General features: G+C 38.0%; 63 protein-coding genes, 1 other RNA gene and 2 riboswitches (1 of these 66 cut by a window edge). Of the genes, 50 read left to right on the top strand and 14 right to left on the bottom strand.

Going from position 1 to position 56,828, the window contains the following annotated elements; all coding sequences use genetic code 11:
• Positions 1–311: 311 nt before the first annotated feature.
• Positions 312–1,373: a class I SAM-dependent methyltransferase gene (locus ASU02_RS16475; RefSeq protein ID WP_057765576.1), complete on the top strand. Its 1,062-nt coding sequence runs from the start codon at positions 312–314 to the stop codon at positions 1,371–1,373.
• A gap of 61 nt (positions 1,374–1,434) precedes the next feature.
• On the opposite strand, the gene ASU02_RS16480 is transcribed toward ASU02_RS16475, so the two are convergent.
• Both ASU02_RS16480 and ASU02_RS16485 read right to left on the bottom strand, forming a co-directional pair.
• The gene (locus ASU02_RS16480) at positions 1,435–1,677 is read right to left on the bottom strand and encodes a DUF2626 domain-containing protein (protein ID WP_053477001.1); all 243 of its coding nucleotides are present in this window, start codon (positions 1,675–1,677) and stop codon (positions 1,435–1,437) included.
• A gap of 83 nt (positions 1,678–1,760) precedes the next feature.
• Entirely contained in the window at positions 1,761–2,462 is a 702-nt protein-coding gene (locus ASU02_RS16485; RefSeq protein WP_057765578.1) for a helix-turn-helix transcriptional regulator, read from the bottom strand.
• Positions 2,463–2,774: 312 nt separating this feature from the next.
• Here ASU02_RS16485 and comGA point away from each other — a divergent pair, with 312 nt between their 5' ends.
• From comGA to ASU02_RS16530, 9 genes are all read left to right on the top strand, one after another.
• On the top strand, positions 2,775–3,845 hold the full coding sequence (gene comGA / locus ASU02_RS16490) for a competence type IV pilus ATPase ComGA (RefSeq protein ID WP_057765580.1): 1,071 nt from the start codon (positions 2,775–2,777) through the stop codon (positions 3,843–3,845).
• Entirely contained in the window at positions 3,832–4,863 is a 1,032-nt protein-coding gene (gene comGB / locus ASU02_RS16495) for a competence type IV pilus assembly protein ComGB (RefSeq protein ID WP_057765582.1), read from the top strand. The genes comGA and comGB overlap by 14 nt, the downstream gene beginning before the upstream one ends.
• Entirely contained in the window at positions 4,863–5,192 is a 330-nt protein-coding gene (gene comGC, locus ASU02_RS16500; RefSeq protein ID WP_057765584.1) for a competence type IV pilus major pilin ComGC, read from the top strand. The genes comGB and comGC overlap by 1 nt, the downstream gene beginning before the upstream one ends.
• Positions 5,189–5,629 carry a competence type IV pilus minor pilin ComGD gene (gene comGD, locus ASU02_RS16505; RefSeq protein WP_057765586.1) on the top strand — a complete coding sequence of 147 codons (441 nt, stop codon included), beginning with the start codon at positions 5,189–5,191 and terminating at the stop codon, positions 5,627–5,629. Before comGC ends, comGD begins: the two co-directional genes overlap by 4 nt.
• Positions 5,613–5,945 (top strand): hypothetical protein, encoded by a 333-nt coding sequence (locus ASU02_RS16510; RefSeq protein ID WP_057765588.1) that lies wholly within the window; start codon positions 5,613–5,615, stop codon positions 5,943–5,945. Before comGD ends, ASU02_RS16510 begins: the two co-directional genes overlap by 17 nt.
• On the top strand, positions 5,899–6,381 hold the full coding sequence (gene comGF / locus ASU02_RS16515) for a competence type IV pilus minor pilin ComGF (protein ID WP_057765590.1): 483 nt from the start codon (positions 5,899–5,901) through the stop codon (positions 6,379–6,381). The genes ASU02_RS16510 and comGF overlap by 47 nt, the downstream gene beginning before the upstream one ends.
• A complete protein-coding gene (gene comGG, locus ASU02_RS16520) occupies positions 6,368–6,751 on the top strand; it encodes a competence type IV pilus minor pilin ComGG (RefSeq protein ID WP_057765592.1) in 384 nt (127 codons plus the stop codon). The genes comGF and comGG overlap by 14 nt, the downstream gene beginning before the upstream one ends.
• 14 nt (positions 6,752–6,765) lie before the next feature.
• Positions 6,766–7,269 carry a shikimate kinase gene (locus tag ASU02_RS16525; RefSeq protein ID WP_057765594.1) on the top strand — a complete coding sequence of 168 codons (504 nt, stop codon included), beginning with the start codon at positions 6,766–6,768 and terminating at the stop codon, positions 7,267–7,269.
• 68 nt (positions 7,270–7,337) lie between these two features.
• Positions 7,338–7,517: a YqzE family protein gene (locus tag ASU02_RS16530; protein ID WP_057765596.1), complete on the top strand. Its 180-nt coding sequence runs from the start codon at positions 7,338–7,340 to the stop codon at positions 7,515–7,517.
• Between the two features lie 33 nt (positions 7,518–7,550).
• Here the strand turns inward: ASU02_RS16530 and ASU02_RS16535 are convergent, their stop codons facing one another.
• A complete protein-coding gene (locus ASU02_RS16535) occupies positions 7,551–8,363 on the bottom strand; it encodes a YqhG family protein (RefSeq protein WP_057765598.1) in 813 nt (270 codons plus the stop codon).
• Positions 8,332–10,029, bottom strand: coding sequence for a DEAD/DEAH box helicase (locus ASU02_RS16540; RefSeq protein ID WP_057765600.1), 1,698 nt, complete (start codon positions 10,027–10,029; stop codon positions 8,332–8,334). Before ASU02_RS16540 ends, ASU02_RS16535 begins: the two co-directional genes overlap by 32 nt.
• A gap of 203 nt (positions 10,030–10,232) precedes the next feature.
• Positions 10,233–10,324: riboswitch (glycine riboswitch) on the top strand.
• 3 nt (positions 10,325–10,327) lie between these two features.
• Positions 10,328–10,410: riboswitch (glycine riboswitch) on the top strand.
• Positions 10,411–10,503: 93 nt separating this feature from the next.
• Between ASU02_RS16540 and gcvT the strand changes: the two genes are divergently transcribed.
• From gcvT to gcvPB, 3 genes are read left to right on the top strand one after another with little or no spacing between them, the layout of a single operon-like run.
• Complete coding sequence (gene gcvT, locus ASU02_RS16545; protein WP_057765602.1) at positions 10,504–11,610, top strand: glycine cleavage system aminomethyltransferase GcvT; 1,107 nt, start codon at positions 10,504–10,506, stop codon at positions 11,608–11,610.
• Between the two features lie 16 nt (positions 11,611–11,626).
• Positions 11,627–12,973 (top strand): aminomethyl-transferring glycine dehydrogenase subunit GcvPA, encoded by a 1,347-nt coding sequence (gene gcvPA / locus ASU02_RS16550; protein WP_057765604.1) that lies wholly within the window; start codon positions 11,627–11,629, stop codon positions 12,971–12,973.
• Positions 12,966–14,426: an aminomethyl-transferring glycine dehydrogenase subunit GcvPB gene (gene gcvPB / locus ASU02_RS16555; RefSeq protein ID WP_057765606.1), complete on the top strand. Its 1,461-nt coding sequence runs from the start codon at positions 12,966–12,968 to the stop codon at positions 14,424–14,426. The genes gcvPA and gcvPB overlap by 8 nt, the downstream gene beginning before the upstream one ends.
• A gap of 249 nt (positions 14,427–14,675) precedes the next feature.
• Here gcvPB and ASU02_RS16560 read toward each other — a convergent pair whose 3' ends face one another.
• Complete coding sequence (locus ASU02_RS16560; protein WP_057765608.1) at positions 14,676–15,059, bottom strand: rhodanese-like domain-containing protein; 384 nt, start codon at positions 15,057–15,059, stop codon at positions 14,676–14,678.
• Between the two features lie 190 nt (positions 15,060–15,249).
• Here ASU02_RS16560 and ASU02_RS16565 point away from each other — a divergent pair, with 190 nt between their 5' ends.
• From ASU02_RS16565 to ASU02_RS16585, 5 genes are all read left to right on the top strand, one after another.
• Positions 15,250–16,086, top strand: coding sequence for a lipoate--protein ligase family protein (locus tag ASU02_RS16565; RefSeq protein ID WP_057765610.1), 837 nt, complete (start codon positions 15,250–15,252; stop codon positions 16,084–16,086).
• A gap of 151 nt (positions 16,087–16,237) precedes the next feature.
• Positions 16,238–17,137, top strand: coding sequence for an ABC transporter ATP-binding protein (locus ASU02_RS16570; RefSeq protein WP_057765612.1), 900 nt, complete (start codon positions 16,238–16,240; stop codon positions 17,135–17,137).
• Entirely contained in the window at positions 17,138–17,878 is a 741-nt protein-coding gene (locus ASU02_RS16575; RefSeq protein ID WP_057765614.1) for an ABC transporter permease, read from the top strand.
• Between the two features lie 5 nt (positions 17,879–17,883).
• The gene (locus ASU02_RS16580) at positions 17,884–19,008 is read left to right on the top strand and encodes a sensor histidine kinase (protein WP_057765616.1); all 1,125 of its coding nucleotides are present in this window, start codon (positions 17,884–17,886) and stop codon (positions 19,006–19,008) included.
• On the top strand, positions 19,005–19,607 hold the full coding sequence (locus ASU02_RS16585) for a response regulator transcription factor (protein ID WP_057765618.1): 603 nt from the start codon (positions 19,005–19,007) through the stop codon (positions 19,605–19,607). The genes ASU02_RS16580 and ASU02_RS16585 overlap by 4 nt, the downstream gene beginning before the upstream one ends.
• A 35-nt stretch (positions 19,608–19,642) precedes the next feature.
• On the opposite strand, the gene ASU02_RS16590 is transcribed toward ASU02_RS16585, so the two are convergent.
• From ASU02_RS16590 to ASU02_RS16600, 3 genes are read right to left on the bottom strand one after another with little or no spacing between them, the layout of a single operon-like run.
• Positions 19,643–20,554, bottom strand: a complete 912-nt coding sequence (locus tag ASU02_RS16590) for a glycine betaine ABC transporter substrate-binding protein (protein WP_057765620.1) — start codon at positions 20,552–20,554, stop codon at positions 19,643–19,645.
• On the bottom strand, positions 20,554–21,402 hold the full coding sequence (locus tag ASU02_RS16595) for an ABC transporter permease (protein WP_057765622.1): 849 nt from the start codon (positions 21,400–21,402) through the stop codon (positions 20,554–20,556). Before ASU02_RS16595 ends, ASU02_RS16590 begins: the two co-directional genes overlap by 1 nt.
• Positions 21,402–22,661: a quaternary amine ABC transporter ATP-binding protein gene (locus tag ASU02_RS16600; protein WP_057765624.1), complete on the bottom strand. Its 1,260-nt coding sequence runs from the start codon at positions 22,659–22,661 to the stop codon at positions 21,402–21,404. Before ASU02_RS16600 ends, ASU02_RS16595 begins: the two co-directional genes overlap by 1 nt.
• Positions 22,662–23,009: 348 nt before the next feature.
• On the opposite strand from ASU02_RS16600, the gene ASU02_RS16605 reads away from it, so the two are divergent.
• The 3 genes from ASU02_RS16605 to ASU02_RS16615 all read left to right on the top strand — a co-directional run bounded on the left by ASU02_RS16605 (position 23,010) and on the right by ASU02_RS16615 (position 27,482).
• On the top strand, positions 23,010–23,552 hold the full coding sequence (locus tag ASU02_RS16605; protein ID WP_095396731.1) for a GbsR/MarR family transcriptional regulator: 543 nt from the start codon (positions 23,010–23,012) through the stop codon (positions 23,550–23,552).
• 340 nt (positions 23,553–23,892) lie between these two features.
• Positions 23,893–26,454: a vitamin B12-dependent ribonucleotide reductase gene (locus ASU02_RS16610; RefSeq protein WP_057765626.1), complete on the top strand. Its 2,562-nt coding sequence runs from the start codon at positions 23,893–23,895 to the stop codon at positions 26,452–26,454.
• Positions 26,455–26,597: 143 nt separating this feature from the next.
• Positions 26,598–27,482 (top strand): patatin-like phospholipase family protein, encoded by an 885-nt coding sequence (locus ASU02_RS16615; protein ID WP_057765628.1) that lies wholly within the window; start codon positions 26,598–26,600, stop codon positions 27,480–27,482.
• A 26-nt stretch (positions 27,483–27,508) separates the two neighbouring features.
• On the opposite strand, the gene ASU02_RS16620 is transcribed toward ASU02_RS16615, so the two are convergent.
• The gene (locus ASU02_RS16620) at positions 27,509–27,898 is read right to left on the bottom strand and encodes an SA1362 family protein (RefSeq protein ID WP_232426274.1); all 390 of its coding nucleotides are present in this window, start codon (positions 27,896–27,898) and stop codon (positions 27,509–27,511) included.
• 238 nt (positions 27,899–28,136) lie between these two features.
• On the opposite strand from ASU02_RS16620, the gene ASU02_RS16625 reads away from it, so the two are divergent.
• The 4 genes from ASU02_RS16625 (at position 28,137) to efp (ending at position 30,928) form a co-directional block, all read left to right on the top strand.
• Positions 28,137–28,658 carry a YqhR family membrane protein gene (locus ASU02_RS16625; RefSeq protein WP_057765631.1) on the top strand — a complete coding sequence of 174 codons (522 nt, stop codon included), beginning with the start codon at positions 28,137–28,139 and terminating at the stop codon, positions 28,656–28,658.
• Positions 28,659–28,789: 131 nt separating this feature from the next.
• Entirely contained in the window at positions 28,790–29,236 is a 447-nt protein-coding gene (aroQ, locus tag ASU02_RS16630) for a type II 3-dehydroquinate dehydratase (protein ID WP_057765633.1), read from the top strand.
• Positions 29,237–29,238: 2 nt separating this feature from the next.
• Complete coding sequence (locus tag ASU02_RS16635) at positions 29,239–30,300, top strand: M24 family metallopeptidase (RefSeq protein ID WP_057765634.1); 1,062 nt, start codon at positions 29,239–29,241, stop codon at positions 30,298–30,300.
• Between the two features lie 70 nt (positions 30,301–30,370).
• Complete coding sequence (gene efp, locus ASU02_RS16640; RefSeq protein ID WP_057765636.1) at positions 30,371–30,928, top strand: elongation factor P; 558 nt, start codon at positions 30,371–30,373, stop codon at positions 30,926–30,928.
• 42 nt (positions 30,929–30,970) lie between these two features.
• On the opposite strand, the gene ASU02_RS16645 is transcribed toward efp, so the two are convergent.
• Entirely contained in the window at positions 30,971–31,150 is a 180-nt protein-coding gene (locus ASU02_RS16645; RefSeq protein WP_057765639.1) for a hypothetical protein, read from the bottom strand.
• A gap of 147 nt (positions 31,151–31,297) precedes the next feature.
• Between ASU02_RS16645 and ssrS the strand changes: the two genes are divergently transcribed.
• Positions 31,298–31,481: non-coding RNA, 6S RNA (ssrS, locus tag ASU02_RS25990), on the top strand.
• Positions 31,482–31,529: 48 nt separating this feature from the next.
• Here ssrS and ASU02_RS16650 read toward each other — a convergent pair.
• Positions 31,530–32,198, bottom strand: a complete 669-nt coding sequence (locus tag ASU02_RS16650; RefSeq protein WP_057765641.1) for an SIMPL domain-containing protein — start codon at positions 32,196–32,198, stop codon at positions 31,530–31,532.
• A gap of 456 nt (positions 32,199–32,654) precedes the next feature.
• Between ASU02_RS16650 and spoIIIAA the strand changes: the two genes are divergently transcribed.
• From spoIIIAA to ASU02_RS16690, 8 genes are all read left to right on the top strand, one after another.
• Positions 32,655–33,578: a stage III sporulation protein AA gene (gene spoIIIAA, locus ASU02_RS16655; protein WP_057765643.1), complete on the top strand. Its 924-nt coding sequence runs from the start codon at positions 32,655–32,657 to the stop codon at positions 33,576–33,578.
• Position 33,579: 1 nt separating this feature from the next.
• The gene (gene spoIIIAB / locus ASU02_RS16660; RefSeq protein ID WP_057765645.1) at positions 33,580–34,095 is read left to right on the top strand and encodes a stage III sporulation protein SpoIIIAB; all 516 of its coding nucleotides are present in this window, start codon (positions 33,580–33,582) and stop codon (positions 34,093–34,095) included.
• A 155-nt stretch (positions 34,096–34,250) separates the two neighbouring features.
• Entirely contained in the window at positions 34,251–34,457 is a 207-nt protein-coding gene (spoIIIAC, locus tag ASU02_RS16665) for a stage III sporulation protein AC (RefSeq protein ID WP_009794945.1), read from the top strand.
• 14 nt (positions 34,458–34,471) lie between these two features.
• On the top strand, positions 34,472–34,861 hold the full coding sequence (spoIIIAD, locus tag ASU02_RS16670; protein ID WP_180968317.1) for a stage III sporulation protein AD: 390 nt from the start codon (positions 34,472–34,474) through the stop codon (positions 34,859–34,861).
• Between the two features lie 124 nt (positions 34,862–34,985).
• Positions 34,986–36,182: a stage III sporulation protein AE gene (gene spoIIIAE / locus ASU02_RS16675; protein WP_232426275.1), complete on the top strand. Its 1,197-nt coding sequence runs from the start codon at positions 34,986–34,988 to the stop codon at positions 36,180–36,182.
• 12 nt (positions 36,183–36,194) lie between these two features.
• Positions 36,195–36,836: a stage III sporulation protein AF gene (gene spoIIIAF / locus ASU02_RS16680; protein WP_057765652.1), complete on the top strand. Its 642-nt coding sequence runs from the start codon at positions 36,195–36,197 to the stop codon at positions 36,834–36,836.
• Positions 36,829–37,503 (top strand): stage III sporulation protein AG, encoded by a 675-nt coding sequence (gene spoIIIAG, locus ASU02_RS16685; RefSeq protein ID WP_057765653.1) that lies wholly within the window; start codon positions 36,829–36,831, stop codon positions 37,501–37,503. The genes spoIIIAF and spoIIIAG overlap by 8 nt, the downstream gene beginning before the upstream one ends.
• Before the next feature lie 3 nt (positions 37,504–37,506).
• Positions 37,507–38,055, top strand: a complete 549-nt coding sequence (locus ASU02_RS16690) for a SpoIIIAH-like family protein (RefSeq protein ID WP_057765655.1) — start codon at positions 37,507–37,509, stop codon at positions 38,053–38,055.
• 209 nt (positions 38,056–38,264) lie between these two features.
• Here the strand turns inward: ASU02_RS16690 and ASU02_RS16695 are convergent, their stop codons facing one another.
• A complete protein-coding gene (locus tag ASU02_RS16695) occupies positions 38,265–39,746 on the bottom strand; it encodes a methyl-accepting chemotaxis protein (RefSeq protein WP_057765657.1) in 1,482 nt (493 codons plus the stop codon).
• A 301-nt stretch (positions 39,747–40,047) separates the two neighbouring features.
• Here ASU02_RS16695 and accB point away from each other — a divergent pair, with 301 nt between their 5' ends.
• The 14 genes from accB to spo0A all read left to right on the top strand — a co-directional run bounded on the left by accB (position 40,048) and on the right by spo0A (position 54,637).
• Positions 40,048–40,536, top strand: a complete 489-nt coding sequence (accB, locus tag ASU02_RS16700) for an acetyl-CoA carboxylase biotin carboxyl carrier protein (RefSeq protein ID WP_057765660.1) — start codon at positions 40,048–40,050, stop codon at positions 40,534–40,536.
• Positions 40,537–40,550: 14 nt separating this feature from the next.
• Positions 40,551–41,909: an acetyl-CoA carboxylase biotin carboxylase subunit gene (accC, locus tag ASU02_RS16705; RefSeq protein WP_057765661.1), complete on the top strand. Its 1,359-nt coding sequence runs from the start codon at positions 40,551–40,553 to the stop codon at positions 41,907–41,909.
• 14 nt (positions 41,910–41,923) lie between these two features.
• Complete coding sequence (locus ASU02_RS16710; protein ID WP_408607283.1) at positions 41,924–42,328, top strand: Asp23/Gls24 family envelope stress response protein; 405 nt, start codon at positions 41,924–41,926, stop codon at positions 42,326–42,328.
• Positions 42,329–42,582: 254 nt separating this feature from the next.
• On the top strand, positions 42,583–42,972 hold the full coding sequence (gene nusB / locus ASU02_RS16715) for a transcription antitermination factor NusB (protein WP_057765666.1): 390 nt from the start codon (positions 42,583–42,585) through the stop codon (positions 42,970–42,972).
• Between the two features lie 48 nt (positions 42,973–43,020).
• A complete protein-coding gene (folD, locus tag ASU02_RS16720) occupies positions 43,021–43,887 on the top strand; it encodes a bifunctional methylenetetrahydrofolate dehydrogenase/methenyltetrahydrofolate cyclohydrolase FolD (RefSeq protein ID WP_057765668.1) in 867 nt (288 codons plus the stop codon).
• 262 nt (positions 43,888–44,149) lie between these two features.
• Positions 44,150–45,490 carry an exodeoxyribonuclease VII large subunit gene (gene xseA / locus ASU02_RS16725; protein ID WP_057765670.1) on the top strand — a complete coding sequence of 447 codons (1,341 nt, stop codon included), beginning with the start codon at positions 44,150–44,152 and terminating at the stop codon, positions 45,488–45,490.
• 5 nt (positions 45,491–45,495) lie between these two features.
• Positions 45,496–45,729, top strand: a complete 234-nt coding sequence (locus tag ASU02_RS16730; RefSeq protein WP_057765672.1) for an exodeoxyribonuclease VII small subunit — start codon at positions 45,496–45,498, stop codon at positions 45,727–45,729.
• A 2-nt stretch (positions 45,730–45,731) separates the two neighbouring features.
• Positions 45,732–46,625 (top strand): polyprenyl synthetase family protein, encoded by an 894-nt coding sequence (locus tag ASU02_RS16735; RefSeq protein WP_057765674.1) that lies wholly within the window; start codon positions 45,732–45,734, stop codon positions 46,623–46,625.
• 269 nt (positions 46,626–46,894) lie between these two features.
• Positions 46,895–48,787, top strand: a complete 1,893-nt coding sequence (dxs, locus tag ASU02_RS16740; RefSeq protein ID WP_057765676.1) for a 1-deoxy-D-xylulose-5-phosphate synthase — start codon at positions 46,895–46,897, stop codon at positions 48,785–48,787.
• Positions 48,788–48,789: 2 nt separating this feature from the next.
• Complete coding sequence (locus ASU02_RS16745) at positions 48,790–49,635, top strand: TlyA family RNA methyltransferase (protein ID WP_057765678.1); 846 nt, start codon at positions 48,790–48,792, stop codon at positions 49,633–49,635.
• Between the two features lie 205 nt (positions 49,636–49,840).
• On the top strand, positions 49,841–50,290 hold the full coding sequence (gene ahrC, locus ASU02_RS16750; protein ID WP_057765680.1) for a transcriptional regulator AhrC/ArgR: 450 nt from the start codon (positions 49,841–49,843) through the stop codon (positions 50,288–50,290).
• A 201-nt stretch (positions 50,291–50,491) separates the two neighbouring features.
• A complete protein-coding gene (gene recN / locus ASU02_RS16755; protein ID WP_057765682.1) occupies positions 50,492–52,180 on the top strand; it encodes a DNA repair protein RecN in 1,689 nt (562 codons plus the stop codon).
• Between the two features lie 122 nt (positions 52,181–52,302).
• Positions 52,303–53,592: a SpoIVB peptidase gene (gene spoIVB / locus ASU02_RS16760; RefSeq protein WP_057765684.1), complete on the top strand. Its 1,290-nt coding sequence runs from the start codon at positions 52,303–52,305 to the stop codon at positions 53,590–53,592.
• Positions 53,593–53,848: 256 nt separating this feature from the next.
• Positions 53,849–54,637 (top strand): sporulation transcription factor Spo0A, encoded by a 789-nt coding sequence (gene spo0A / locus ASU02_RS16765; protein WP_057765686.1) that lies wholly within the window; start codon positions 53,849–53,851, stop codon positions 54,635–54,637.
• A 94-nt stretch (positions 54,638–54,731) separates the two neighbouring features.
• Here spo0A and ASU02_RS25995 read toward each other — a convergent pair whose 3' ends face one another.
• Entirely contained in the window at positions 54,732–54,872 is a 141-nt protein-coding gene (locus tag ASU02_RS25995) for a YycC family protein (protein ID WP_082631843.1), read from the bottom strand.
• A gap of 27 nt (positions 54,873–54,899) precedes the next feature.
• Here ASU02_RS25995 and ASU02_RS16770 point away from each other — a divergent pair, with 27 nt between their 5' ends.
• Entirely contained in the window at positions 54,900–55,622 is a 723-nt protein-coding gene (locus ASU02_RS16770) for a glycerophosphodiester phosphodiesterase (protein WP_057765688.1), read from the top strand.
• 36 nt (positions 55,623–55,658) lie between these two features.
• Here the strand turns inward: ASU02_RS16770 and ASU02_RS16775 are convergent, their stop codons facing one another.
• The gene (locus tag ASU02_RS16775; RefSeq protein WP_053476945.1) at positions 55,659–55,892 is read right to left on the bottom strand and encodes a DUF2627 domain-containing protein; all 234 of its coding nucleotides are present in this window, start codon (positions 55,890–55,892) and stop codon (positions 55,659–55,661) included.
• Between the two features lie 160 nt (positions 55,893–56,052).
• Here ASU02_RS16775 and ASU02_RS16780 point away from each other — a divergent pair, with 160 nt between their 5' ends.
• Positions 56,053–56,828, top strand: the beginning of a protein-coding gene (locus ASU02_RS16780; RefSeq protein WP_057765690.1) for a sigma 54-interacting transcriptional regulator. Its footprint extends 1,291 nt past the window's final position; only the first 776 of its 2,067 coding nucleotides appear in the window; the start codon lies at positions 56,053–56,055; its stop codon lies beyond the right edge, outside the window.

The raw sequence follows: 56,828 nt of genomic DNA on the forward strand, positions 1-56,828 counted from the left end.
TGCTAGGAGCCGGAGCTAGACAAAGAAAAGCGCAGGCGACTGTTTAGCGGCGTATGGACTGGAGGGCTCCGGACTGAGAGAGAGTCAAGTAGCCGCTAGGAGCTAGACAAATAGAAAAGCCCTTCTCAAAAGAGAAGGGCTTTTCTGGGGGATGTTCTATTCATATAATGGGAGGGGATATAGTTAAGCTACTAATAGTAGAATATAATAAAGTTAACACTATGTCAATGGTGAAAAATAATAGAGTAAAAAATAAACTAGATTTGCTTATCAGCGTATTTATATCTTTTCAATGTTTAGGGGAATGATAAATGATAAATTATTTAAAGGAATATATACAAAAGAAGCCATCGAGATTAATTACCTATGCAGATTACATAATGCAAGCCCTTTACCATCCGCAATATGGATATTATATGAATGATAAAAGAAAAATAGGGCGCGAAGGAGATTTTATTACGACTAGTAATATTTCTGATATTTACGGCAGATCTATTGCTAAATGGTATTATAGCAAATCGATTGAAATGAATCTCCCATCTGCCATATGCGAAATCGGTGCGGGGACAGGCAGGTTTGCTAAAGCCTTTATTGATGAGTGGAAGCTTCTTTCAGCTGAACCGATTCAATATTATATTATTGAAGAAAGCCCTTATCATCGTAAACTTCAGCAGGAGGAATTAACTTTTGATGAAAATATTAAGCAGATCGCAAGCTTAAAGGAAATCGCTCCCTTTGAAGGATTAATTTTTTCAAACGAATTATTTGATGCATTTCCGGTACATGTAATAGAAAATTATGCTGACGAATTGCTAGAAGTTATGGTTACCGTAAAGGATGATATGCTTATTGAGAGCTTTGAACCTTTAACAAATGAAGAAATCAAATCCTTTCTAGCACGAAGCGGGTTAAAATTGGATCATCAGCAGCGTATTGAAATCCCATTACAGATGGAATCAATGATTAAAAGCATGGCTGGGACCCTGCATAGAGGGCTAGTACTTACTGTTGATTATGGTTATACAAATGAGGAATGGATGGAGCCAGCAAGAAGAAATGGAAGTTTAAGAGGCTATTACAAGCACAAGCTAATAAATAATATTCTTGAACATCCGGGTGATATGGATATAACAAGTCATGTTCATTTTGATGCATTAACTAAGTTTGGCAATCATCATGAGTTAAAGTTTGTCCATAAATGGAGGCAGGATGAATTTCTGCTAGATGCAGGAATTCTAGAGGACTTGCAGGAGAATTATGATCCAAATCCTTTTTCAGCTGTAAGTAAAAGAAATCGAGCGATCCGCAGTCTTATTATACCTGGAGGAATGAGTTCATCTTTTCATGTTATTTTGCAGCAGAAAGGGGGATAAAGGGATAATAAAAAAGCGATGGAATCCATCGCTTTTTTATTATGTAGCTAAACTTTGGTTTTTAGTGACCTGCACCTGGAACCATCATAAATGTACTCCAATAAGTGAAGCCTACGAAAAACACAGTTAAATATCCTGCAAAAACATATAAATACATACGTTCTGAAAGCTTTAAGTAGCTTAAAAGCAGGAAGAATCCTGTTTGGGCAAAGAAGATTAAAGACGTTGTATACATATCGCCTAAGAAGAACATGACTGCAAATATTCCCGTCCAGAATCCACAAACCTTGTACATACGATCCATATGTATCCCTCCTTTTCCCCTAACAATTCACATCATTACATATTATAAGTTAAATGGTAGACAAAAGTAAATAACCTTTGTTGCTACTTTGTGACGATTGCATGATATGCACAAGAATCACATCCGCCAAGCATATTTTCCTTTTCAACTAGCTCGATGGAATGAAACAGCACTTCAAACATTCCTTTTAGAAATTCGTAGTGCATATTACATACTGATTCAGAATGTTCAAGAGCTACTTCCTTAAATGGACAGTTATAAATTTGAAAATAAATTTTGCTTTGATCTTCATTTACTTCAAACTCCGGATGGAAGCCTGATAAGGTAGAAGCATTTTTTAGGATGGTTAGTTTTTGATCAAATGAAAGCTCTTCAGTACTGTTAGAAGTACGGTTTATTTCCTGAGCTATCAACTCTTTGCCAAATGCTTTTCCTGTCAAATACAATGCTTTTTTCCCTTCTTCTCCTAGGGAAAGCATGGTTTGCATAGCAATGTTCGAAAGCAGCTGATAGTCGCGATAAGGAAAATGTAGCTGAATCACATCATCCGATAGACGATAAAGCCTGCTTGGTCTCCCGCCTTTTCCAGTCTTTTGAGTGTCAGATACTAGCATGTTTACATCTTCAAGCTTTGACAGATGGAGTCTGGCAACGTTTGGATGAATGTCGAAATTATCTGCGATTTCTTGTACGGTCACATCCTTATGTCTTTTTGTAATGTATTGATAAATATAATAGCGTGTTGGATCTGATAATACATTTGTTATTTTTAACGTTTGTTCCACTTCTATTCACCTCAGAACGGATTTGATTCCATTATAATACAGCTAGTTAGGGTTAACACTGTATTCACTATTAGTTTATAAAAAGTTCACAATTAAACCAATAACATAAGTCACAAATTAGTGGTAAATTTCTATAAATTTCAACAAATCTCCCCAAATTTCCGGTGTATTTCATTTATGTGTCTAATCTTTGAATCTTTATTTTATGAAAATTTTATATTTTTACTCGAATGATTTGTCAAAAAAAGCAGGAGATTATATAATTAGGTCGAATCATATTCCTAACAAATGAAAAGGTGGTGTACGATTTAATTGAACACAATTGAAAAACTTGCAGAAAGAATCATTAAAGATGCTGTCAGAAATCATGCTTCAGATATCCACATTGTTCCCCGCAGAAATGATACTCTCATCCAATTACGTCTTGCTAACAAACTGATCCCTAGACTGTATTTACCGAAAGAAGAATGCGACAGACTGATTTCACATTTTAAGTTTACGGCTTCTATGGATATCGGAGAAAAGAGAAGGCCGCAAAGTGGTGCATACTCCTACCAGATTGATGGTCAAATGATTGGCTTTCGTTTTTCAACCCTCCCCTCCAGCCATAATGAAAGTTTAGTTATTCGAATCCTCCCTCAGCAAGAACAAATCCCTTTCTACCAAATTTCTTTATTCCCGAATATGACCCGGAAACTACTTGCCTTATTAAAGCATGCCCACGGATTAATTATATTTACTGGCCCGACTGGATCAGGAAAAACAACCACCCTCTACTCACTTCTAAATGAAACCTCCCATATGTTCAATCGCAATGTGATCACTCTTGAAGACCCAATCGAAAAAGAAAATGATATGGTGCTCCAGGTTCAAGTAAATGAAAAAGCTGGTGTATCTTATGCAACTGGATTAAAAGCCATTCTTCGACATGACCCAGATATCATTATGGTTGGGGAAATCAGGGATGCAGAAACAGCAAAGATCGCAGTAAGAGCAGCGCTTACAGGTCATTTAGTTTTGAGTACGATGCATACGAGGGATGCAAAAGGAGCGATATACAGGTTAAGTGAATTTGGTGTAGATGCAGTAGAGATAGAGCAGACCCTTGTTGCTGTAACCGCGCAGAGACTTGTGGAATTATCCTGTCCGTTTTGTAAGGGTGAATGTTCGCCATACTGTTATTGCTATGGCAGATTGAAAAGAGCAAGTGTTTTCGAACTTTTAACGGGGAGGGCATTGAATGCCTCTATGAAAGCAGCGAGGGGAGAAGAGGCTGAAATTAAATATCGAAACTTAAAGGATATCATAAAAAAGGGAATAGCTCTTGGTTTTATTAAAGATACAGAATATGAGCGGTGGGTGCTTGAACATGATCAATCGTAAGTGGAGTTTGCAGGAGCAATGCCAGTTTTTAAAGCGGATGGGTGAATTGCTTTCACGAGGCTATCCTTTATCAGAAGCAATTGAGTCTCTTTTATTTCAATTGCCTAATAAAAAGAAGCTTGAACTTAGTCAATGTCTGGCGGATTTGAAAGAAGGCTACCCTTTTTATCAGGTTTTGTCTAAACTCCGGTTTAATCAGCATTTGATTGGCTATGTGTATTTCGCTGAGCAGCACGGGGGATTAGCTGCTGCCTTTCAAGATGGAAGTGAAATGATGCTGAAGCGGGATAGAGATTTCGAAAAGTTAAAGAAATTGTTTGTTTATCCTTTATTTTTAATCTGTATTACTGCTGTCTTATTTATTTTTGTTGAAAGAATTATATTACCCAGATTTTCCTCGCTTTTTATCTCAATGAGTCTCAAACCTAATATTTTTACAAAGGTTATTTCTACAATTGGAGAACTCATGCCCTACCTCACGATGGGAATACTCTTTTTATTCCTTCTTCTCCTATGCTACTACTACTTTATGTTCCGTCATTTTTCTCAAATCAAACAAAAGAGGATGCTTGTTTCCCTTCCGATGGTTGGGATATTTTTCAAATTGTTTTATACCCATTATTTTTCCGTGCAAATTAGTTATTTGTTAGCTGGAGGATTATCTGTTCATGAAGCACTTAGCCTATTTGAAAACAATAATAAACAGCCGCTTTACAAAGAGCTTGGTGAAGAATTAAAGAAAGGTTTGCGGAAGGGGGAAAGGCTTGAGGACATATTGATTAGTTATTCTTTTTTTGAAAAAGAGCTTGCACAAATTATTAGACACGGACAAAAGAATGGAAAGTTAGACCAAGAGCTATTCTTTTTTAGCCGACATTGTTTAACCCTGTTAGAGGAAAAAACCGAAAAAATGTTAAAGACGGTCCAGCCATGTTTGTATGTATTTATTGGATTTTTAATTGTATCCATGTATTTAGCCGTATTATTACCAATGTTCCATCTATTGGAGGGATTTTAATGTTGAAAAGAATAAAAGATGAAAAAGGATTTACTTTGCTGGAGATGATGATCGTTCTTCTCGTCATTTCTGTTCTGCTGATCATTACAATACCAAATATTACAAAGCATAATGGAAACATTAATAAAAAAGGGTGCGAAGCTTTTGTTAAGATGGTTCAAGCCCAAGTGCAGGCATATGAAATTGAGCATAAAAAACCGCCTGCAAATGTAAAAGAATTAGTGGATGAAAAATATTTAAACGAAAATGAAACAGCCTGTCCAAATGGAGAAGACATAGTCATTACAGATGGAAAAGTATCATCAAAACAAAAGGATTCCTCTTCATGAATAACTCAGAAAGCGGATTTACATTATTAGAATCCCTTTTCGTATTGAGTGTATTCCTCATTATTGCCTCTGCCTCTGCTATCCTGCTAAAATCTCAATTTTTATCTCTTGAAAAGCAGCAATTTATCAGCCAATTAAAATCAGACTTATTATATGGGCAGCAATATGCCATGTCACATCAGATTTTGGTCACTGTTCATATTCTTCCAGAGGAGAATTACTACTATTTGCGTGAGGGTCATAATAAAGGGTTCTTAATCGAAAGGGCCATTCCAGAAGCTATTACGATAAGGGAAGGCACAATGAAGCTGTTTTTCCAATTCCATCCTGATGGGAATATCAATCGATTTGGTACCTTTATTATTATCGTTGATAAAGTTCGTTACAAAATGACCTTCCTAATCGGAAAGGGGAGATTTTATGTGGCGAAAGAATGATGGATTTTTTTTGGCAGAATTATTATTAACTCTTTCTGCATGGCTAGTCATTGTCAGTGTTCTTTTTCCATTGATTATGCAAGCAGTTAATCATTCTCTCCAAGTCAGACAGGAATTTTTTGCTAATAAAATTTTATATGAAAGTTTGATAGATGCGAAGAAGAAAGCGGTGGATCCAGCAACTGAAACAATTGTTGCTCATCAAACTGTTTATGAGATCTTTCAAAACGGAAATGGGGAAACCGCTAATATGGAGGTATGCATTAAATATGAAGATCTTCTTCAACAGTCCTATGAAAAGTGTGAAACATTTTAATGAAAAAGGCTTTACGATGGTAGAAATGCTTTATGCATTTTCCATTTTCCTCGTAATTGCGTCCTTTTTTCCTCTTAGCTTTAAATACCTTTTCCAAAATGAACAGTTTGAAGCTAGAAATAAAATACTGGAATGGCATGTTTTTGTACAGCAATTGAAAAAGGAAGTTCGGCTATCTGATGCGATGTATATATTTAATGACAGGATTCTTTTATGGAAGGATGGACAAAGTATCCAGTTTGATAAGCATGGGACAAATATTAGGCGAAGAGTAGATGAAAAGGGTCATGAAATTGTCTTTCAGCAGGTGGAAACAGTTCGTTTCGAAGAGATAAAAGACGGCTTCAGAATGACTGTAAATGATTTATTCCAGCAACAGCATAATGCCTCCTTCATTTCATTCCTCGATTTGGAGGAAGACGATGATCCGGAATGAAAACGGTTTTACTTATCCGCTAACTTTTTGTGTAATTCTCCTAGCTTCCATTGTGCTCTCTATTCAGCTTGAATTATATGTGTCTGAGAGAAAAATGACTAATGAAACAGTAACGATGTTGAAACAAGAATATTATTTTTTAAGTGCGGTGAAAGGGGCAGAAGAACAATTTTTAGAGGAAGAAAGTGTGAATGCATCAGGAGTATATTCGTTCATGGACGGAGAAGTAAATTATCAAACGGTGAAAGTAGCTGACAGCCTATATCGAGTGACTTTTAGGTTAAAAATAAAGGATCTTCCAGAAGTTGAAGGAACCGGTTATTATGACATAGATCTTCAAAAAATGATAAAATGGAATGAAAAAAATTAAGTGGGGATTCGAGCATGAAATCAATCTATTTGACTGGATTTATGGGTGCAGGGAAAACGACCATTGGAAAAGCATTAGGCGAATACTTGGAGATGCCTGTTTTTGATACAGATGAAGAAATTGAAAAGATAGAAAAACAAACAATCAGTGAGATATTCGAGCAGCAGGGTGAGGCGTATTTTCGTGCATGTGAGACAAGAATATTGGGAGAACTGTCTAAAGATGATGCAGTCATTACTACAGGTGGAGGCATCATATGCAGGGATGAAAATAGGAAGTTATTAAAAAATCAAGGAATCGTAATTTTCCTTTTTGCGAGTGAAGAGGAAATTTCGAAAAGGCTTGAACGGGACGAAACAAGACCGTTGCTTAGAGGGGATAAATTAGAAAGGATAGGAACGCTTTATCAAGAAAGGCTGCCAATATACAAACAGGCTGCTGATTATATCATTGATACGAATGGAAAAGGAATTAATGAAGTTGTAAAAGAGATAGTCGGCTGTTTAAATTTGCAATAAAGGGGCATACTTGGACATGTAGTCTGGATTTATTTTAATAGAAATCAGCTAAGTGCAGGTGTGTGGCAATGAAATCAAATGATTATGTAAAATACATTACACAGACAGTAGTAAAATATATTGATCAGCCAAAGGATGAACGGAAAAAATCCCGTTTAGAAAAAAAGAATGCAAAAGAGCCTTTTTTATTGAAATGGTTTGGGATTATCCCTTATGCGATTTATGAATTGTTCAATAGAAAAAAATAATCAGAGAAACCGGCCGATTTTGGCCGGTTTCTTTTAACTTCCAATTGAACGCTGGAATGCATCTTCTGTCAAATAAAATAACCCGCCATTAATGATCGAAATATTTATTCTTGGCTCGTATTGCTCCTTTAAAGCTATTTTCTCGATTTCATAGCTTTCTTCTTTTTCTTCCATTTCCTCATAAAAATGTTCAAGTAAATTCAAATCCTTTTGCCAGCGGGTTGTTGCTTCTTCTGCCCATGTATGGTCCTCTTTTTCTATTTCATTTTGTAAAAAGTGCTGGATCCTTATCATCCCGCTTTTGGGCATGATTAAAGGGGATAAGGTAAAAGAGTAGTCAGGAATTTTTGGAGTAAGCTCTAGCTCCAAGAGTTTGCCATGAAATCCATCCACCATTTGTCCATTTATTAATTGCAATCCGATTGACCTGAATACATCTCTTTTGCGATCACATTGGTAGGATATGCGCACATTCATCCCAAGCCATGGGCGTAAAGGGGTTTGCTGACCAAATGTGTTTTGATGTTTTTCATATAATCGAATGTAGCCTGCGAGCTTCTTTGTGGATTCAAAAATTTGATGCAGCCGTGGGGAGCCAAAATGGATTGTTTCTCCTTTTAATGTTTTTGGTGCAGCTTCAGGATTGGTTATCATTGTCAGCTGCATAGGATTCGGAATGCCACCCGTTTTCTCTAAATAATGCCAGTAGAATGGCCGATTCATTAGCTGTTTGTCTAGCTCAATTGTTAATTGTACAGTTAGATAACCGGTCCCAGACTCAATCATCTCACAGTTGTTTGCGTGAAAATACCTTTCAAGAAAGTGCTGAATTTCCTGTTGCTGCATTGACTTCACCCGCTTTCATTTCTTCTGCAAATTGAATCATTGAGGTTAAATTATCCATTTTAATTCTCATCTCACCTTCGGAGGAGGACCTGCCAAAAATGTCAATGAGATGGTCATCGATATTTCCGAAGTCCAGTTTTGTTAGAATATCATCTAGATCGCCAATAACTTTTTCAAAGAGATGTATTTTTTCATATAAAAGCTTTAGGACGTGTTCCTCTACTGTATCCTTAATAGCGAAGTTATAGATATTCACATCCTTCTCCTGTCCAAGCCGGTGGATCCGACCGATTCTTTGTTCTAGGCGCATTGGATTCCATGGCAAGTCAAAATTAATAATATGATTGCAAAATTGAAGGTTAATACCTTCTCCTCCAGCTTCTGTAGCGATGAGAACTTGGGCGTTTTTTTGAAACAGCTCTCTCATCCAATCCTTTTTGCCCCGCTTGAATCCGCCTCTAAATGGGACTGAGGTAATTCCATGCTGTTTTAGAAACCATTGCAAATACATTTGTGTAGCCCGATATTCTGTGAAAATGATCACCTTATCATTAATTTGCTGAATTAATTCGAGTGCCTTTTCTGCTTTCGCATTCCTTTGAACAGCTTCTACTTTCATTATTAATGATTGTATTTGTTCTTGAAATTCTTTTGTAGGCTCCTCTTTTTTCTGAAGCATGTTTCTTAATGTGAAAAAAACAGCCTCTCTGCTGCTGCATGCTTCACGTTGTAGAGTCATAACAGAGAATTGGCTTGAGCTGATCCAGCTCCCATCACCACGAAGGTTTGTAACCGCTTCATAAAGCTCTCTTTCTTCCTTTGAAAATTCAATGGGCAGCGTTTCCACATTTCTTTTTGTCCATTCAATCCCTGTATCCGCTCTTCGATTTCGAATCATCACTTTATTAACAAGCTCTTTCAAATATTCATTATCATCCAGTGATCGTGAGTCCTTTTGATATTTTTGATAGAAATCAGCTTCATTTCCTAAATGGCCAGGCTTTAATAGGGAAACTAAGTTAAAGATTTCACTGATTCGATTTTGAATAGGCGTAGCGGTCAGCAGCAAGCAGAATTTCTTTTTTAGGTTTTGAACAAACTCATAGTTTTTTGTCTTATTGTTTTTCAGTTTGTGAGCTTCATCGATTATAACTAAATCATAGTCCTGATTATAGATAATATCCTTATGGGGGTTGCGCTTTGCGGTATCAATTGAAGATACAACGACATCACATTGCTCCCAAACATAACTTTTGCGCTGTGCGATGGCGGGGATGAAAAACTTTGAATTTAATTCGATTGCCCACTGAGTGACAAGGGATGCTGGAACAAGGATTAGAACCTTTTTCACTAGGCCCCGAATCATATATTCTTTTAAAATCAAACCAGCCTCTATCGTTTTTCCTAATCCAACTTCATCAGCAAGAATCGCTTTTCCATTCATATTTTCTACTACCTGCTTAGCCACTTCCAGCTGATGCGGCAAAGGAACAAGGCTTGATAAGTGTTTAGGTGCCTGTAACCCTTCAAATTCAGGAATAATTGTATGATTTTCCACTTCTAAGGCTAATTTATATAGCTCCCAGCTTCCCCACGGTCCGTCCTCTTCAATTCTATGTAAAAATTCATTTTGCCAAGTAGAATCAAAATTTATTTGCACTGTCATCTAATCCAGCTCCTTAAAAAGAGAAAATAATTCCCCATTGCTCAAAAGTGGTTCTAATGGTAGGATAAAATTAGCTTTGAAAGTTTTGAAATTTGCCACTTTATTTAGTTAATCGAAATAATATTGTTTACTTTATTTTCCGTAATGTTTTCGTTGGTATTTGCGTTTAGTATGAACCAATTTGGAAAATTTTATAAATGCGGATGAAGGCAAGGGGAGAGACTACATTTGTAGCGCCGAAGGAGCAAGCAATATTTATTGTGAATCTCTCAGGCAAAAGAACCCTTGTTGGACGTGGCTCTGGAGAGTGACCTTCTCATTAAAGAAGGTCCACCAAAGGGGAAAACCGAAAACGGTAAACTTTCAGGTGCAAGGACAGAGATCTTCTCACGTTATGAGGGGATTCTCTGTCCTTTTTTATGGATGTAAGGTAAATATTCAAATCTTTCAAAAGGATTAAAGGAGGACGAGTAAATGTCACAGTTAAAACGAACACCACTATTTGATGTCTACAAAGACTATGGTGCGAAGACAATCGACTTTGGAGGCTGGGATCTGCCTGTTCAGTTTTCAAGCATCAAAGAAGAGCATGATGCGGTAAGAACAAAAGCTGGTTTGTTTGATGTATCCCATATGGGTGAAATTGAAGTGAAGGGTTCTGACAGCCTTTCATACCTTCAAAAAATGATGACAAATGACATCTCAAAATTAAAAAACTCTGCAGCCCAGTATACAGCTATGTGTTATGAAAATGGCGGAACTGTCGATGATTTGCTCGTTTACAAATTAGAAGATAATCATTATTTACTCGTTGTGAACGCATCTAATATTGAAAAAGATTATAAATGGCTAGAAGATCATCTTGAAGGCAATGTTGAGCTGAAGAACCTTTCTGATGAAACGGCGCAGGTTGCCATCCAAGGTCCAGTGGCAGAAGAAGTGCTGCAAAAGCTTGCAGGAGACACAAATTTAGCTGAAATTGGTTTCTTTAAATTTCAGGAAAATGTAAATATAAATGGGAAGAAAGCACTTGTTTCCAGAACAGGCTATACAGGTGAGGATGGTTTCGAAATATATTGTGATGCACAAGACGTTGTGGCAATCTGGAAGGATATTTTAGAAGCTGGGAAGGACGAAGGAGTTCTGCCTTGTGGCTTAGGAGCTCGTGATACATTGCGTTTCGAAGCAAATCTTGCTCTTTATGGACAAGAATTATCACCAGAAATTTCTCCCCTGGAAGCGGGAATTGGCTTCGCAGTAAAAGTGCAAAAAGAAGCGGATTTTATTGGGAAAGAGGCGCTTGCTGCTCAAAAAGAGGGTGGCTTAGCAAGAAAATTAGCAGGGATTGAAATGATCGATCGCGGGATTCCTCGTCACGGCTATCCTGTATATAAAGGCGATGAACAAATTGGCGAGGTGACAACAGGCACGCAGTCTCCATCATTAAAGAAAAACATTGGCCTCGCCCTGTTAAAAACAGAACATACAGAAATCGGTTCTGAAGTAGAAGTTGAAATTCGAGGAAAGCGCCTGAAAGCAGTTGTGGCTGCTACGCCTTTCTATAAAAGAGAGAAAAAATAGGAGAGGAGACAATACTATGAAACATCGCTACTTACCGATGACAGAGACAGATAAGAAAGAAATGCTCGAAACAATCGGAGTAAACTCAATCGATGAATTATTCAGTGATATTCCTGAACGGGTAAAGTTTAAAGGGGAATATAACATTAAACCTAAGAAAACAGAAACGGCTTTAATGAAAGAACTTACGCAGTTAGCACAAAAAAATGCAGATTTAAGAAGTCATACTTCCTTTTTAGGTGCAGGTGTCTATGATCACTACATGCCTGTAATTGTCGACCATGTTTTATCCCGTTCAGAATTTTACACAGCTTATACACCGTATCAGCCTGAGATTTCACAGGGAGAGCTGCAAGCAATCTTTGAATTCCAGTCAATGATCTGTGAATTAACAGGGATGGATGTAGCAAACTCTTCTATGTACGATGGCGGAACAGCTTTAGCTGAAGCAGCAATGCTAAGTGCAGGACAAACACGCCGCAAAAAAGTGCTCATTTCAAGTGCTGTTCATCCAGAAGCAAAAGAAGTGGTGAAAACCTATGCAAAGGGTCAATATATTGAAGTAATTGAAATCCCTCATAAGGATGGTATTACAGATGCAGCAGTTTTAAAAGACATGATTAATGATGAAATCGCAGCTGTCATTGTTCAATATCCAAACTTTTTTGGCCGTATTGAACCGTTAAAAGAACTTGAAGAAATCATTCATGCACAAAAATCCTTGTTTGTTGTTTCAAGCAATCCGCTATCACTTGGTGCATTAACACCTCCAGGGAAATTAGGTGCGGATATTGTCGCTGGTGATGCGCAGCCATTCGGTATACCAACAGCATTCGGTGGTCCACACTGCGGTTATTTCGCGGTAACAAATAAATTGATGAGAAAAGTTCCTGGCCGTCTTGTTGGCCAAACGGTAGATGAAGAAGGCCGCCGCGGCTTTGTATTAACGCTTCAAGCACGTGAGCAGCATATTCGCCGTGATAAAGCAACTTCTAATATTTGTTCAAACCAAGCATTAAATGCTTTAGCAGCATCTGTTGCAATGACAGCTCTTGGCAAAAATGGCGTGAAAGAAATGGCTATCTCAAACATCCAAAAAGCACACTATGCTAAGGCGGCATTTAAGGCTAAAGGGTTTGAGATTGCATTTGAAGGTCCTACCTTCAATGAATTTGTTGTGAAGTTAAATGCTCCTGTTAAAGAAGTAAATAAAAAGCTTCTAGAAAAAGAGATAATTGGGGGCTATGATTTAGGCCGTGATTATTCAGATTTAAAGAATCATATGTTAATTGCAGTAACTGAACTAAGAACAAAAGAAGAAATTGATACATTTGTAAATGAAATGGGGGATTACCATGCATAAGGATGATCAAGCACTCATTTTTGAAATATCAAAGCCCGGCCGCATCGGTTATAGCCTCCCGGAAATGGATGTTCCGGAAATAGATATAAACGAACTAATTCCTGCTGGATATTTAAGAGAAGAGGCGCCAGAGCTTCCAGAAGTATCAGAGCTTGATATAATGCGCCATTACACAGCTCTGTCTAATCGAAACCATGGGGTTGACTCAGGTTTTTATCCGCTTGGATCATGTACAATGAAATATAATCCGAAAATCAATGAGAATGTAGCACGCTTCCCAGGCTTTGCACATTTGCATCCATTGCAGGATGAGAGCTCTGTCCAAGGGGCATTAGAGCTTATGTACGATTTACAGGAGCATTTAATTGAAATTACAGGTATGGATCAAGTAACATTACAACCTGCTGCTGGTGCTCATGGTGAATGGACGGCGCTTATGATGGTCCGTGCATTCCATGAAGCAAATGGAGACTATAATCGGACGAAAGTCCTCATTCCAGACTCTGCGCATGGGACGAACCCTGCATCTGCAACTGTTGCCGGTTTTGAAACTATTACAGTAAAATCTGGAGAGAATGGATTAGTAGACTTAGATGATCTTCGCCGTGTAGTTGGGGAAGACACAGCAGCTCTTATGCTGACAAACCCTAACACTTTAGGGCTTTTTGAAGAAGATATTCTTGAGATGGCTGAGATTGTTCATGCTGCGGGAGGAAAGCTTTATTATGATGGAGCAAACTTAAACGCAGTTATGTCGAAGGCACGCCCAGGGGATATGGGATTTGATCTTGTCCACTTAAATCTTCATAAAACATTTACTGGTCCACATGGTGGGGGCGGACCAGGGTCAGGTCCTGTCGGTGTAAAGGCAGACTTAATTCCATTCCTTCCAAAGCCGGTACTAGTGAAGCAGGGAGATCAATATGAATTGGATTATGACCGCCCGCAATCCATTGGCCGAGTGAAGCCTTATTACGGCAACTTCGGCATTAATGTTCGTGCATATACGTATATTCGTACGATGGGCCCTGATGGACTAAAAGCTGTGACAGAATATGCCGTATTAAATGCAAACTATATGATGAGAAGATTGCAAGAATCGTATGATCTTCCATTTGATAGACATTGTAAGCATGAATTCGTCCTTAGCGGAAAGCGTCAGAAGAAGCTTGGAGTAAGAACACTTGATATTGCGAAGCGTCTCTTAGACTTCGGTTACCATCCGCCAACCATTTACTTCCCGTTAAATGTGGAAGAATGTATCATGATTGAACCAACTGAGACGGAATCAAAAGAAACACTTGATGCTTTCTGTGATGCAATGATCCAAATTGCGAAGGAAGCAGAAGAGAATCCAGAAATCGTTCAGGAAGCGCCACACAATACAGTGATTGGGCGTCTTGACGAAACATTGGCAGCCCGCAAACCTGTTCTTCGTTATCAAAAACAATAAATTTATAGACTGGCTCTTTATTGGAGCCAGTCTATTCTTATTTACTGATAGATTTTTAAAACCAGTAGAAGTTATTTAAATTATTTGTGAAAAAAACTTATCGCAAATAAGATTGGGCGATTGCAAAAAAAGTCGGCTTGCACAAAAAACTGTTTTTGCCAATAAGGCTATTGCAAAAAAGGTGCTTTTTACAAAAAAAGATGAATGCACATAAAAAATCCTCTGCACAAAGGCTAGAGGATTTTATTATTAGTTTTTCGCTTTTATTTTGCCGCCCCATTTTTTAAAGCCGCCTTGAAGATGGGATAGGTCTTTGTAACCTCTGCGGTAAAGAAATTGTGCAGCTCTTCCACTTCTCATTCCGCTTTGGCAATATAAATAAACAGGCTTGTCCGGACGAAGCTCCTTCAACCGTGCTTTCATTTGAGACATTGGAATATTTCGGGCACCGAGAATATGTCCTGCTTCAAATTCATTCTGTTCCCGGACATCAATTAATTGGGCTTTTCGATAACCTTCACGAAATTGTTCTTCTGATAATGTCTTGACAATTTTTCGCTGATATAACCATGTAATAACTGAGTAGACAATAATTGCCCCTAACATAATTAGAAGTAAATAAAGGGTATTCAATGCGTCTTTCTCCTTTCAATCTTAGCTAGACCATCTTTTATTATATAGGTCTTTCTTGATATGAGTAAAGGAATTCAGATAAAATTTCTTCTATTTACCTATTTTCTTCAACTGCCTTTGTTTTTTTATTGTATTTTGATAGACTAAAAAACGAGAACATAGCAAAACAAAAAGTAAATGAGGTTTTAAGATGACAAAAGAAGTTTGGCGTTTTATTGATTCAGGTGCAGGATCACCTTCCTTTAATATGGCATTGGATGAAGCACTTCTTGATTGGAATAGTGAAGGGAAAATTCCCCCGGTTATCCGTTTTTATGGATGGAATCCAGCTACTCTATCAATCGGTTATTTTCAAAAGGTAGAGAAGGAAATTGATATGGAACAAGTAAAGGCTCACGGGCTTGGTTTTGTCCGTCGTCCGACAGGTGGCAGAGGTGTACTTCATGAACATGAGCTTACATATAGTGTGATTGTATCAGAGGAACATCCTGATATGCCCAAAACAGTTACAGAGGCTTATCGAGTGATTTCTGAGGGGATATTGAAAGGATTTCATCATCTGGGTATGGATGCATATTTTGCTGTTCCAAGAACTGCGGAAGAACGTGATTCATTGAAAAATCCGCGTTCCGCTGTTTGCTTTGATGCACCAAGCTGGTATGAGCTTGTTGTCGAAGGCAGGAAAGTGGCTGGAAGTGCACAGACAAGACAAAAGGGAGTTATTCTGCAGCATGGTTCAATTCTGCTCGATCTAGATGAAGATAAGCTGTTTAGCTTATTCAAATATCCAAGTGACAGAGTAAAAGAGAGAATGCAAAAGGCATTTAAAAATAAGGCAGTTGCGATTAATGAAATAAGTAAAGAACGAATTACTTTAGAGCAGGCAAAAGAAGCATTTATGAAGGGATTTGCTGAAGGACTGAATATTGAACTTGAGCCATATGAGCTCTCATCAGAAGAACTTGCTTATGTAAATAAAATCGCTAAAGAACGTTATGAACAAGATGAATGGAATTTCAAAAGATAAAAGCGGCTTCGGCCGTTTTTTTTTTGCTTTAAGATTTAACACTTGGCTTTTAAAAAAAATGACAAATGTCATCCGAAATAAATGACATAATCCACTAATCCAAATTCTTCCTAAGGCTTAAGATTAAAGTAGAAATGATGGAGGTGGAAAAATGGATTCGATTGTGGTGCTCGATCATGTAACGAAAACATTTAAAAATAAAAAAGCGGTGGATCACGTTTCTTTTTCAATAAAAAAAGGAGAAGTTGTTGCAATTCTTGGTCCGAATGGGGCAGGGAAAACGACGACAATAATGATGATGCTTGGGCTGCTCGAGCCAACGAGCGGAGAGGTAAGACTATTTACCAGTCATCCTAAGGAAAAGAAGATTCGAGAGAGAATCGGTGCAATGCTTCAGGAGGTCAGTGTGATTGATGCCTTAAAGGTGAAGGAGATTATTCAATTATTCCGGAGCTACTATCCAAGCCCGATGCCTTTTGAAGAGCTAGTAGCATTTACTGGACTAAGTAAGGATGATTTAAAAAGAAGAGCCGATAAGCTTTCGGGAGGGCAGAAACGCCGACTTGGGTTTGCGCTGGCATTGGCAGGAAATCCTGATTTAATTTTTCTAGATGAGCCAACTGTTGGCCTGGACATTGCTTCTCGAAAACTGTTTTGGCATACAATAGATGAATTAAAGGCACAAGGAAAAACTATTATATTCACAACTCATTATCTTCAGGAAGCAGATGATGTTGCAGACCGAATTATTTTATTTAATCATGGAACAATTATTGAAGACGGGACACCGGTCGAAATTAAAGCAAAGTTGTCTAAACAATCGGTCTCATTTGTTGAGAGTGAAGAAATATCCATGAAAGAATTAAAGCAGCTTCCCCATGTATTGGATGTATATAAGAGAAAAGATAGAATCTTTGTGGTGACTGATCATACGGACGAAGTCATAGCTGCACTATTTGAAAAGAAACTTAAAATAAGCGGAATACAAATTGAACAAGGGCGTTTAGACGAAGCCTTTGAACAATTAACAGAAAATAGGGAGGCGATGTAAATGCGTGCTTTTCAAATGCAATGCAAGGCTGAAACGATCCGCATATTGCGAAATCCATACTTTGTCTTTTGGTCACTGCTTATGCCGATTGTTTTCTATATTATTTTTACTAAAGTCTTTAATACGAATATACAAGATAAACAGGAGTGGCAAGCTCATTACTTAATGTCAATGACAGCTTTTAGTGTTATGGGTTCAGCAATTATGACACTTGGCATCAGGATCGTAGAGGAACGGACAAAGGGATGGTCAGTATTTATGAGGATTACCCCACTTTCTGATCAGGCATTTTTTGCTGCAAAAATGATCGGGCAAACAGTGATTCATTTATTTTCTATTCTGATCATTTTTTTAGCTGGTGCTTTAATAAATCAGGTTACTCTAACAGCTTTTGAATGGCTGATGAGCGGTTTATGGATTTTGCTTGGATCTCTTCCATTTCTAGCATTAGGTACGTTAGTCGGGACGATGAAGAGAGTGGATACTGCGTCTGGCGTTTCAAATGTCATTTATATGATTCTCGCCATTTCCGGGGGAATGTGGATGCCGATGGAAATTATGCCGTCGATTATTCAAAAAATTGGAGTATGGCTGCCATCGTATAATTTGGGAAATGGCGCTTGGGAAATTATCCGTGGGAACAGCCCGGAGTGGGGGAATTTTCTAATATTGTTAGGATACTTTTTCCTTTTCGTGCTATTATCTAGTTATATTAGGAGAAAGCAGGAAGCGGCGGTGTAAGTTGAATGTCAAAAGGAAAATTAAAGATTTTCCCTTCAAAATATGGATTCTTTCCTTATATGTTTCTAATCTATTTATTTATGCCAGGTTATTATATATTCTTTGAGACAGGCTGGAAGCTTTATGCCGGTTATGTATTATTAGGATTATTCCTACTCACATACCGGCAGCTTTATTTTGCTGGGAAGACTTTTACCTATTGGTTAATCCTTCAGATTAGTATTGTCTTATTTCTATCTGTCTTTATAAATATTAATATTTTATTTTTAGGTTTTTTCCCAGCACATTTTATTGGCTGGTATGAGGAAAAGAAGAAGTTTTATACGGCTCTGTTTCTTTTTGGAATATCTATTTTTACACCAATAATTATTCATTATAATCAATTAAATCAGAATGCATTGTTTTATTTTATCCCCTTTATACTTATTATGTTGTTTTCCCCATTCGGCATTCGTTCGATGAATAGCAGAATGGAGCTGGAAAGGCAGCTTGATGAAGCGAATGAACGGATTGAAGAACTAGTGAAACGGGAGGAAAGATTGAGAATTGCACGTGATCTCCATGATACGCTAGGCCATACACTCTCATTGATTACATTGAAGAGCCAGCTGGTCGGGAAGCTGCTAGCGAAGGATATTGAACGTGCCAAGCATGAAGCTAAGGAAATAGAAAGAACCTCCCGGGCAGCATTATCGCAAGTAAGAGAGCTTGTCTCAGATATGAGAGCGATTACTATTTCGGAGGAACTTCTGGCATCCTCTTCTATTCTTGAAGCTGCAGGCATTCGTTTTCAATACCATGATGATTCAAAGCTTGAGAATGCTTCAGGAATTACACAAAATATTCTAAGTATGTGTCTGCGTGAAGCAGTGACGAATGTGGTAAAGCATAGTCAAGCGAAAAATTGTCATATTGCAATCATTGAAAAAGCAGGAGAAATGACGATTAGTATTCAAGATGATGGGAGAGGGATGGATGAAAATTGTGAGGCTGGAAATGGGCTGAAGGGGATTTCAGAAAGACTTGAATTGATTGAAGGGGCTTTGAAGATCACATCTCATAAAGGGACGAAGCTAGTAATTACTGTCCCAGTCATTGTGAAGGAAAGAGAGGCTGGTATTGTTTCATGATCAGAATTGTAATAGCAGAAGATCAAGGGATGCTTAGGGGAGCACTTGGTTCCCTTCTAGATTTTGAGGATGACCTAGAAGTGATCGCACAAGCCAAAAATGGAGAGGAGGCCATCCGTTTTATTCAAACGCTTAAACCAGATATCTGTTTAATGGATATTGAAATGCCGCTTATGAGCGGTTTAGAAGTGGCTGAGGAGCTAAAAAAGCAAGGGGTAAATTGTAAAATTATCATTTTGACAACATTTGCTCGTCCTGGTTATTTTGAACGTGCAGTAAAAGCAGATGTTCATGGTTATATGCTTAAAGATGGATCTAGTGACGAGCTGGCAGAGTCTATCAGAAGTGTGATGAAAGGGAAGCGTGAATTTGCGCCTGAGCTCATTTTTGGCAGTATGAAGGATGAAAATCCATTAACAAAGCGTGAATGTGATGTGTTAAGAATGGTGGCCGATGGGAAAACGGCAAAAGAGATTTCAGCTATCCTCTTTTTATCGGCAGGAACTGTAAGGAATTATATGTCAGAAATTATAAGCAAACTGCAGGTGAAGAACCGGATTGAAGCGATTAGCATTGCAGAAGAAAAGGGCTGGATATAAAGAAAACGAGGCATCATCAAATGCCTCGTTTTCTATTACTCTTTTAAATCTTCAATAGAATCAATATCCATGTATGCTGGGACAACTAAGCCGATTTTTGTTCCCTCTAAGTTTGCACCTAAATCCTCAAACTTGCCTTCGAATTCTTTATAGTAATCTGCGTGTGTTAATGGCAGCCAGCCAGCGATATGGGCATCAAGACTTCCTTCAGCAACACCAGCCCACATAGGACCTGCTTCTACTTGGCGAAGGGTAACTTTGTAGCCTAGGTCTGTCAACACCTGGGCAACTACATTTGTACTTGCGATTTCTGTATCCCATGCAACATAACCAAGCGTGATTTTGTCACCGTCAACTTCCTCGGCGCCTTCTGTCCATTTAGCTACCTTTTCAGTATTCTCATCGACCCATTTACGCGCAGCTTTTTCCGGATCTTCCCCATCTGTTATTTGGACCATCACTGTGTTCATATCTTCCTCTGGCCAGTTGAATTGATCTAACACCTTATAAGCGGATGGATGGTCTTTAGCAAGCCCGATACGTGCGATTGAATGGATATTTTCTTCATCCCCATAAGTCCCTTTAGGATCTTCTAAATATTTTAAGTCAAATTTTGAAAACTTCCAGTGCGGACTCCAGCCAGTAACAATAATTGGTTCTTCCTTATTGTAGGCTTTCTTTAGAGCGGCTGTCATAGCAGCGCCAGAGCCTTCTACTAATGTCCAATCATCAAGCTCGTATTCGTCAAGAACATTAGCAGTTGCTTTCATTAACCCAGCACCAGGGTCAATCCCAATAATTTTATAATCAACGCTTTCTCCAACTGATGCTTCAGAAGATCCCTTATCTGCCTTGCCTTTGTCACTGCTTGCCTCATCAGACCCGCAAGCTGCTAGTCCGAATGTTAAGGCAGGTACCATTAATAAAGATAACCATTTTTTTTTCATTATATTTTTCCCCCTTGTTTTTTTATTCCTATATTTTGGGTAATCCGATCAAGGATAATGGCCATAACCACAATCGCAAGACCAGCCTCAAAACCTTTTCCGATTTGAATTTGAGTAACCGCACGGTATACGTCTGCTCCAAGACCTGGTGAACCAACCATCGATGCGATGACAACCATGGATAATGAAAGCATAATGCTTTGATTTACACCTGCCATAATCGTTGGCATAGCAAGAGGCAGCTGAACTTTAAGAAGACGTTGGCTGGTAGTAGAGCCAAAAGCCTCAGCTGCTTCAATAATATCTGCAGGTACTTGTTGGATTCCTAATATTGTCAGCCTGATTGTTGGGGGTACGGCAAAAATAACGGATGCTACAACACCTGGTACGACTCCGATACTAAAGAAGAAAATTGCCGGGATTAGATAAACGAATGCCGGCATCGTTTGCATAAAGTCTAATATAGGTGTAATAATCTGTTTAACTGTATTCTTCTGAGATGCCCAAATACCCATAGGTATCCCGATTACTACTGTTATGATGACCGCTGTTAATACTAATGAAAGTGTTTCGAGCATCCCTTCCCAATAGCCTAAATTATCAATTAAGAACAGACCGATGATAGCGAACAGGGCGATCCCCTTTGTTGATAGCTTCCATGCTAATAAACCAATAAGGATGATAAGGATATAGGATGGAATAAATTCTAATACCGTAAATAGGCCTTCAACTATCCCCTCTAAACTTACAGTAATGGCATCAAATATGAATGCAAAAGTAACTGTAAGCCAATCGACAAAGCTGTCGATCCAATCTGCCAGCGGAAGTTTTGGCAATAAGCCTTCCATTATTGGTTCCCTCCTTTACTAGACTGATCAGCAGCCACTTCTTTTTTTGCTTCTTCTAAAACATTAATGACTTCATTATTTCCTGCAAGACCGCCAATAACCGCACCTCTTACAAGAATGCCATAGAGCCGATTGTTTTCATCTACAACTGCAACAGGGATTGTAGCAGTTGACACTTTGTCAAATAAATCTGTTAACAACGTTTCACCTGTTACCTTTTGAACATTCGGATTGATAATTGCCTGTAATGTTTGCCCATTCTCTGCAGCAGTCTTTGCATCATCAGCAGTTATCGCGCCGAGAAGGATTTGCTTTTTATCAACAACGTAAATACTTGAAATCCCAAGTTTTTTCATCATTTGTAAAGCAACTCTAGGTCCTTTATCGATTTGAACAGTTTCTGCTCTTTTCATTACATGGCTTGCGGTTAATACCTTTGAAAGATCAACGTCTTCTACGAATCTTTCAACATATTGGTTAGATGGGTTCATAAGGATTTCCTCTGGAGACCCAATCTGAACAATTTCTCCATCCTTCATTAATGCTATTTTGTCCCCGATTCTAAGCGCCTCATCTAAATCATGAGTAATAAAGATAATCGTTTTTTCCATTGTGGATTGCAGCTCAAGCAATTCGTCCTGCATATCTTTTCTAATTAATGGATCCAATGCGCTAAATGCTTCATCCATTAATAAAATATCTGTGTCATTTGCCAGTGCCCGGGCTAATCCGACACGCTGCTGCATTCCTCCACTAAGCTGTTTAGGAAATTGGTTTTCATAGCCTTCAAGACCTACTAGCTTTAAAGCGTTTAGTGCCTTTTCCTTTCTGTCTTCCTTATCTACTCCTTGGATTTCTAGTCCATACTCTGTGTTTTCAAGGATGGTACGATGTGGAAGTAAGGCGAAATTCTGAAATACCATGCTGATTTTTTTGCGCCGTATATTTCTTAGCTCTTCTTTTTTCATTTTTGTAATATCTTTTCCGTCAATCCAGACTTCTCCTACAGTCGGGTCAATCAGTCTATTTAATGTACGAACCAATGTGGACTTCCCACTTCCTGATAGGCCCATGATGACAAAAATCTCACCAGCATGGACATCAAATGTTGCTTGATTGACACCGACTGTGGAGCCAGTTCTTTTTAAAATATCTGTTTTTGAGTTCCCATCATTTAAGAGCTGTAGTGCTTTTTTAGGATTTTTCCCAAAAACCTTCGTAACGTTTTTTACACTTAATTTAACGTTATGTTCTCTCATGTTTTTTCACCTCGTTCAATTGAAACTTCTGGACTAGCAGTACTGATTAATTAAGCAAATTGTGATAAATGCCGCGCAATAAGGACCATTTAATTGTATTTGTTTTAAAAAAATAGGGCAAAGCTGGTAATTAGCCATATTCGGCTGTAAACTTTGTACAGTAAAAACTGAACGTACTGTATAACATGAATTCTTACAATTCCTATCTTTTCCTCCAAGATGCTGTGCTATATCCATCTTTACATTCTGAAAAAAAGTGGTAGTCTAATAAAAGATTATTTCATTTTTGTGGGCAAGCTAATGAAATATTGCAAAGTTAATTTTACATTTATGGATGTGAATAGTTACATGGATGGGAAAGAACAGCTTGAACGTGTTCGGGAAAGGGTCATTGAAACCATTGCTAAAAATATGAATTTATATGGAATTACAGATTCAATTGGACGATTATATGGAATGCTTTACTTTCATAATCAGCCGATGACTCTTGATGAGATGAAGGAAGAGCTCGGTATGAGCAAAACAAGCATGAGTACCTCTGTCCGCACACTAATGGATTTAAAAATGGTGGAGAAGGTGTGGAAAAAAGGAACAAGGAAAGATTTATATCTAGCAGAAGAAGACTGGCATCAAACCTTTATTGATTTTTTCTCCATTAAATGGCGTACAGGTATTTCAATGAACATTGCTGCGATGACAAAATCCATAATAGAGCTTGAAAGGTTAGAAAAATCGGAAGAGATAGATGAGGAAGTGCGCTCTGCCGCAAAAGTTGATATTACAAAAATGAAAGCAGCACTTAGTTATTATGAATGGTTAAATCGTTTGGTTGATAGCTTTGAATCAGAAGAGATTTTTGATTTTATTCCGAAAAACAAAGAGGAATTGTAAGGATATTGAAAGCACAGGATTCTGTGCTTTTTCGTTTTTTTAAATTTAGTATCTGATTAGAAGTGCAAGCCGCAAAAAATATTGAAATTTGTCTTATTTTGTTGTAAACCTATGAATCTCTCTTATTTTCTCCCGATTCTAGTTTTTTTTGATTTTGACAAATTTAACTTCTCGTGAATCAAACACAATATGTAGTGGTGTCGAAAATATTTCAGGTACTATATGTTGATTTAGAAGTTTTATTATGGTAACTTTAGGTTATTCATTAAATCAGCTAGATTTAACATAGCTTTGAAGTTACTATCAAAATTGAATATTTTTATTTGAAGGAGTTGTAAAAATGTCTGTTGCATTAGGACAAAAAATGAGTTTGAACATTGAACGCTTGAATGAAGACATCCGTCTATTTCCTCAAGTACACCCTATCACCTCTGATATGAAAATGACCCACAAAGGGGTTTCCCGTTTAGTCATGCTCGATAGGTATACATTTAAGGATACAGAAAAAATAACTCTGACTAAAGGGGACTTCGTCGTTCTAACTATCAAAGAAGATCCAAAATTTCCTGCCCGTGGGCTTGGCTACATTATAGATATTGATTGGGAAAACAAAGCAGCATCAGTTCTAGTGGAAGAAGATTATCGTGGGGTTCTTGATGACCCAGAAGAAGCACAAACTGGTATCATCAAGCGATCGCTGGATGTCATTGAAAAACCGCTAGAGCTTTTTTATGAGCAAATTGCCAAACGTAATGCAACAGGTCTTGCATCCGTTGAGAAAACAGAAGAGAAAAGACAAGAATGGTTTGAGAAATTCTACCAAGAGCTTGCGAGCTTAAACTTTATTCCAGCTGGCCGTGTTCTATATGGAGCGGGTGCAGATACGGACGTAACATACTTTAACTGTTATGTGATGCCATTTGTGCAAGATTCCCGTGAAGGCATTTCTGAACACCGCAAGCAAGTGATGGAGATCATGAGCCGCGGCGGCGGAGTCGGAACAAACGGTTCTACCTTAAGACCCCGCAACACGCTGGCAAAAGGTGTTAATGGTAAATCATCAGGCTCCGTTTCATGGTTAGATGATATTGCGAAATTGACTCATCTTGTTGAGCAAGGCGGTTCCCGCAGAGGGGCTCAGATGATCATGCTTAGTGATTGGCATCCTGACATTATTGAATTCATCATTTCAAAAATGCAAAATCCAAGAATTTTGCGTTTCTTGCTTGAAACGACAAAGGATGAAACAATTAAAAAATATGCAAAAGAAAAATTAAAATATACCCCTTTTACAGAGCAAGAACTAGCAATGTACCAAGGAATTGTAAATTATAAGCAAATTCCAGGACATGGCGGCTTTAATGAGAAAATAATAAATGATGCAGAAGAGAAACTAGCAACTGGAGGCAATTATTCTGTTCATAATTCTGAATTCCTTACTGGAGCGAATATTTCTGTTTGCTTGACGAAGGAATTCATGAATGCAGTTGAGAATGATGCTGAGTATGAACTCCGTTTCCCGGATGTAGAGAGCTATGATCAAGATGAAATGCGTAACTATAATGAGGAATGGCATAAGGTTGGGGATGTTCGCGAATGGGAAAAACTTGGTCATAAAGTCCGTGTTTATCGCAAAATCCAAGCGAAAGAACTTTGGAATTTAATCAACATTTGTGCGACTTACTCAGCAGAACCCGGAATCTTCTTTATTGATAATGCAAATGACATGACAAATGCAAGAGCATATGGACAGAAGGTTGTAGCAACTAACCCATGTGGGGAACAGCCTCTTGCACCATATAGTGTCTGCAATTTGGCTGCTGTTAACCTGGCAGAAATGGCTGATAAAGAGAACAAAACCGTAAACTTTGAAAAATTAAAGCGTACAGTTGAAGTCGGTGTACGGATGCAGGATAACGTAATTGATGCAACTCCATATTTCCTTGCAGAGAATAAGAAACAGGCTCTTGGTGAGCGCCGTGTTGGTTTGGGTGTTATGGGTCTGCACGACTTATTAATTTATTGTGAAACAGAATATGGTTCTGAAAAGGGTAATGAGCTTGTTGATAAAGTTTTTGAAACAATCGCGACAACTGCTTACCGTGCTTCTGTTGAACTCGCCGAAGAAAAAGGCAGCTTCCCGTTCTTAACTGGGGAAACAGAAGAAGAGACAAAACGTTTAAGAAAGGCATTTACAGAGACTGGATTTATGCAAAAAATGCCTGCAGATATTCAACAATCAATTATTGATAACGGAATTCGTAACTCGCATCTATTAACAGTGGCTCCAACTGGATCCACGGGTACAATGGTTGGAGTATCGACAGGTCTTGAACCTTACTTCTCCTTCTCTTACTTCAGAAGCGGCCGATTAGGCAAATTCATTGAAGTAAAAGCAGATATTGTTCAAGAATATTTAGATAGAAATCCGGATGCAGATCCGAATAACCTGCCTGAATGGTTTATTGCTGCCATGGACTTAGCACCTGAAGCACATGCAGATGTTCAGTGTATTATCCAGCGCTGGATTGACAGCTCTATCAGTAAAACGGTTAATGCACCGAAAGGATATAGTGTTGAACAGGTAGAAAAAGTTTATGAGCGTCTATACCGTGGCGGTGCAAAGGGCGGAACGGTGTATGTTGATGGTTCACGCGATTCGCAAGTTTTAACGTTAAAAGCTGAAGAAAACAGCTTCGATGAAACGACCTATGATAAAAAAGAAAAAACGAAACAGCATGTTGTTCTTGTTGATACAATCAATGACCTTCGTTCTACAAATGTAACGATTGGTTCAGAGGTTGGGAACACATGTCCAGTCTGCCGCAAAGGAAGCGTAGAGGAAATTGGCGGATGCAACACATGTACAAATTGCAATGCCCAGCTAAAATGTGGCTTATAGAATAAATACGAGAAAAGAAGATGGAGCTATTGTCCATCTTCTTTTTTTGTGCTTTTAAATAAAAACATCATGTCCACCGTACTATTTTCGAGTGTCACTGATTAAAAATGTATCAAGTGAGTTCATCGACGGGAGTGGCTTGCATGTATATAGACGGTGTTTTTTCCGGAGGGGGAATTAAAGGGCTTGCATTAATAGGCGCCTATGCAGAAGTTGAGAAAAGAGGCTTTCGTTTCCAAAGAGTAGCTGGGACAAGTGCAGGGTCAATTGTCGCTGCATTAATTGCAGCTAAGTATACAAGTGAAGAAATATATCAGCTAATGGATGAACTTGATTTGGAGACATTTCTGGATTCAAGAAAAACTTATATCCCATTTGCAGTGACGAAATGGATATTCCTTTATTGGCGGCTTGGATTGTATAAGGGAGATGAACTGGAAAAATGGGTGGAAGAAAAGCTTGCTGTAAGAGGGTTAAGAAAGTTTTCTGATCTTCCTCAGCAGGCACTGAGAGTGATTGCTTCTGACTTAACAAATGGGCGTCTTGTTGTATTGCCGGATGATTTAATTCAATATGGCATTGATCCTGGTTCATTTTCAATCGCAAAAGCGATCCGTATGAGCTGCAGTCTTCCGTATTTTTTTGAACCTGTAAAGCTCCATACAAGGGGAGAGACAAGTATTATTGTCGATGGGGGAGTACTGAGCAATTTCCCAATGTGGTTATTTGATAGGGATAATGTGAAAAAAACACGTCCTGTGCTAGGGATACAGCTAAGTCATAATGCCGTTGACCGACCGAAAAATAAAATCAAAAATGCGATCCAAATGTACGAAGCGTTATTTGAAACAATGAAGGATGCGCATGATTCGAGATATATTTCCAGAAAGCATGCGAAAAATATTATCTTTATTCCAACCGAGGGGGCATTAACAACTGAATTTCAATTAACACAGGAGAAAAAACAAGCACTTGTCCAGTTAGGAGAGAAATGTGCAAATCAGTTCTTTTCACAATGGACGTATTAGATTATAAATAAAAAAGGTCGAGCTTATTATAAGGAAGCCCGATCTTTCTTTTTGCCTTTTTTTCCTTGGATCACGGTTAAATGTGTGGATGCCTTTTTTTTCGACTTTTTAAGAGATGAAAGGGAATTCCCAGAACTAGCCTTACGGGGATGTCCTTTCCCTGAGTGATTCGTCTGAAAACGTTTTTTTGATTTTTTTGCTGCTCGTATAAAGGCTTGCTGTTCACGTTTTCTAGGGCTAGCTTTATAAAAACGCTGAAAAATATAGTAAATTACAGCACCAACTAATAAAATGACAGCAATCCTTAGCAAAAAACCGGCAGGATTTGAGAACAAATTAGCAGTCATTCCTACGACAGCAAGTATGATAAGGCCGAGGACTATGAATACTGAAATCCGATTTTTCAAGAAAGCCACCTCCCTATGAGCATGATGAGCATATTTTCTATCTTTTAAACTTGATCTACTTAGAAATTATTTGATATTTGTGTTATTAACTTATTTTTAAAGCTGCCTGTATCTATCTTTATTCTACAGAGAATATGGAAAAACCTCTAGCAGGGAGGCTTAAATTCCTCTTAGGGCAGTTCAACTTATTTTTTTCATGCAAGGGAATAAACCCTAAAGGACATAATAAGAAATGGAGGTGGTAAAAATGGCAGAAGAAAAGCAGCTGGAACAAAATCAACGGGAAAAACCAATGTCCTTTATTACCTTGGTTATTGTAACCGGATTAATTGGTGGTATATTGTGGAGTGGTCTTGGCTATTTAGCCTATGTATTTAATTTAACTAGTATAAGACCAAATGTTATTCTGGAGCCATGGACAATTGGGGACTGGAAAGAAGGCTGGCTTGGAACGGTTATTAGTATTGTAATGATAGGTGGAATATCCATTATTCCAGCTTTTATCTATTATATCTTCTTACGCAGGTTTCCAAGTATCTGGTTAGGTGCAGGGTATGGCATCGGTTTATTTATCGTTGTTTTTTTTATACTCAATCCAATCTTTCCAGGAATTAACCCTTTTAATGAACTTGAGAGGAATACCATTTTTACTTCAGTATGTTTTTATATTTTATATGGTGTATTTGTAGGATATTCCATTTCATATGAAGAGAGTGAAATCAAATATAAAGAAAGAATGGAAAAGGAGACACAGGAGGATTATAAATAAAACAATCAAAAGAACAGATAAATCCGTTGTTAGTCTCTTTCCTATTAAAGAGGTGTTCTTAAAGTAGTGGAAAAGAAATCATTTATGATAAAATATTCTTGTAAATCAATCTTTTCCACGGGAGTGCGTAAATGGACAAAATATTATTATTGAATGGTCCCAATCTTAACCTATTGGGGAAACGTGAGCCTGATGTATATGGTTCTACGACGTTAAAGCAGCTGGAAGAGAAAATTGTGTCTCTAGGGGAATCAAATGACGCAGAAATTGTCTGTTTTCAATCCAATCATGAAGGCGAGATCATTGATAAGCTTCAAGAAGCAAATGAGATCGGTGTGACTGGAATTATTTTTAACCCAGGTGCCTTTACACATTATAGCTATGCAATAAGAGATGCAATTGCTGGGATACAGGTTCCTGTTATTGAGGTACATATTTCAAACGTCCATTCCCGTGAGGCCTTCCGTCATACCTCGGTCATTGCTCCAGTATCGGTAGGACAAATTGTAGGCTTAGGCATGTTTGGATATGAATTGGCCTTTCAAGCTTTAATAAAAAGAAAAAAGGGGAGAGAATAAAAATGGAAAAATTACAAAGATTACGCTCAAGTTTTGAAAAACTAGGGATAGACGGAATGCTTATTACAAGTACATTTAACCGCCGTTATATGTCAAACTTTACTGGTTCTGCGGGAGTAGTGCTTATCAGTGTGGATCAAGCTCAGTTTATTACAGATTTTCGCTATATTGAACAAGCTACTGCACAATGTGAAGGGTATGAAATTGTTAAACATGCGGGATCTATTCCAGATGAAGTAGCAGCGCAAGTGAAGAAATTAGGAATAAAAAAGCTTGGTTTTGAACAAGATTACTTAACTTTCTCTGCTTTTAAAACATATGAAAAGGCCGTACAGTCAGAATTAGTCCCTGTTTCTGGAGAAATTGAAAAATTACGCTTGATTAAGACGGATTCAGAGATTAAGATATTAAAGGTGGCGGCGGACATTGCTGATGCTGCCTTTAAACATATGGTTGAATATATCCGCCCAGGATTAACAGAGATGGAAGTTTCCAATGAATTAGAGTTCTTTATGAGAAAAGCTGGTGCTACCTCATCGTCTTTTGACACAATTGTCGCTTCAGGCTATCGTGGTGCCCTTCCTCACGGTGTGGCAAGTGATAAGATAATAGAAAAAGGGGAAATGATTACTCTTGACTATGGTGCATATTATAAAGGATATGTCTCAGATATCACACGAACACTAGCAGTCGGTGAACCTGATGAAAAGCTTAAGGAAATATATGACATTGTATTACAAGCACAAATGCGCGGAATGGATGGCATAAAGCCAGGAATGAGCGGAAAAGAAGCAGATGCTTTAACACGTGATTATATTACCGAAAAGGGGTACGGAGAATATTTCGGACATTCCACAGGCCATGGAATAGGCTTGGAAGTTCATGAAGGACCATCTCTAGCTTCAAAATCAGAAATTATTCTGGAACCTGGCATGGTCGTAACGGTAGAGCCTGGCATCTACATACCAGGACTTGGCGGTGTCCGTATTGAAGATGATACTTTAATTACGAGTGATCATAATGAAACGCTGACACATTCAACAAAAGATCTAATTATTCTTTAATAACAGTCGTTTGAAAGCTAGTAAATTTTATTAGCAGCAACGCTGAAGCTAGACTATTAGGAGGATTTACATGATTTCAGTAAATGATTTTCGTACAGGTTTAACAATTGAAGTAGATAACGGGATTTGGCGTGTAATGGATTTCCAACATGTTAAGCCGGGAAAAGGAGCGGCATTTGTCCGTTCAAAATTGCGCAATTTGCGTAACGGTGCCATTCAGGAAAAGACATTCCGTGCGGGTGAAAAAGTTGCAAAAGCACAAATTGACAATCGCAGAATGCAATATCTATATGCAAACGGAGATCAGCATGTTTTCATGGATAACGAATCATATGAACAAATTGAACTCCCAGCAGCATCTATTGAATATGAACTAAAGTTTCTAAAAGAAAATATGGAAGTTCAAATCATGCTGTATCAAACTGAAACACTTGGGGTTGAACTCCCAAATACGGTTGAATTAGAAGTAACTGAAACAGAGCCTGGTATTAAAGGGGATACGGCTTCAGGCGGAACTAAACCAGCAACACTTGAAACAGGCTTAATTGTTCAAGTACCTTTCTTTATTAACCAAGGTGATAAATTAATTATTAATACAACAGAAGCTTCATACGTTTCACGTGCATAATTGGAAGAATGAAAATCCCGAAAGGTACACCTTTCGGGATTTTCATTCTTCTTTTTTCATTGCCGACCGACCCTCTGCGCCTGGGGACATATCTGTATCACTTCGATTATTATAGGCAGGATCAGAGGTTGCTTCGGTTCTATTATCCCTTGTTCCGCCAAGATATCTGTATTTTAAATCTCTTTGGTTTTTTAAGAATTCTTCGCGATTTTCGTTTGTCATAAATACTTTCCCTTCATTTTTTTATTTAAGCTATATCTAGTATTGTTATCTACTTCTAATGGATTATGAAAATAAAAGCAGGATTTCCCCTTCCGTTTATTTCCACTTGTACAGTTAGCTAATATAAGATAAGATAAGATAAGAATACAAAAGCTGCATTGTTCGCTTGTATATGAAGTTTCAACCTTTATTTAGAATTAGGGAGTTCAATATCATTGCTGGAACATCATGCCTCCATTTGATGAGGACGAATGAGAAAGCAATTGCGGACACCCACCTGTTGGAGCAGGTATGAAACTCCATATAAATCGGCGGCAAAGGCGGCTATACATAACAAATGAGAAAAGCAATAACCAAATGGGTTATTGCTTTTTTTATTTCAAGAATATATATATTCAGCAGAGATAGTACTTTTAAATTCTATTGTCCCTGGCTGAATTGGAGTAGCAGCCTCGCTTTTTGCAAAGGCGGTTGCCTGAAAGGGAATAGGGGCACCTTGCTGGTGTGTATTTTCTATCACTTGTATGGGTGTTTTTATTAATTTAACACCTAAAGTCCCCGCAATTGCTTCTGCTTTCTGAAGGGAATTTACAACCGCTAATGATAGCGCCTGTTGGACAAACTGGTCAGCATCCCTTGCAGTAAATTGAATTCCAGAGACGATGTTTGCGCCATTGCTGACAGATGTATCAATGACTATCCCGGTATTTTCTATATGTTCAATGGTAACAAGAAGAAGATGTTGAACTTTATACCCTCTAAAAATTTGTTCTCCATCCTTATAATCATATTGCGGAAAGATAGAATAGTCGACAGTTTGAATCTGTTGCTCCGGCACTCCAAGCTTCTTTAATGCCTCCTTAATCCTCGCAATGATTATTGAATTATTATTCTGAGCCTGTGTTACATCCATAGCTTCAGTAGATGCTCCTAATGTTACCTTAGCCATATTTGGCTGAACGGTAACTATACCTTCTCCAGTAACACGTACCACATTCATCCTTTTATTAGGCACGTAATTATTTCTATATGTCGGATAGTAGTACATACTCTCCTGCACTTCCTTTCAAAAAACAAGATTTATTAATATGTACGATAAAAGGAAAGGCAACATTCGAATAAAAGAATAGAATTTAGCGGAAACAGAAGAAATCAAGTCATATTGTTTTAAAGCAGGCATACATTTTAAGTAGTGCTAGTCCAAGTAGAAAAGCGAAAGCGCCTTGCACAGGGGCGACAAGCATAAGACGATCCGACGGGAAGGTTGTTCTTTAACCTTCTTGTCGGGGTGGCTTATGACCTCGAGCCCCTAGGCGCTGCAGCTAGACAAAGAAAAGCGAAAGCGCCTTGATCACCCCCGACAAGCATAAGAAAAGCCAGCGAGAAGGTTGTATTGTAACCTTCTTGATGGATTGGCTTATGACCTCGAGGGGGTAGGCGCTGTAGCTTTAGATATTGCACAGGTTTACATGAAAACCAGACTATGATTAGGAGGATCAGTGCATTGGAAACGATTCTAGCCTTTTTGCCGAAAACGATAGCCGATCAATTGCAGCATTTTCCCCCTCCTCAACTGCTGGAGCTAGAAGAGATACGTATCCGAATTCATCGGCCGGTTGAATTAACAGTGAAAGGAATTCCAACATTTTTACCCTATATCGTAAAGCCAGATGATGCGGTTCATTTACTTAATAAAATTAGCCACTTTTCCCTGTATACCCTTGAGGAAGAATTGCGGAGGGGTTATATCACAATTGAAGGCGGACATCGTGTGGGATTGGCAGGCAAGGTTATTCTTGAAGCTGGAATGGTAAAAGCGATAAGAGATATCTCATCCTTTAATATCCGAATTGCCAAAGAACAAATTGGAATTGCCAATCGGCTGGTACCCCAATTATTTAATGGGAGCTGGCTTCATACGATGATTATCGGTCCACCTCAAACAGGTAAAACGACGCTTTTGCGTGATATTGCCAGAATTATATCTAGCGGGGACAAAAATGGACTTTTCCATTCATATAAGGTAGGGATCGTTGATGAACGATCAGAAATTGCAGGAAGTGTAAAGGGGATCCCCCAAATGACATTTGGCCCTCGAATCGATGTCCTTGATGCTTGTCCGAAAGTAGAGGGGATGATGATGATGATTCGTTCGATGAGTCCAGATGTACTGATCGTAGATGAAATCGGCAGGAAAGAAGACGCAGATGCCATTATGGAAGCGGTAAACGCCGGAATCAAATTGATGATGACAACACATGGCACCTCATTAGAAGAGATTAGAAAACGGCCCACCATCAGACCGATTCTAGATATGGGGATTTTTCAGCGCTTTATTGAATTGAACAGGAGAAGCGGGCCTGGAAGCATAGCAAGCATAAAAGATGGGGCTGGCAGAGAACTCCTGAGTGAAGCGAGAGTGATGTAAGATGGTGAAAATCTTTGGGGCTATTATCATCATTATTGCTACTACTTGGGCTGGATTTGAGGCTGCCAGACATTTAAATGAGCGGCCGCGTCAGCTTCGGCAATTGAAATCAGCTCTCCAGTCTTTAGAGGCGGAAATTATGTATGGCCACACACCGCTGCACGAAGCTGCAAGAAGGCTTGCTGCTCAGTTATCAAAACCGCTGTCAACATTCTTTGAATCCTTTGCGAAAAAACTGACCTATTCAGAAACGACGGTGAAAGACGCATGGGAACAAAGTTTAAAGGAAATATGGAAAATGACTGCTTTGAAGCAGGGGGAATTTGAAATCATGAAACAATTCGGGGAAACATTAGGCAGGCATGATCGAACTTCGCAGCAAAAGCAAATTATGCTTACCTTGGCCCATTTAGAACGTGAAGAGGCAGATGCTTATGATAAGCAGACAAAGTACGAAAAAATGGTTAAAAGTTTAGGTTTCTTATCAGGACTATTACTAATTATCTTATTAATGTAGTGAACAAGGTATCTGCTAATTTTGGTTTGACAAGCAGCCCCTCAAGGTAATAAGCCAATCCTCCAAAAAAGGCATAGAACACCTTTTCTGAGGCTTGTCCTATGCTAGTCGGGGCTTAGCAAAGTGCCAGTGCATTCGGTATAGGAGGAGAGTTTATGGGCTTAGAGGTTGATATTATTTTTAAAATTGCCGGTGTGGGGATTGTTGTTGCTTTTTTACATACAATCCTTGATCAAGTAGGGAAGAAAGAGTATGCCCAATGGGTGACCTTGTTTGGCTTTATCTACATTTTATTTATGGTTGCTTCCATTGTTGATGACCTGTTTCAAAAAATTAAGTCGGTCTTTCTATTCCAAGGCTAAAGGAGGGCTTCACCATTGAAATTCTCCAAATAGTTGGTGTGGCACTTGTTGCTACATTTCTCGCGTTGATTGTAAAAGAACAAAAGCCAAATTTCGCCTTTTTGCTGATCGTATTTGTTGGCTGTACAATTTTCCTTTTTTTGGTTGATCAAATTTATGCGATTATCCACATGATTGAACAAATAGCAGTAAATGCAAAAATCAATATGATGTATATTGAAACGATTTTAAAAGTAATTGGGATAGCCTATATTGCTGAATTTGCTGCCCAAATTACTAAAGATGCTGGGCAAGGAGCGATTGCTTCCAAGATCGAGTTAGCCGGAAAAATCTTAATCCTTGCAATGGCCATTCCTATTTTGACGGTTATGATTGAAACAATCATCCAAATGATTCCTGGCTAAACCGAATCTAACTTATTAGAACTCACCTCACGATGCTGCATAGATCTCCTATCATTCCAATTTTATTGAATCCAGAATTCTTAAAAACAGCCTTTTATAATGAGGTGTAACCATGAGGCATTTGATGCTGAAAGTGATGTTTCTTAATCTTTTCCTATTTTTATTACTAATTCCAAGTGTACAAGCCTCTCAAAATTCTAATGATGTAAATGAAGACATCGAGAGAATAAGCCCGCAGGCCATTGTTGACTCACAGCTTGATTCACTGAATATCGAAGAATTAAAAGGGTTTTGGGAAAAAATCAGCAAAGAATATGGCGGTTTTTTGCCAGAGAGTCAAAAAGGAAGCTTATATGATTTTTTAAAAGGAGAAAAAAGCTTTTCTTTTCAGGAATGGGTTTCGGGTTTTATAAAATTCCTTTTCCACGAGTTTATTGTGAATGGGAAGCTGCTTGGTTCGTTAATCCTTCTGACTGTATTTAGCATGTTCCTGCAATCGCTGCAAAACTCCTTTGAGAAAAGCACAGTCAGTAAGGCTGCATATGCCATTGTTTTCATGGTATTAATCATTATAGCATTAAATAGTTTCCATGTTGCTATTAGCTATACACAGGAAGCCATAGATACGATGATTTCTTTTATCATGGCGCTAATTCCATTGCTATTAGCCTTAATTGCTTCTTCCGGAGGAATTGTATCAGCGGCATTCTTTCATCCGGTCATTCTCTTCTTAATGAATATGAGCGGATTATTTATCCAATATGTCGTCCTTCCATTATTATTTTTGTCTGCATTACTCAGTATTGTCAGTACATTATCCGAGAATTACAAAGTAACACAGCTGGCTAATTTGCTGAAAAATTGGAGTATAGGTCTTCTCGGAACATTCCTAACTGTCTTTCTTGGAGTAATATCTGTTCAGGGAGCATCTGCCGCTGTAACAGATGGGATTACGCTGCGAACGGCAAAATTCATTACGGGAAACTTTATCCCTGTTATTGGACGAATGTTTACAGATGCAACAGATACAGTAATCAGTGCCTCTGTATTATTAAAAAACACAGTAGGTATTGCAGGTGTTGTGATATTAATCATCATTGCAGCGTTTCCAGCAATCAAAATCCTGATGATTGCTTTTATATATAAATTTGCAGCAGCGATTTTGCAGCCCTTAGGCGGAGGGCCGATCATTACCTGCTTGGACATCATCAGCAAGAGCATCATTTATGTATTTGCTGCTCTCGCCATCGTATCACTTATGTTTTTCCTAAGCATAACAGTTATTATTGCAGCCGGAAACTTGACAATGATGGTCAGGTAGGAGGTGGGCTAAATGGATTTTATTAAAGAATGGATAACAAATATTATCTTATTTGTACTCTTGGCAACTGTCATTGATATGCTCCTTCCAAATTCAAATTTACAAAAATATATCAAAATGGTTACAGGCCTTCTCTTAATTGCGATTATTTTAACGCCAATTTTGAAATTAGTCTCCAATGATTTTGAAGAAGTCCTTGCGTCAATCCCTGCTTTGGAAGCATCAGGTGGAAAAAACTTAGAAAATTCAATTGAAATGCAGAAAAAAGAAATACAAGCCTTCCAACATGCATATATTTTAGAAGAAATGGATGTCCAATTAAAAAAGGATGTGGAAGAGGAGTTGATGGAACAGTACGGATTAGAAATTGTGAATGTAGATTTTTTAGTAGACGAATATGATCAGCGTGCTTTTCCAGAGAAATTGCATGAAAACTTGCAAAAGGTTGTAGTCTATCTTAAACACATGGATGAAGTAACCGATGCTGTTGAAGTGGTAAAGAAAGTAGAAATTAATACTGAAGAAACTCTTCCTTCAAATCAGGCAAATGATGAAACAGAAAAAGTTGCTTCACTTATCGCACAAAAATTAGGTGTGGATGAAAACATAATTGAAATATCGGTAGAAGGGGGGAAGATGAATAAGAATGGATAAGGAAAAAGGACCTTTAACCTTTTTAAAGAAGCTATTTTCAAAGGATGACCAGTCGGATAAAAAACCTGGAAAATATCAATATTTGCTCCTTGTTCTTCTATTCGGAGCAGCCATCATGCTAGCCAGTAATTTCTTGTTTAAAGATAAAACGGCAAATACTAGCTTGCCAGTTTTTAATAGTCAAGAAGGAGCTAAGAATGAGGAGGATGTTGCTGCCTTTGGCAAGGAGCAGCAGGGAGGCAATAATGTCATAGCTGATTACGAGAGGGCATATGAAACGCAAATAAAAGAAATTCTTGATGACATTGTTGGAGTTGAAGATGCTACAGTCCTTGTGAACGTAGATGCAACAGAACAAAAGGTGTTAGAGAAAAATACAACAAGTAAGACACAGACCACAGATGAAACAGACCGTGAAGGCGGTAAGCGGAAGGTTGAGGACCAATCGAAGGAAGAACAGCTGGTGATTATTAGAGAGGGAGAAAAAGAGGTTCCGATTGTTCTAGAAACGAAGAAGCCAAAAATCAGAGGGGTAGCCATCGTGGCAAAAGGAGCAGAAAACATTCAAGTGAAAAGCTGGATCATTGAAGCGGTATCAAGGGGTCTTGATGTACCTTCTCATAGAATATCAGTCATGCCGAAAAAAACGAAAGCTAAGGGGGAATAATAAATGTTATTGAAAAAACAAACAGTCTGGTTATTAACAATGTTGAGCTTGGTCGTCGTCTTATCTGTGTACTATATTACTTCGCCTGAACAAAGAATGAATGATTTGGCAGATACGGAAGAAAAGGCAGAACAAAAAAATGAAGAAGCAGTAAACACGGAATCAGCTGATAGCGATAATGAAGTGATAACCAATGCTGCTGGTGATGAAAAGTTTGAGGCATTGAGACTTGAATTAAATGATGAGCGCAGCAGAGCAAAAGAAGAATTAGCAGCGGTAATGGGTACGACTGATCTTCCAGCAGAAGAGATTAGTGGAGCAAAGGACCAAATTGATAAGCTAGACGAATTAGCTGAAAAGGAATATATTCTTGAAACGCTTATTAAAGCAATGAATTATGAAGATGTCCTAGTACGTGCAGATGAGAAAAACGTTCAAGTGACTGTAAAGGCAGAGAAGCTTTCCCGTACAGAAGCAAATGAAATTATACGCCAAGTAAAAAGTGAAATCGGTGATCTGCAATTAGTTACTGTAGAATTCCAACCTGAGTAATTCCAAAAGCGGAAGCGCCTTGATCACCCCCGGCAAGCGAAAGACGAGCCAGCGAGAAAGACCTTCTTAATTGATTTGGCGAAGACTGTCGTGGACGACAAAAACGCGAAGTCTTCTTACAAGCTTCACATTTAGTTGTGCGATGCAAATGCTGCCGAAGCGTTTCTTGTGAAGCTAGACATAAAACAATAGCGAGGGAAGATCCCTCGCTATTTCTTTTGTAACTCGATTAATTGTTCCATTGAATCATGGGCATTGGATACCGAAATAAACAATTGTTCATGATGCTTTGTTTGAATTCCAACTGCAGAAGAGATCTCTTGTAGGGAAGCGCTGGCTTGCTCAATAACTAAGCTAAATTCACTAATTGATTGACCAATCAAGTTTGATGAATGATAGATTTGTTTTGTAAGGGTATCATATGCGGTAATATCATCTTTAAGATTAAAAAAGGTTTGCTGAATCTTATGAAAGACTTCCTGTGTTTCATTGGCAAGAGAAAGATTATTGATTAGTTTCTCTCCTGTAGAGTAAATTGTTGTTCTGGTGCGCTCTGTATCTATCATGACATTTTGTAAGTTTTCAGTGATTTGGTCAGCAGTTTTTCTAGAAATATCTGCAAGCTTTCGTACTTCCTCAGCTACAACAGCAAATCCTTTTCCGCTGTCACCTGCTCGGGCTGCCTCAATGGAAGCATTTAAAGCAAGAAGGTTTGTTTGGGCTGCAATATCCTTGATTGCAGATGCAAAATGGGAAGTTTCTTTTACAAGGCTAACTAATGAGGATATATGTGTATTTACTACATCCATTTCAGCTAAGGAATTGGATATATCCCCCCGGAGAGCTGTTATTAGCAAATCCCCTTCATTTGTTATTTGTCCAGCGTTGACGGCATCCATTTGCAGCTTTTCAACTAGATGTGCAGTATTTTCAGTAAGTTCGTTTGCTTCGTTAAGTGAGTGAATAACATCAATAATCGTATCTGATTGTGTTTGAATGCCTGCGGTAATTTCTGTAATCGTGTCACTCATTTCATTCACAGAATGGTAATTATTTTTGCTAAGACGTTTAACATCCTCTATTAAATTAGAAATGCTAGTCGTACTTTCTGCAACAATTCCCTTCATATCAATGTTATTCTCCAATAATAAATGTGTTTCTTTTTGGGCAAAAACAATATTCTCCGATAATTTTTTTGCTAGTGTAAGTTGAAAAGAAAGCAGAATAGTTAGGAGCATAAAAAGCAAATAGACCGTAACATAATTTTTTGCTTCTAATTGCAGCTGATTATGGTGAATTAATGTAAATACAGTTATAACAGCTAATCCGATCGCTGAAGCTAGCCATAGTAATCGGTGCTCCATATAAATTGCTGCTAATGCAAGTATGAAAAAGATTAGAAAATAAGCAGTTGGAGAAACACTATTCTCCATAATGATAAACATAACACCTGCTACTAGAAAAATGGACAAATAGGGAATTATCTTAATTGCCTTCTTTAAATAATGCATGATAGCGACGATGCCAACCCCGATTCCGCCAGCAAAAATAATCGATAGAATAACGGCTATATCTTTTTTCATGACAATATCAACAAAGGCAGCAAGGATGACACAGCTAAAGGCTGCCTTCACAACTAGGGAGTTTTTCCTCAGTAAGTCTTCCATTTTTATTTCTTCAATCGTCTTCATTTCTTAATCTTCCTCTCACTTCTAGTCCATTTGGATGATTATTTCGCTATATTTCTTCAAATTTCCTCTATAAATAGTCACAAAGTTTTCAAAAACAGGGAAATGCATCTTTAAAGTGAAGGTTTCAAATGATAAGGTGGAAACAAGGAAAATGAAAATATTATGCACAGTTGATAATCCCATATTGAATTTTAATAAGATCTTATCGTATGATATTAGTAGCTAGTCATAATTTTTTCATCGTGTTATTTCCTAATGTTTTTTATAGGAGTAAACGAATTGATAATGAGGGGTGCCAAAAATGTTAAAAGTTCAGGAAATTCGTGAACTGATTAAACTAGTTGATCAGTCGAATATTGATGAGTTTGTATATGAGCATGATGGATCGAAAATTAAGATGAAGAAGAAAACAGCAGAAGCTGTTGTTGTTCAGCCGGCTAAAACGGTTATTGAAGAAGTTCAAGCACCTAAAGCAGCTGTACAAGCTCCGGTTAAACAAGAACCAGTTGTAGAACCAGCTGTTACTGAGTCAGTTAAAGAAACTGAAAATCTACATAAAATTGTTTCGCCGATGGTAGGAACGTTCTATCAATCATCTTCACCAGATGCTGAAAGCTATGTAAAAACAGGATCGAAGGTATCAAAAGATTCAATCGTTTGTATCGTAGAAGCAATGAAGCTGTTTAATGAAATTGAAGCTGAGATTAATGGAGAAATTGTTGAAATATTAGTTAGTGATGGACAATTAGTTGAATACGGTCAGCCATTATTTTTAGTAAAGCCTGAGTAAGGAGCGGTAACAGGATGATAAAAAAACTGTTAATTGCAAATAGAGGAGAAATTGCTGTTCGTATTATTCGCGCTTGCCGCGAAATGGGAATTGAATCTGTTGCAGTACATTCTGAAGCTGACAAGGAATCGCTACATGTTCAGCTTGCAGATGAAGCCTATTGTATTGGTCCGACAGCATCAAAGGATAGTTATTTAAATTTCACGAATATCATTAGCGTCGCTAAGCTGACGGGTTGTGATGCGATTCATCCGGGATATGGATTTTTAGCAGAGAATGCCGATTTTGCAGACCTTTGCCGAGAATGTAATATCATTTTTGTCGGTCCTACACCAGAGGCAATTACGAAGATGGGAACGAAGGATATCGCAAGAGAGACAATGAAGGAAGCTGGCGTTCCTATTGTACCTGGCTCAAATGGGATTATTAAAGATGCAGAAGAAGCTATTGAACTGGCTAATAAAATTGAATATCCAGTAATTATTAAAGCAACAGCTGGCGGCGGAGGAAAAGGAATTCGTGTCGCACGTAATGAAGCTGAACTTATAAAAGGAATTACGATAACCCAGCAGGAAGCTTTAACGGCATTTGGAAACCCTGGTGTATATATTGAAAAATATATTGAGGATTTCCGCCATGTTGAAATCCAAGTGCTTGCAGATTCATTCGGAAATGTTGTTCATCTGGGGGAAAGAGACTGCTCTATACAAAGACGTTTGCAGAAACTTCTTGAAGAAACTCCTTCTCCTGCGTTGGATGAAGAAACACGAAACAAGATGGGTAATGCAGCTGTAAAGGCAGCTCAAGCCGTTGATTATACAGGTGCAGGCACGATAGAATTTATTTATGACTACCATGAACGCAAATTCTATTTCATGGAAATGAATACACGTATTCAAGTTGAACATCCTGTAACGGAAATGGTAACAGGTGTGGATTTAATTAAAGAGCAGATTAAAGTAGCATCAGGTGAGAAACTGAAATTCAGCCAGCAGGATGTAACTTTTAGCGGTTGGTCGATTGAATGCCGAATCAATGCCGAAAATCCAGAGAAGAACTTTATGCCGTCTGCAGGGAAAATAACTATGTATCTTCCTCCTGGAGGTTATGGTGTTCGGGTAGATTCTGCTGCGTACCCAGGATATGTGATTCCGCCTTATTACGACTCCATGATTGCAAAGGTAATCACATATGGCCATACGAGAGAAGAAGCTATTGCTCGGATGAAAAGAGCATTAAGTGAATTTGTTATAGAGGGTGTCCATACGACGATTCCGTTCCACTTAAAGCTTTTAAGCCATGAACAATTTGTCGATGGACAATTTAATACAAAGTTTTTAGAGATTTACAATGTAATGGATAAAAAAGATTAAATGGGGGTGCAATGATGAGCGAGAATATTTTAGAGATGAATAAAGAAAACGCTGGCCTTGGGAAAGTTGAAATTGCTCCTGAAGTAATAGAAGTGATAGCTGGCATCGCCGCTTCAGAGGTTGAAGGAGTTGCCCAAATGCGAGGGAACTTCGCTTCAGGCGTTGTTGAACGTTTAGGTAAGAAAAACCACGGAAAAGGCGTTAAGGTTGAATTATCTGAAGAGGGAATTAAAGTAGATGTTTATTGTTCAATGACATTTGGCATATCCATCCCAAATGTAGCACAAAAAATTCAAGATAATATTCGCCAAGCACTTTTGAATATGACAGCCCTAGAAGCACAAGAAGTAAATATTCATGTAGTTGGTATTACATTTGAAAATCAAAAGCATGAAGTGGAAGTAGATCAGGAAATGTAATACGATAAGGCCAAAGACGTTTATATTGTCTTTGGCTTTTTTACGTTACAAAAAAACTCTTTTCTTTTGATTTATGAGGTTTAATTACTAAATATTTATTGATAAAGTAAGAATGACGGTTTATAACCGTTTTTACATGGGAAATTATGATGGTATAAGAAGATGCGTATTCGATATACTTATGCTATGATTACTAGTGTATTTTTTGAACGATTATAGCAGAAATTTTCCCTGTAAAAGGAGTTATGGAATAGATGAAAAGAAGAACAGCCAGAGAAAAGGCATTACAAGCATTATTTCAAATCGATATGAGCCAGGTAGAACCAGATACAGCCATTGAACATGTACTTGAAGATGCGCCTAATGATAAGTATTTAAGCAAATTAGTTTATGGTGTATTAGAGAATAAAGACCATATCGATGAATCAATTAAGAAGCACCTTTCGAATTGGACACTGGAAAGATTGGCAACCGTAGATCGTAATCTATTAAGATTATCCGTTTATGAGCTGCAGTTTGGCAGTGAAGAAGTTCCTCCAAATGTTGCGATTGATGAAGCTATTGAAATTGCAAAGATGTATGGGGACGATCAATCAAGTAAATTTATAAACGGAGTTCTTTCGAAGATTAAACAGCAACTATGATTAGTTCAGCCAGTGGTTTACTCACTTTACATTAGGAGGAAGCTAAAAATGGGGAAAAGTTTAATTGATGGAAAAGAAATTGCTAGAGAAAAGAAAGCCTTAATTTCTGAAGAGGTTGAGAAATTAAAAAAGGACGGCATCGTTCCTGGTCTTGCTGTTATCTTAGTAGGAAATGATCCAGCCTCTAAAACTTATGTATCCAATAAAGAGAGAACATGCCGCGAGCTTGGCATGCATTCTATCTTAATTGAACTTCCTGAAACAGTAAGTGAACAAGCCTTATTAAATCAAGTTGCTGAATTAAATGAAGATTCGAGTATTCATGGCATCCTAGTGCAAATGCCACTGCCCGACCATATTAATGAAACAAAGGTTATTGAAACAATTTCACCGGAAAAAGATGTCGATGGATTTCATCCTGTAAATGTAGGCCGGATGATGACAGGTCAAGATTCCTTCTTGCCATGCACACCATATGGGGTTATGGAAATGCTAGATTACATAGGTGCAGATATTGCTGGAAAACATGTAGTTGTTGTTGGACGCAGCAATATTGTCGGAAAACCTGCTGGACAGCTCTTTCTAAATAAAAATGCCACTGTTACTTATTGTCATTCCAAAACAACTGATTTGAAAGCTTTCACAAGGCAGGCTGACATTCTCGTTGCCGCTGTTGGCAAGGTTAATTTAATTACGAAGGAACATGTGAAAGAAGGAGCAATTGTTATTGATGTAGGTATGAACCGAAATAGTGAAGGCAAACTCTGTGGTGATGTGGACTTTAGCCATGTAAAGGAAGTTGCAAGTTATATCACGCCAGTTCCTGGGGGAGTTGGCCCAATGACCATAACCATGCTCATGTTTAATACATTAAAAGCTGCAAAAGCAATTCGAGATAAAACAGCTGCAGTGTAAAAATTATATAGAAATAATCACTCTGCCTTTTCATTAGACAACTTTCCAATCCGTTTATATGTGACGGCTGGAAAAACGAAATCTAAAATGAAAGGGCAGTTTTATTGTCGTATTTGTTTAAGAAGAGAAAGTATATAATTTTGACTTTAAGAAATGTCTAGCTGCAGCGCCTATTGCCTATCAAACTTCGGGTCTCCTCCAGTTTGTACGGCGATGATCAAGGCGCTTACGCTTTTCTAATTTTAAGGAGACTGACTATTTTATGAATGATAAGCGCTATTTAACAGTCAATGCTCTAACTAAATACATAAAAAGAAAATTTGATGCAGACCCGCATTTACAAGATGTTATGGTAAAGGGAGAAATATCGAATTTTAAACAGCATTCGAGCGGACATATGTATTTTACATTAAAGGATGAAAAAGCCCGCATCCTTGCTGTTATGTTTTCTAGATATAACCAGACAATGAAGTTTTCTCCTGAAAACGGGATGAGGGTCCTCATTAGAGGCGATCTTACTGTTTATGAACCGAGCGGTCAGTATCAAATTTACATAAAGGAAATGCAGCCAGATGGAATCGGCGATTTATATTTAGCATTTGAACAGCTTAAGGAAAAATTGGAAAAAGAGGGCTTGTTTTCAACGGAATATAAAAAGCCAATCCCAAAGTTTCCGACAACAGTTGGAGTTATCACTTCACCAACCGGAGCTGCCATTCGGGATATTATCACAACGATTAAAAGGCGATATCCTGTAGCAAATATTCTTATTTTCCCTGCCCTTGTTCAAGGGGGACAAGCTGCACCCTCTATTGTGAAAGCCATACAAATGGCAAATAGCCGTGATGAGGCTGATGTCTTGATTATTGGACGCGGTGGCGGATCGATAGAAGAACTATGGGCCTTTAACGAAGAATCAGTGGCAAAGTCTATTTTTCATTCACGCATTCCTATTATCTCTGCTGTTGGTCATGAAACAGATTTTACTATCGCTGACTTTGTAGCTGATTTAAGAGCCCCTACACCGACTGGAGCAGCAGAATTGGCTGTGCCACATATTGATGATTTAGCCGAACGGATTTTTAGTAGACAGTCTCGGATGATTAGAGCACTAAAAGAGCAATTGACTTTACAAAATGAGAGACTAACAAGAATTCAAAAATCTTATGCATTCCGCTATCCTCATAAATTATACGAACAAAAGCTGGAACAGGTCGATAAATGGACGGAGCAGCTCCAAAGAGGATCAAAAAAGCTTTTTGATTTGAAAGCTGAAGAGTGGATAAGCCTGCAAAAACGATTAAAGCGAAGCCATCCAAATGAAAGAATTGAAGAAGCCAAGCGGCAGCAGGAAAAAGTGCAAAAAAAATTAAATCGGGCCATCGCAGCAATATTTGCAGCGAAGGAGAAAGATTTTTCCCATATGCTAACAACATTAGAAGCGTTAAGCCCGTTGAAAATTATGGATAGAGGATATAGCCTTGTATATTCTGATGAAGGAAAGTTGATTAAAACAGTAAACCAGGTCAAGCGGGATGAGCAAATTAAGGTAAAGGTGCCGGATGGTGCCATTCATTGTGTAGTAACTGATATTGAGGAGTGAGAAGAATGTCTGCAGAACAAAAACTTACTTTTGAAGAAGCGATGGAACATTTAGAAGAAATTGTTGAAAAGCTGGAGGAAGGAGATGTCCCTTTAGAAGAGGCAATTAATATTTACAAAAAAGGAATGGAATTATCAAAGCTATGCCACGATAAATTAAAAAATGTGGAGTCTCAGCTAACAGAAATTTTGACAGAGGATGGACGGAAAGAAAATTTCGTCATAACTGAGGAGGAGTAAACTTGTCACAAGAAACGTTTTCAGCATTTGCAAGCAAACACAAACAGTTACTTGAAAAGGAATTAAGAGATCGCGTGAATCAATTAACTGCTCCTTCGGTTATCAAAGAATCGATGCTTTATTCTTTGGAGGCAGGCGGTAAGCGCATTAGACCATTACTGCTATTCGCGACCTTATCCGCTTTTGGGGAGAACACAAGAAAAGGGCTGCAAACTGCGGCAGCGATTGAAATGATCCATACGTATTCACTTATTCATGATGATCTGCCAAGTATGGATAATGATGATTTAAGAAGAGGCAAGCCGACGAATCATAAAGTATTCGGAGATGCATTTGCTATCCTGGCAGGTGATGCTCTTTTAACATACAGTTTTCAGCTGCTCGCGGAAACTCCAGATGATCTTGCTGATGCCTCGACAAAGCTTGCTTTAATTAAGGAGCTATCAAAAGCATCTGGTGCAGAAGGAATGGTAGGCGGGCAGGTAGCAGATATAAGCGGTGAAGAAAAAGATTTATCATTAAGTGACTTAGAGTATATTCACATTCATAAGACTGGCAAACTCCTTGAGTGCAGTGTGGTTTCAGGAGCTATTTTAGCTGGAGCAACTGAAGAGCAAATTAAAATCCTTGCAAAATTTGCTTATCATCTTGGACTTGCGTTTCAAATTCGAGATGATATTCTTGATTTGGAAGGAATCGAAGAGAAAATTGGCAAACGAGTAGGCAGTGATGAAATCAATCATAAAGTGACCTATCCATCCCTATTAACTTTAGAAGGGGCAAAGGAAGCTCTGCATCAACATATTGAATTAGCTAAACATCAGTTAAATGCAGCAGGATTAAATGTCGAATTGCTTGAAGCGATTACAAATTTGATTGAGACAAGAGATCACTAATAAATAACTGAACTATTTCCACAAGAAAGAGCAATCGTGCTTTTTCTTGTGGATTTATTTCATACTGTTATAATAACACTATAAAATGTCTTTTGAGTTAGAGGACTGTCTAACTCCAGTGCTTCCCCTGACGTACAGAACGTTGTGTTATTGTCGACCTCGAGCTGCCTCCCAAAAAGGGAAGAACAGCTTTGAGAGTTGCTCATCTTGTGTTGTCAGAGGGCATCAAGGCGCTTCCGCATTTCTAATGAAAGTGAGTGATCCGTTGAATGGATCTTATGAAAATTAAGGACCCTTCTTTTTTAAAGAAACTCTCAAATAAAGAATTGGAATCATTGAGTCAGGATATACGCCAGTTTCTGATTGAAAGATTATCAAGCACAGGTGGCCATATAGGACCTAATCTAGGGGTTGTTGAACTAACAATTGCCTTGCATAAATGTTTTGATAGTCCTAAGGACAAAATTATTTGGGATGTTGGTCATCAATCATATGTACACAAAATTTTAACGGGCCGTGCAGATCAATTTGATACATTAAGACAGTACAAAGGTTTATGCGGATTTCCAAAAATGGCTGAAAGTGAACATGATGTGTGGGAGACGGGGCATAGCTCCACGTCCTTATCAGCCGCGATGGGAATGGCCATAGCAAGAGATCTGAAAAAAGAGAATTCCTATGTTGTACCAGTCATTGGTGATGGTGCATTAACCGGTGGGATGGCTTTAGAAGCCTTAAACCATATCGGTCATGAAAAGAAAAACATGATTGTGATTTTAAATGATAATGAAATGTCTATTGCACCGAACGTAGGTGCTTTACACAATGTCCTTGGGAAGCTTCGGACGGCTGGTAAATACCAGTGGGCTAAGGATGAGCTAGAATATCTTCTGAAGAAGATCCCGGCAGTTGGAGGAAAGCTTGCGGCAACAGCTGAAAGAGTGAAGGACAGCCTTAAATATTTATTTGTTTCTGGTGTGTTTTTTGAAGAGTTAGGCTTTACGTATCTTGGCCCAGTTGATGGACATGACTTCGAAAATTTATTTGAAAATCTAAGTTATGCGAAGAAAACAGAAGGACCCGTTCTTCTTCATGTGATTACGAAAAAAGGAAAAGGCTACAAGCCAGCTGAAAATGATACGGTTGGAACATGGCATGGGACAGGTCCATATAAAATGGACACAGGCGATTTTGTTAAACCAGTGAATACACCGCCTGCCTGGAGCAAACTAGTGAGTGAAACGGTTCGGAAGCTTGCAAGAAAAGATGAAAGAATTGTTGCGATTACCCCAGCTATGCCAGTTGGATCAAAGCTTGAAGGTTTTGCTAGTGAATTTCCAGAACGAATGTATGATGTGGGAATAGCAGAACAGCATGCAGCAACTGTAGCAGCGGGTCTGGCAACACAAAAGATGAAGCCGTTTTTAGCTATATATTCAACATTCCTTCAGCGTGCCTATGATCAAGTTGTACATGATATTTGCCGTCAAAATTTAAATGTGTTTATCGGGATTGATCGGGCAGGTCTGGTAGGTGCCGATGGTGAAACGCATCAAGGTGTTTTTGACATTGCTTTCTTAAGGCATATTCCAAATATCGTTCTAATGATGCCAAAGGACGAAAATGAAGGACAGCACATGGTTTATACTGCAGTCAAGTATGATGATGGACCAATAGCGATGAGATTTCCGAGAGGCAATGGACTTGGTGTGCCGATGGATGAGACACTAACCCAGATTCCTATAGGTACGTGGGAAGTTCTTAAAAATGGCCAGGATGCAGCTATTTTAACGTTTGGCACAACGATTTCGATGGCAATGGAAGCGGCAGGCATATTAGAAAAACGCGGGATTTCCGTTAAGGTCATTAACGCAAGATTCATTAAGCCGTTAGATGAGAAAATGCTTTTAGAACTATTTAAAGAAGATATGCCGATTTTAACCATTGAAGAAGCGGTTCTTCAAGGAGGATTTGGCAGCTCAATACTAGAATTTGCTCATGAAAAAGGATTCCACCATAATGAAATTGACTGCATGGGGATTCCTGATCAATTTATTGAGCATGGCAGTGTAGAGAAACTTTTAGAAGAAATAGGTATGACAACGGATGATGTAGTAAAGCGGCTGAATATTCTAGCAAGAAAAAAACAAAAAAGGGCTTAAGCATGAAAATAAAGAAAGAACGATTAGATGTTTTATTAGTTGAAAGAGGATTAGCAGAAACAAGAGAAAAAGCAAAAAGAACAATTATGGCTGGACTTGTGTTCAGTAATGAAAGTCGTCTCGATAAGCCTGGCGAAAAAGTAAATAGTGATATTCCCTTAAGAATAAAAGGGAAGGTTTTACCTTATGTAAGCAGGGGCGGACTAAAGCTTGAAAAGGCTTTAAAAATATTTAACTTAAATGTGAAGGATAAAGTTCTGTTAGATATTGGTGCCTCTACAGGCGGTTTTACGGATTGTGCTCTGCAGAATGGGGCGAAAATGTCCTATGCTTTAGATGTTGGCTATAACCAGCTAGCGTGGAAGTTAAGGCAGGATGAACGTGTAGTTGTGATGGAACGAACGAATTTCCGTTATGTGACACCTGCAGACCTGACGGAAGGGATGCCGAATTTTGCTTCTATTGATGTATCCTTTATATCTTTAAAATTGATCCTTCCGGTACTTAAAACGCTGCTCGTATTGAATAGTGATGTGGTTGCTCTTGTTAAACCGCAGTTTGAAGCTGGTCGTGAGCAAGTAGGGAAGAAAGGAATTGTCAGGGATTCGAAGGTGCATGAACAGGTTCTTGAAATGATAATCGACTTCTCACTTGGCCTTGGATATAATGTATGCGACATTTCGTTCTCACCTATAACAGGCGGGGATGGCAATATTGAATTCTTACTCCACCTTTCCTGGACTGGAGAAAAGACACTTGGAGATAATTTACTCCAAATGAAACCAAAGGATATTGTGCAGGAAGCTCATTCAGAATTAAAAACAAAACAATCAAATCAAGAGGAATAGGCTGCGGCTTATTTCTTTTTTTTGAGCAAATAACAGGAAATAGTACATGTCAGTCAATAAATATTCCCCCGGAAATTGAAGAAAAATTGTACTTTATAGGGAAAATCAGCTAACATATAGGTAGGATTTAGTGTTTTTTCCTTAAAGCCATGTATTAAATCACGAGCAAAGTCTTATGGAAACAAACATTTACAGAGGTGAAATAATGAACAAAGGACAACGTCATATAAAAATTCGGGAGATTATTGCAAATAATGATATTGAGACACAGGATGATCTTGTTGATGAGTTAAAAAGTGCGGGTTACAATGTAACGCAGGCAACCGTTTCAAGAGATATTAAAGAACTTCATCTTGTTAAAGTACCATTAATTGATGGCAGGTATAAATATAGCCTTCCTGCTGACCAACGCTTTAATCCATTGCAAAAGCTAAGAAGAAACCTGATGGATGCATTCGTTCGAATAGATACTGCAGGTCATCTGCTTGTTATGAAAACCTTGCCAGGAAATGCAATGGCCATTGGGGCATTAATTGATAATCTGGATTGGGAAGAGATCTTAGGAACCATTTGCGGGGATGATACAATCTTAATTATTTGTAAAACACCCGAGGACACAGAATCTATTTCAAATCGCTTTCTTGAAATGCTTTAATTTATTCAGCTTAAGCTCTACTTCTATGGAGATGAAGTAAATCCAAAAGGTACTTACTATCTACTTTTGAATTAATGCATACTGAATAAAGTTAAAGCGCCGGCAAATGCTTCAGACTTTTAAAGGGAGTTACGAGTGAGTCCGATAAAAATCTGGGCGGGAAATATGCCAATGCGCATTTGATATGGGGTGAGAATAATCATGATAACTGAATTATCAATAAGAAATTTTGCAATTATTGAAGCCCTATCAATTTCCTTTGATAAGGGCTTAACTGTATTAAGCGGGGAAACTGGAGCAGGAAAATCGATTATTATTGATGCCATTCATTTACTTGTAGGAGGCAGGGGATCAGCGGAGTTTGTCCGTCATGGATCTGAAAAGGCGGAAATAGAGGGATTATTTCAACTAGATGACCCAAACCATCCATGCTTTGCAAAAGCAAATGAATTTGGTATTGAGCTTGAGGATGGAATGGCGATTTTACGAAGGGATATTTCTAGCAACGGTAAAAGTGTTTGTCGTATAAATGGAAAGCTCGTTACAATTTCAACTTTAAGAGAAATTGGCAGTACAATTATTGATATACATGGACAGCATGAGCATCAAGAGCTTATGGATGAAACAATGCACCTTTCTCTTCTTGATCAATTTGGAGGCGAAAAGATTTCTTCGGCTCTAAATGAATACCAGTACGTGTATCATGCTTATGAGCAAAAGATAAAACAATTAAAAAATCTAAGCGAAAATGACCAGCAAATGGCTCATCGACTTGATTTGATTCAATTTCAGCTGGATGAAATTCGCACTGCTGACTTAAAATTAAATGAAGATGAGGAGCTGCTGGAAGAAAAACGAAAGCTTAGTAATTTTGAACGAGTATATGATTCGCTGCAATCAGGATACAATGGGTTACAAGGAGAATATAAAGGGCTTGATTGGATTGGGCTTGTAATGGGACATATTCAAAATGCTGCAGAACTTGATCCTTCTTATAAGGAATTAGCAGAGTCTGTTTCAAATAGTTTCTATCAGTTAGAAGATGCAGCACGCACGATTCGGAATGAAATGGATTTTCTTGAATATGATCCGGCCAGATTAGCTGAAATTGAAGACAGATTAAATGAAATCAATCAATTAAAGCGGAAATATGGCAAGACGGTAGACGAAATTTTAGAATATGCTTCGAAAATTGAAGAAGAAATAGAAACATTGTTAAATAAGGAAACACATATAGATCAGCTGGAAAAGGAAATTGCTTCTCTAAGGAAGGATCTTTTAATTGAAGCAGATGAACTAAGTGCACTTAGGAAAATTTCTGCACAAAATCTAACAAAATTAATTCACAAAGAATTAAAAGAGCTCTATATGGAGAAAACTGTATTTGAGGTTCAATTTGTCAAAAATACAGAAAGTTTCATGAGAAATGGAATGGATAAAGGTGAATTTTATCTATCCACAAATCCAGGGGAACCATTAAAGCCCCTTTCTAAAATTGCTTCAGGAGGAGAGCTTTCGAGAATAATGCTTGCGTTAAAGAGTATTTTTTCTAAGCATCAAGGCGTAACCTCCATCATATTTGATGAAGTTGATACGGGAGTAAGTGGCCGGGTTGCCCAGGCCATTGCAGAAAAAATTCATAAAGTGGCTGTCAATTCGCAGGTTTTATGTATTTCTCATTTACCTCAAGTGGCTGCAATGGCTGACACACATTTATATATTGCAAAAAATATCATTGAGGGACGAACAAAAACTACGGTTAAATCGCTTAATGAATCAGAAAAGATTAAAGAGATTGGCCGGATGATTTCTGGTGTCGAAATTACTGAATTAACGAAGGAACATGCAAAGGAGCTTCTTCAACTTGCTGAGCAATTAAAGATACATTGAAAAGCTATCCAAAGGAGGATAGCTTTTTTCTCTCTATATCAGTTATAAATGCTCGACTTGCAGGCAAAATTAAAGATGTAGCCATTTGACGTTGTGGATTAGAAGCGAGGAGAGTGAAAAATTTGACATTAAATGTTTTTAGAAAAATAATTGGTGGAATTCTCCTTGTTTCATTAATTGCAATTGGTTTCTCAAATCCCTTTCAAGAATATTTGCATATACCAAATAAGATTACGCTTTTTGAAGGTCAGCATTTTGAAATGGCAAAGGCGAAAATGGTGTCTGCAGAGCTGTCCTTAAATAGTGAAAGCATTGCGCTTAAAGAAGATACACATTCAATCTCCCTGGAAGGAAACAAGCATGGAGAAAATGAGATGTTTTTAGAGCTAGCAGGTTTTCCGATCAAAAAAGTAGATGTAAATGTGCTGAAGGATTTTAAAGTTATTCCAGGAGGCCAATCAATCGGAGTTAAATTAAACACGATTGGAGTACTTGTTGTTGGCCACCATCAGATTGACACATTAGATGGAAAAACATCTCCTGGAGAAATAGCAGGGATTCAAATAGGGGACATCATAACAGAGATAAATGGGAAAAAGATTGAAAAAATGTCGGATGTTGCTCCTTTTGTTCAAGAAGCAGGAAATACAAGCACCCCACTTAAAATAATGCTTAATCGTGAAAATGAAAAAATATCTACTGAATTAACTCCAAAGAAAGATAAGGCAGAGGGTTCATATAAACTGGGGTTATATATAAGAGACTCTGCAGCAGGAATAGGAACGATGACTTTTTACCATCCAGAATCAAGAAAATATGGAGCGTTAGGTCATGTTATATCTGATATGGATACGAAGAAGGCTATTGTCGTTGATGATGGACAAATTGTCCGCTCAACGGTTACGTCCATTGAAAAAGGCAGCAATGGAAATCCTGGTGAAAAACTTGCTCGGTTTTCTCCTGATAAGGAAGTCATAGGAAATATCGTTAAAAACAGCCCATTTGGTATTTTTGGCAAGTTAAATCAAGAGGTTAAGAATGGCATTCTTGATAAACCGATGCCGATTGCTTTATCCCACCAAGTGAAAGAAGGCCCCGCACAAATATTAACTGTTGTGGATAATGATGAAGTGAATCTGTTTGATATCGAAATTGTCAGCACAATCCCTCAAAAGTTTCCAGCTACAAAAGGGATGGTTATTAAAGTAACGGATCCTAAGCTGTTGGCAAAAACCGGAGGAATTGTTCAAGGAATGAGCGGGAGTCCCATAATACAAAATGATAAAGTAATTGGGGCGGTCACGCATGTATTTGTAAACGATCCAACCTCGGGCTATGGTGTTCATATTGAATGGATGCTCCATGAAGCTGGGATTAATATCTATGAGCAGCCTAGAGAAAAAGCATCTTAATAATTAAGGTTCATCAGTTGGAGACAGAAGGAAAGCCTTCTGTCTCTTCATTTATGATATAATGGAACAAAGATTTTTCGACAAAAGTAATGAAATTAGTCGAATTAAGGAGAAAATAAAAGAAAACTAATGATTTTATCCTATTTTTGAGAAAATTTAAAAAAACTAAAGGAATTTCTGTTGCATTGTCGAATTTCTCAATTAGAATAAATATAGATGGCAAAGAGACTAACATGGTTCGAGGAGGAAAGAATAGGTGAAGAAAATTAAAGTATGTGTGGTTGATGACAATCGAGAGCTTGTCGGACTTTTAGATGAATACATTTCATCTCAAGATGATATGGAAGTTGTAGGTGTTGCTCATAATGGGCAGGATTGCTTAGATATTCTCGAGCATGAAGAACTAGATGTTCTTGTATTAGATATTATTATGCCTCATTTAGATGGGCTGGCAGTGCTGGAAAGATTACGGGATATGAAGAAAGCACAATTGCCAAATGTGATTATGCTGACTGCATTTGGCCAGGAAGACGTCACAAAGAAAGCGGTAGATTTAGGGGCATCATATTTTATCTTAAAACCATTTGATATGGATAATTTAGCAAGACATATTCGTCAAGTTAGCGGAAAGACAAATCCGATTATTAGAAAATCCTCTTCGAGCTATCGTCCTCAAGTAGAATCTAAGCCAAAGAATCTTGATGCGAGTATTACAAGCATTATTCATGAAATTGGTGTGCCTGCACATATTAAAGGATACATGTATCTTCGTGAGGCGATTTCGATGGTATATAATGATATTGAACTTCTTGGTTCTATTACTAAGGTTTTGTATCCGGATATTGCCAAAAAATACAATACAACAGCAAGCCGTGTAGAACGGGCCATTCGCCATGCAATTGAAGTTGCCTGGAGCCGGGGGAATATTGATTCTATTTCTTCACTATTTGGCTACACGGTAAGTATGTCTAAAGCAAAGCCGACAAATTCGGAGTTTATTGCTATGGTTGCTGATAAACTCCGCTTAGAACATAAAGCGTCTTGAAAGGGATAGAACCCATGAAATAATAATGAAGAGAGCGCTCTTAATTAGGAGCGCTCTTTTTTACGAATCGTACATATACTTACTACGAACGTTTTTATTGGGTAGTTTTCTTTTCTGCTTCCATCATTTTTTGAATCAATATATGCTGTGGCATATGCATAATTTGTTCAATGGGAAGGTTTAATTTTTCAGCGAGCATTTTTGCTGATTCAGCCGAAATTTGTAAAGTTTTCATGTTTTATTCCTCCAAAGGGGTGATTTAATGACACTTATATTTGCTCATAGAGGGTATTCTCAAGCTTACCCTGAAAATACAATGAAAGCATTTAAAGAAGCAGCTTCAGCAGGTGCAGATGGGATTGAGCTCGACGTACAGCTAACAAAGGATGGAGAATTAGTCGTCATCCATGATGAAAAAGTAGATCGGACTACGAATGGAAAAGGCTTTGTTAAAGATTTTACCTTTAAAGAAACTAGAAAGCTAGATGCGAGTTATAAAAAAAAGAAGCTTTTGCAAAAAGAACCGATCCCTGCATTAGAGGAAGTTTTAGAATGGATGACGACGAATCAAATCATCTGTAATATCGAATTGAAAAATGGAGTATTTCCCTATAAAGGTATGGAAGAAAAGGTACTTGATCTTATTAATACGTATAATTTGAAGGATCGAGTGATCCTATCTTCATTTAATCATTATAGTATTGTTTATTGCTATAGGCTTGATCAAGAGATAGAAACGGCTCCATTGTTTTCTGAAGGACTATATATGCCTTGGGTTTATGCTCAGTCCATTGGCGCAAAAAGTATTCATCCAAGGCATACTGCTGCACCTAATGAATTGGTTAGGGCTTCTGAAGAGTATGGAATAGCTGTAAGGCCATATACTGTAAATAAAGAGAAAGATTTGCAGAGATTTTTTGCAGTTGGATGCTCAGCTGTTATTACAGATGATCCAGTTAAGGCATTGCAAATTAGAGATAGATAAAATGGAAAAAAGCAATCGGCATCTTTGCCGATTGCTTTATTTTTTAAAGCGGTTTTGAACTTTATTTCTTTTTCGATCACGGTAAAGGATAAAGCCGGCGACAAAGCCAAGTCCAAGTAAAAATAAGAGTAAACCCGCAAGAAATTGCATCCATAGATAAGGGAAGGGGCTTTGCAAAATGCCAAAAACCATATCTCTCATCAATTTAATGCCATAAGCTGCTAAAAATCCAGGTATTAATAATATGATTAAAGCAAATATTCTTATCATCAGTAGTTCCCTTCATTTTGTTCTCTTAAAAAAAGTATTGATTTTATATAGAAATTTGTCAAGTACAACAATCATGTTTAAAATAGAAGTATATGAAAAAAGTTGCGTAATAAATAGAAAATTCGTGAAATAAACTTCAAGGTCCAAAGGTGGGTATTACATGCAAACAGTTATGATTGTTGGAGCTGGTAAAGGCGGTTCTGCGATCTTAAAAATAATGAAAGAAACAGAGATGCTGAAAGTCATCGCGGTAGTGGATTGTAACCCCGAAGCACCTGGCATTGAGAAAGCAAGGGAAGTAGGAATTCCAACAGGAACAGATTGGAAGCAATTTATTGAACAAGATATTGATATCATTGTTGAAGTAACTGGCAGACAGGATGTGTTTCTCGAGCTTCGTGAAGCAAAAAAGAAAGACTCCGTATTGATACCTGGAAGTGTAGCCTTTTTAATAGCGGGTCTAATAGAAGAAAAAGAAAAGCTAATTTCAAGTATTGAAAGTGAGACATATAAGCGTGATCTTATTTTTAATACGACTGGTGATGGGATGATAGGGGTTAACCAAAACACAGAGGTTATTCTTTTCAACAGAAGCGCGGAGAAAATGACAGGCATTAAAAGTAAAGATGCGATTGGACGTCCAATTGATCAAATTATTTCAAATACCCGGTTAAAACGGGTAATGAAGACTAGGCGAATTGAGGCAAATCAGGAACTTATATTGAATAACGGATTAAAAGTTATTACGACAAGGATTCCTATGATTGGTGAGAAAAATGAATTGCTCGGGGCGTTTTCCGTATTTAAAGACATAACTGAAGTGATGAATTTAGCTGAAGAAATAACGGATTTAAAGGAAATTCAAACCATGCTTCAGGCAATTATCCAATCAAGTGATGAAGCAATATCAGTAGTAGATGAGAACGGAAAAGGCTT

Origin of the sequence: Cytobacillus praedii, from assembly GCF_001439605.1 — a bacterium.
GTDB lineage: Bacteria > Bacillota > Bacilli > Bacillales > Cytobacillaceae > Cytobacillus > Cytobacillus praedii.

Bases quoted from the DNA above. Each gene is read 5' to 3' on its own strand.
- ASU02_RS16600 (WP_057765624.1), bottom strand. From the start codon at position 22,661: ATGAGAGAACATAACGTTAAATTAAGTGTAAAAAACGTTACGAAGGTT.
- ASU02_RS16625 (WP_057765631.1), top strand. From the start codon at position 28,137: ATGGCAGAAGAAAAGCAGCTGGAACAAAATCAACGGGAAAAACCAATG.
- folD (WP_057765668.1), top strand. From the start codon at position 43,021: ATGGGGAAAAGTTTAATTGATGGAAAAGAAATTGCTAGAGAAAAGAAA.
- ASU02_RS16770 (WP_057765688.1), top strand. From the start codon at position 54,900: ATGACACTTATATTTGCTCATAGAGGGTATTCTCAAGCTTACCCTGAA.
- gcvT (WP_057765602.1), top strand. From the start codon at position 10,504: ATGTCACAGTTAAAACGAACACCACTATTTGATGTCTACAAAGACTAT.
- ASU02_RS16775 (WP_053476945.1), bottom strand. From the start codon at position 55,892: ATGATAAGAATATTTGCTTTAATCATATTATTAATACCTGGATTTTTA.
- aroQ (WP_057765633.1), top strand. From the start codon at position 28,790: ATGGACAAAATATTATTATTGAATGGTCCCAATCTTAACCTATTGGGG.
- ASU02_RS16730 (WP_057765672.1), top strand. From the start codon at position 45,496: ATGTCTGCAGAACAAAAACTTACTTTTGAAGAAGCGATGGAACATTTA.
- ASU02_RS16540 (WP_057765600.1), bottom strand. From the start codon at position 10,029: ATGACAGTGCAAATAAATTTTGATTCTACTTGGCAAAATGAATTTTTA.
- ASU02_RS16710 (WP_408607283.1), top strand. From the start codon at position 41,924: ATGAGCGAGAATATTTTAGAGATGAATAAAGAAAACGCTGGCCTTGGG.
- ASU02_RS16535 (WP_057765598.1), bottom strand. From the start codon at position 8,363: ATGCAGCAACAGGAAATTCAGCACTTTCTTGAAAGGTATTTTCACGCA.
- ASU02_RS16565 (WP_057765610.1), top strand. From the start codon at position 15,250: ATGACAAAAGAAGTTTGGCGTTTTATTGATTCAGGTGCAGGATCACCT.
- accC (WP_057765661.1), top strand. From the start codon at position 40,551: ATGATAAAAAAACTGTTAATTGCAAATAGAGGAGAAATTGCTGTTCGT.
- gcvPA (WP_057765604.1), top strand. From the start codon at position 11,627: ATGAAACATCGCTACTTACCGATGACAGAGACAGATAAGAAAGAAATG.
- gcvPB (WP_057765606.1), top strand. From the start codon at position 12,966: ATGCATAAGGATGATCAAGCACTCATTTTTGAAATATCAAAGCCCGGC.
- ASU02_RS16480 (WP_053477001.1), bottom strand. From the start codon at position 1,677: ATGGATCGTATGTACAAGGTTTGTGGATTCTGGACGGGAATATTTGCA.
- comGB (WP_057765582.1), top strand. From the start codon at position 3,832: ATGATCAATCGTAAGTGGAGTTTGCAGGAGCAATGCCAGTTTTTAAAG.
- ASU02_RS16610 (WP_057765626.1), top strand. From the start codon at position 23,893: ATGTCTGTTGCATTAGGACAAAAAATGAGTTTGAACATTGAACGCTTG.
- comGD (WP_057765586.1), top strand. From the start codon at position 5,189: ATGAATAACTCAGAAAGCGGATTTACATTATTAGAATCCCTTTTCGTA.
- ASU02_RS16475 (WP_057765576.1), top strand. From the start codon at position 312: ATGATAAATTATTTAAAGGAATATATACAAAAGAAGCCATCGAGATTA.
- ASU02_RS16575 (WP_057765614.1), top strand. From the start codon at position 17,138: ATGCGTGCTTTTCAAATGCAATGCAAGGCTGAAACGATCCGCATATTG.
- efp (WP_057765636.1), top strand. From the start codon at position 30,371: ATGATTTCAGTAAATGATTTTCGTACAGGTTTAACAATTGAAGTAGAT.
- ASU02_RS16590 (WP_057765620.1), bottom strand. From the start codon at position 20,554: ATGAAAAAAAAATGGTTATCTTTATTAATGGTACCTGCCTTAACATTC.
- ASU02_RS16580 (WP_057765616.1), top strand. From the start codon at position 17,884: ATGTCAAAAGGAAAATTAAAGATTTTCCCTTCAAAATATGGATTCTTT.
- ASU02_RS16570 (WP_057765612.1), top strand. From the start codon at position 16,238: ATGGATTCGATTGTGGTGCTCGATCATGTAACGAAAACATTTAAAAAT.
- ASU02_RS16525 (WP_057765594.1), top strand. From the start codon at position 6,766: ATGAAATCAATCTATTTGACTGGATTTATGGGTGCAGGGAAAACGACC.
- ASU02_RS16605 (WP_095396731.1), top strand. From the start codon at position 23,010: ATGGATGGGAAAGAACAGCTTGAACGTGTTCGGGAAAGGGTCATTGAA.
- ASU02_RS16695 (WP_057765657.1), bottom strand. From the start codon at position 39,746: ATGAAGACGATTGAAGAAATAAAAATGGAAGACTTACTGAGGAAAAAC.
- ASU02_RS16650 (WP_057765641.1), bottom strand. From the start codon at position 32,198: ATGTACTACTATCCGACATATAGAAATAATTACGTGCCTAATAAAAGG.
- spoIIIAG (WP_057765653.1), top strand. From the start codon at position 36,829: ATGGATAAGGAAAAAGGACCTTTAACCTTTTTAAAGAAGCTATTTTCA.
- ASU02_RS16595 (WP_057765622.1), bottom strand. From the start codon at position 21,402: ATGGAAGGCTTATTGCCAAAACTTCCGCTGGCAGATTGGATCGACAGC.
- ASU02_RS16690 (WP_057765655.1), top strand. From the start codon at position 37,507: ATGTTATTGAAAAAACAAACAGTCTGGTTATTAACAATGTTGAGCTTG.
- ASU02_RS16510 (WP_057765588.1), top strand. From the start codon at position 5,613: ATGTGGCGAAAGAATGATGGATTTTTTTTGGCAGAATTATTATTAACT.
- comGC (WP_057765584.1), top strand. From the start codon at position 4,863: ATGTTGAAAAGAATAAAAGATGAAAAAGGATTTACTTTGCTGGAGATG.
- accB (WP_057765660.1), top strand. From the start codon at position 40,048: ATGTTAAAAGTTCAGGAAATTCGTGAACTGATTAAACTAGTTGATCAG.
- ASU02_RS16530 (WP_057765596.1), top strand. From the start codon at position 7,338: ATGAAATCAAATGATTATGTAAAATACATTACACAGACAGTAGTAAAA.
- ASU02_RS25995 (WP_082631843.1), bottom strand. From the start codon at position 54,872: ATGAAAACTTTACAAATTTCGGCTGAATCAGCAAAAATGCTCGCTGAA.
- ASU02_RS16745 (WP_057765678.1), top strand. From the start codon at position 48,790: ATGAAAATAAAGAAAGAACGATTAGATGTTTTATTAGTTGAAAGAGGA.
- ASU02_RS16635 (WP_057765634.1), top strand. From the start codon at position 29,239: ATGGAAAAATTACAAAGATTACGCTCAAGTTTTGAAAAACTAGGGATA.
- ahrC (WP_057765680.1), top strand. From the start codon at position 49,841: ATGAACAAAGGACAACGTCATATAAAAATTCGGGAGATTATTGCAAAT.
- ASU02_RS16615 (WP_057765628.1), top strand. From the start codon at position 26,598: ATGTATATAGACGGTGTTTTTTCCGGAGGGGGAATTAAAGGGCTTGCA.
- xseA (WP_057765670.1), top strand. From the start codon at position 44,150: ATGAATGATAAGCGCTATTTAACAGTCAATGCTCTAACTAAATACATA.
- ASU02_RS16645 (WP_057765639.1), bottom strand. From the start codon at position 31,150: ATGACAAACGAAAATCGCGAAGAATTCTTAAAAAACCAAAGAGATTTA.
- dxs (WP_057765676.1), top strand. From the start codon at position 46,895: ATGGATCTTATGAAAATTAAGGACCCTTCTTTTTTAAAGAAACTCTCA.
- recN (WP_057765682.1), top strand. From the start codon at position 50,492: ATGATAACTGAATTATCAATAAGAAATTTTGCAATTATTGAAGCCCTA.
- comGF (WP_057765590.1), top strand. From the start codon at position 5,899: ATGAAGATCTTCTTCAACAGTCCTATGAAAAGTGTGAAACATTTTAAT.
- spoIIIAB (WP_057765645.1), top strand. From the start codon at position 33,580: ATGGTGAAAATCTTTGGGGCTATTATCATCATTATTGCTACTACTTGG.
- nusB (WP_057765666.1), top strand. From the start codon at position 42,583: ATGAAAAGAAGAACAGCCAGAGAAAAGGCATTACAAGCATTATTTCAA.
- comGG (WP_057765592.1), top strand. From the start codon at position 6,368: ATGATCCGGAATGAAAACGGTTTTACTTATCCGCTAACTTTTTGTGTA.
- spoIIIAC (WP_009794945.1), top strand. From the start codon at position 34,251: ATGGGCTTAGAGGTTGATATTATTTTTAAAATTGCCGGTGTGGGGATT.
- spoIIIAE (WP_232426275.1), top strand. From the start codon at position 34,986: ATGCTGAAAGTGATGTTTCTTAATCTTTTCCTATTTTTATTACTAATT.
- spoIIIAF (WP_057765652.1), top strand. From the start codon at position 36,195: ATGGATTTTATTAAAGAATGGATAACAAATATTATCTTATTTGTACTC.
- ASU02_RS16585 (WP_057765618.1), top strand. From the start codon at position 19,005: ATGATCAGAATTGTAATAGCAGAAGATCAAGGGATGCTTAGGGGAGCA.